Consider the following 57671-nt stretch of genomic DNA (forward strand, 5'->3'; position numbering starts at 1 on the left):
AGTCGGCCATCGCACCCCGCGGCCCCGCGCCACCCCACCCCGCACCTGCACCCGCACCCGCACCCGCACCACCGCATTACCGCACCCACCGCATTACCGCACCCACCGCATTACCTCACCCCCGCACCCCGCACACCGCACCCACCGCACCCCCGCACGGCCGCACAGCACCGCGGCGGTAACGTAGCCGGATGACCACGACGCCCAGCCGACGGCCCCTCGTGGCGTTCGCGGCAGCGGTGTTCTTCATCGGCCTCGCGCCAGACGCGGTGCGCAACTCCATCAGCTGGTACGGCTTCGGCGCCGTCGTGCTGGCGATGGTCGTGGCATCCATCGTGCTCATCGTTCGAGACCAGCGGCGCACCCGCGACCGCATCACGATGGGGGTGCTTCCGTGGCCGCTGCTCGGGTTCCTCGCCCTCGCCGCCGCGAGTACGGCGTGGTCGTTCTACCCGCGCGAGACCGCGATCGCCGTGGTGCTGCAGCTCGCGACGACCGCCGTCGTGCTGCCGGCGGCACTGCTCCTCACGCCGCGGGAACGCCTGCGCACGCTGGGGCTCGCGCTGCGCAGCATCCTCGCCCTCTCACTGCTCTTCGAGCTCGTCGTGGCGCTCATCGTGCGGGCACCGGTGCTTCCGGTCTGGGTCACCGGAGCCGACCGCGTCGACCCGCCGCTGCTGCTGTTCTGGTCACGCAACCTGCTGCTCGAGGGCGGCCCGGTGCAGGGCATCGTCGGCTCGTCCAGCCTGCTCGCCATGGCGGGGCTGCTCGGCCTCATCGTGTTCGGGGTGCAGCTCGCGGCCGGAACCGTGCGCAGGGCAGCCGGGGTGCTGTGGATGCTGCTCGCCATCGTCACCATCGCCCTCACCCGCTCCGCCACCATCACCCTCGGACTCGCGGCCGTCATCGCGGTCTGCGTGTTCCTGCTCGTGATGCGCCGCGCGTCGACCCGCCGCGCGCGGCTCGCGGTCTACGGCGTCGGCGCGGCCATCGCGGCAGCCGGCATCGGCGCGGCGCTCATCGCCCGCCCGCTCATCCTCGAGGCGCTCGGCAAGAGCGCCGACCTCACCGGACGCCTCGGCATCTGGGACGCCGTCATCGGTCTCGCCGAACAGCGCCCCGCTGCCGGCTGGGGCTGGATCAGCTTCTGGGCGCCGTGGGTGGCCCCGTTCGACGGCCTGGTGACCCGCAACGGGGTCGCCCAGCTGCATGCGCACAACGCGTGGCTCGACGTCTGGCTGCAGCTCGGCGTGATCGGACTCGTCGTGTTCGGCGTGCTCATCGTGAGCACCGGCATCCGCGCGTTCTTCCTCGCCACCGACCGCCTGCCGAGCAGCGCAACCGACGCCGGGGGCTTCTCGACGATCTCGCTGCTCGCCCCGCTGCTGCTCACCGCGCTGCTCGTGCAGTCGCTGGCCGAGAGCCGCATCCTCAGCGAGGGCGGGTGGATGCTTCTCGTCATGCTCGCCGTCACGACCAAGTCAGCAATGCTCGGCCGCCACGTGCCGCTCGGCACCGAGGTCGTCGTCGAGGACCGCCGCAAGTAGCGAACCGCGCGAGCCCCGCACTTCGCACCCCCGCAGCACCCCCGCAGCACCCACCCTCCCCGGCCGCCATCACCCGATGCCGTACCGTAAGTGAGCGATGAACCTGCCGTCCCGACCCCAGCTCGTGGTCTCCGCCGTCAGCGTGCTCCGGTCACCGGCGTTCGCGCAGGCGCTGACCCTCACGGCGATCGGCATGCTGTTCCTCTCGCACACCGTGCGCGGCGTCATGGGCTGGCCCGCGCTGATCGCGGGCCTGGTCGTGCTGGTGCTGCTGGCCGCGGCATCCATCACCCTCCGTCGCGGCGATACCGAGTGGCGGGGCCTACTGCCGATCTCGCTGCTGGTGTTCCTGGGCTGGAGCGGCGTCTCGATCCTGTTCACCGAGTACCAGTGGGCGGCGCTCGGGTCGGTGCTGTACCAGTTCTGCGTCGCGTTCCTCGCGGTGTACATCGCGCTGACCCGGGACCTGATCCAGATCGTGCGGGCGTTCGGCGACGTGCTGCGGGTGGTGCTCGCGGCGTCGCTTGTGATCGAGGTCATCGCGGGCATCCTGCTCGACACCCCGGTGCGGTTCCTCAACATCGCCGGCGCGCTCGACGTCGGCGGCCCCATCCAGGGGCTCCTCGGCACCCGCAACCAGCTCGGACTCGTCGCGGTGATGGCCCTCGTCACGTTCGTCGTCGAGCTGCTGAGCCGGTCGGTTCCGACGCCCGTCGCCGTCGGGTCGATCGCGCTGGCCAGCCTCGCGATCCTGTTCACGCAGTCGCCGGTGACCTATGGCGTGCTTCTGGTCACCTCGGTCGCCGCCGGCGCCCTCGTGCTGCTGCGGCGGGTGGATGCCACGGCTCGCCGCGCCGGACAGGTGGTGCTGCTCGTCGCCACGGTGATCGCGCTGCTGGGGCTGCTCGCCGGTCGCGGTCGCGTTGTCGCACTGCTCAACGCCGGAAGCGAGTTCGAGGTGCGGTACGGGCTCTGGCAGCGCATCCTGTCGCTGACCCCCCAGAACACGCTCGAGGGCTTCGGGTGGATCGGCTGGTGGCGACGGGAGCTTCCTCCATACATCGCGCTGGACTCGCCGTTCGTGCCGCGCGAGACCGCGCTCAATGCCTACATCGACGTGCTCCTGCAGCTCGGCCTCGTCGGGCTGTGCGCGTTCATCGCGCTGATGGGACTCGCATTCGTGCGCTCCTGGCTGCTCGCGGCGAACAAGCGCAGCATCGTCTACCTGTGGCTCGCGCTCATGCTCACGGTGCTCGTGAGCATCTCGTTCGCCGAAAGCTCGGTGCTGGTCGAGTTCGGCTGGCTGACCCTGGTGATCTGCGCCATCAAGGCCTCGCAGGACCTCAGCTGGCGCGCCCGGCTGCCCGAGACCACCGGCTGACGCCACACCGTCGCGGCGGCAGCACCAGGCCGTAGCGGCAGCGCGCGGTACTGGCAGGCCGTACCGCTAGCGCGAGCGGCGCCCCGGGCGCTGCAGCGCGTCGCGCACCATGTCGAGCCGGCCCTGGCTCGCGAACCGCGAGTACCCGCCGGTACGAGCGAGCCGCAGGATGCCGAGCGCGCGGGCGACGGGTGACGGGGGCAGCACGGCACGGCGTGACTCGAATTCCGCCTTCGCGCGGGCCGCGGCGCGCGGCCCAGGCCCGACGCCATCGAGCGACGCGAGGCGGTTCGCCAGCACCCTCGAACGCGCGGCCAGTATGGCGGTGCGGTCACTCGGCGTGGCCAGCATCCGTTCGATCCGATATCGCAGGGTCGGCGCGGCCACCCCGATGACGTTGGTGGAATGCTGCCGGTAGTCGACGTTGGTGGCGGTGGATGCTTCGACCGCGCTCACACCCGCAGTGCTCGCATCGGCGGCCGGGCGGTCCGCTCCCCCGGTCACCCCGACCGCCGCCGCCACGATCGCGAGCCACTCGTCGTGCACCCACTCCAGGGGCAGGGGCGCGGCGATGTCGTAGAGCGACCGGCGGAACGAGACGGTGGCCCCGGTCGCGAGGTTGCGCCGGAGGTACACGTCGAATGCCCCGCCCGCCGCGATGGCTCGCCGGTCGGCGTCGGTGATGCCGAGCGCCTCGTAGAGGGTGGTGCCGAGCGGCTGCCCGCTCTCGTCGACGAGGCGGGCGTTCTCGTGCCGGAACAGCAGCGCGGGGTCGCGATCGAATGCCGCGACCGCCTCCGCGACGCGGGTGGGGTGCCAGCGGTCGTCCTGGTCGCAGAGGATGACGATGTCGCCGCTGCACGCGGAGATGGCGCGGGCGAAATTGGCGGTGACGCCGCGCTCGTGAGGCTCGCCCACCGCAGAATCCCCTGCGGCGAGCACCCGCACGGTGATGCCCCGAGCTGCGGCGCCGGCCGTCGCCGCGCGCACCAGGGCGAGCGTGTTGTCGCTCGAGCCGTCGTCGGAGACCACCACCTCGTCGGGCAACCGGGTCTGCGCGAGGATGCTCTCGAGCTGCTCGGCGATGTGCCGCGCACCGTTATAGGTGCACAGCGCAACCGAGACGCGGGCCCCTGGTACACGCCCCGGTGCTGCGCCCCTCGAGCGCGCCGCGGCCATCAGCGCTTGCTGAGGCGCGAGCGCACCTTCTTGGCGACGAGCACCGGACCGCCGTTGCGCATGTAGAAGACCACGAGTCCCGCGTTGTGGCGCAGGCCCGACTTGCGCTGGCGCTGCCGCGGTCGCGCGCCGGCGCCGAGGGCGGGGGCACCGTTGGCGCGGTCGCGCGCGGGGTGCGGGTCGGCGACGAATGCCACCAGCGGCTCCATCACGACGTCCCAGTAGAACCGCTCGCGCACGCGCTGCACGTTCTCGAGGATGGCCGCGCGCCGGTCGGTGTCGAAGAGCACCGAGCGGATGGCGTCGGCCAGGGCCTCCGGATCGCTGTCGGGCACGACGTAGCCGAGGTTCTCCTTCTCGATGAGGTCGGCGAAGACGTCGCCCTCGGTGACCACCATCGGCAGGCCCGCCCACAGGTAGTCGAGGATGCGGGTGCGGAACGAGAACGTGGTCTCGATGTGCGAGTGGTGGGTGCTGACACCCGCGTCGGCTTCGGTGAGGAAGTTCTGGCGCTCGGAGTAGTCGACCCACGAGTCGTTGAAGAACACGTTGCTGTCGTAGACGCCGAGCCGGCGGGCGAGGGCGCGACTGTCGGCGACGACGCGCATCTCGGGAACGCCGGGGTGTGGATGCTTGGTGCCCTGGAAGTACAGCTTGACCTCGGGGTGCTCCACCGACACCAGCGCGACCGCTTCGATGAGGGTGGCGGGGTCGAACCAGTTGTACAGTCCGCCCGACCACAGCAGCACCTTGTCGTCGGCCCCGATGCCGGGGATGACGCCCTTCATCGCGGCGCGCTTGTGCACGGGCGGGATGCGGTCGAGCCCAAACGGCACGACGTTGACCAGTCCGGTGAGGTGCGGGTCGTCGGTGTAGGTGGCGGGCGAGATTCGACCGAGGGCGGCGAGCTGCCCCAGGTAGAAGTGCCGCTGGCGTTCGGATGCCGCGAGGAAGAAATCACCGCGGGCGAGCTGCTCGTTGAGCACTTCGGTCGCGTCGGAGACCTGGCGGGTCCACACGGCGGGCGCGAGTTCGCGTGCCTGCTCGAGCTGCTCGAGGTGCATGGGGTCGTAGATGTCGATCACGAGGATCTTGTCGGTCGTGCGCAGCACCTGGAACACCGCCATGGCGTGGCCCTGGAAGATGATGATGTCGGCGTCCTTCTCGAACTTCGAGAATGCCCGGTCGTCCCCGGCACGCACGTGGGCGAGCTCGAACGGCGCGGCGAGCGCCTCGACGCCGGCGAGGCTGACCAGCGTGACGTCGTTGTCGGCAGACAGCGCGACGGCCATGTTCCAGGCACGGATCGCGGGACCGGCGAGCTTCGCGCCGATCGGGTCACCGGTGATGATGAGCACATTGGTCGACGGCGGGCGCTCGGTCACGTCGAACGCGGTGACGATCTTCTCGTAGCCCTCGAGGAAGTACTCGTTCTGGATGACCGGGGCGTCGGCGTAGCCGAACAGCTTCCAGACCTGCGCGTCGCTGACCCGGCGGGTGGACTGCACGACCTGGCGGGACGCCGACAGGGTCGGCAGGTGCTCGACGAACTGGTCAAGCCCGAACACGCTGGAGAGCAGCACCTTGGGGGTGAGGAGCTCCTCTTCGGTGTCGCCGCCTGCCTTGCGGAGGTCGAGCGAGTCGGAGGTGAGGGTGGTCTTCGACATTCCGCGGCGCACCGACAGGGCCATCGCGGCGGGCAGCGCCTCGGCGAGGTTCTCGGCCGACAGGTTCTTGTACAGGGTGAACAGCGCGTTGCGCTCGAGGAGGTACTGCTCCTTGAACTGGCCGAACGTCTTCATCGACGCGTGGTGCTTGTGGTACGCCAGTGACGCCGGCTCGTACGCGAAGACGTAGCCGAGCAGGTTGAGCCGCCAGCCGAGGTCGACGTCCTCGAAGAACATGAAGTAGCTCTCGTCGAAGCCGCCCAGCTGATCGAACACCGACCGGCGCACGAACATCGCCGATCCGGTGCCGAACAGCACGCGGCCGGGCTCGGCGTAGTTCTTCGGCACGGGGTCCGCGGTAAACGGCTTGTAGCCCATGCCGTACCAGGTCATCGCGGAGCCGATGTAGTCGACCAGTTCGCCGTCCCAGTCGAGCACCCGGCTCGCGACGCCGCCCACCGACGGTGACTGCGAGAACCGGGCCATGGCGGCGCGCACCCACTGGGCGTCGGGCTTGGCGTCGTTATTGAGGAACGCCACGACCTCGCCAGAGCTGTGGCGCACGCCGAGGTTGCAGCCCCCGGCGAACCCGAGGTTGTCCGCAGACTCCACGAGCGTGACGTCGGGTCCGAGCACGCGCAGGCGTTCGGCGCTGTCGTCGCCAGACCCGTTCTCGACGATGACGATCTCGAGCCGGTCGGTCGGCCAGTCGAGGGCCCGCAGCGAGGAGACCGCCTCGATGGTGTCGTCGGTTCCGCGGAAGTTGACGAGGACGACGGAGACGACGCCCGTTCTCAGGTCTGCCATGGGTCAGCGACCCGCATTCGGCTCGGCGCGGCGCACCGGTACGCGGTCGTAGGCGCGGGGGTCTGACTCGTGCGCGTCGGCGACACGACCGTCTGTCGGGGCGGCCTGCCCCCGCGGAGCCTGGAACGGCGGCGCCTGCAGCGCGAGGTAGGTGAGGCGTGAGCTCTCGCGCCGGGACTTGGCGATGCCGTCGAGCATGAGGCCGAGCAGCCAGATGAGCACGGCGATGATGGCCAGCGACGATGCGAGCACGGCGGTCGGGAAGCGGGGAACCAGCCCGGTCTGCACGAATTCCGCGATGATCGGGATGCCGAGGATGAGCGAGACGAGAAAGACCACGCCGCCGGCCAGGCCGTGGAACATCCACGGACGTTCGTTGCGTACGAGGCTCGCGATCAGGCGCAGGATCTTGAACCCGTCGCGGTAGGTGTTGAGCTTGCTCTCGCTGCCCTCCGGGCGGTCCTTGAACCCGACCTCGACCTCGGACTGCGGTACCCGGAGGTTCATCGAGTGCACCGTCAGCTCGGTCTCGACCTCGAACTCGCGGGAGACTGCGGGAAATGACTTGACGAACCGGCGGGAGAAGACCCGGTAGCCGCTGAGCATGTCGTTGACGCGGTAGCCGAACACCCAGCTCACCAGGGCGTTGAACGCCTTGTTGCCCGACGAGTGCCCCGGGCGGTACGCCGTGGTGGTGACCTGCTTGCGCACGCCGACCACGTGGTCGAGCGGACCCTCTCGGAGTTCGCGGATCATGCCGGGCAGAGCGGTGGCGTCGTAGGTGTCGTCGCCGTCGATCATCACGTAGATGTCGGCGTCGATGTCGGCGAAGGCGCGGCGGATGACGTTGCCCTTGCCCTTGATGTTCTCGTAGCGCACCTCGGCGCCCGCGCGTCGGGCGACCTCATCGGTACCGTCGGTGCTGCGGTTGTCGTAGACGTAGATGACCATCTCGGGCACCGCGGCCTTGAGGTCGGCGATGACCTGGGCGATCGCGAGGGCTTCGTTGTGGCACGGCACGATCGCGACGATCGATGGCTGCTCAGAGTCGTGCACGTGTCTCCTCGACGGGTGGTTCGGTTGTGGCACATGGCCATGTATGGTCGGATGCGCCGCTGACGGCCACCACAGACTACTTGACGCCCACACTCTGGGCGCGGCGACGCACGAGAGACCGGAGCATCACATCAGTCGAGACGGCGGAAAGGCGCATGCGCGCCGGGCGACTCTCTTTCTCATCGTCGGTGGCCTCGGATTCGTGATCGACGCCGTCACGTTCAACGTGCTGGTGTACTGGAATGGCAGCGGTCCGCTCTTCGACCTGCCGCTCCTCGCGAAGATCATCGCGATCGGCCTCGCCACGGTCGGCACCTACGTCGGCAACCGGTTCCTCACCTATCGCGACCGCACGGGCGGGTCGAGCGTTCGGCAGTTCGCGATCTTCGCGGCGATCAACGTCATCGCGATTCTCCTGCAGCTGGGATGCCTCGGCTTCTCCCGCTACGTGCTCGGCCTCGCCGACCCCGTCTCCGACAACCTGTGGGGCACGTTCATCGGGCAGGGAGTCGCGACTGTATTCCGCTACGTGACGTACGGACGCTGGGTGTTCCGCGAGGCGTAGTCCGCAGGGTTCGATCGCCGCTCACTGAAACGCGAAGTACACCGTGCAGCCGTACACGGCAATGCCCGCCGCGAGTAGGAACCACGACGCCGCGCGCCCCCGGATACTCGCCACCACGGCGATGGCGAGCAGCATCAGGATCGGCAGGCCGTACCGCGACTGGGTGCCGATCGAGTGGTAGAGCACGTAGAAGGTGACCGGCAGGAACACGAACGACAGCGCGAGGCCCGCCGTGCCCGCGATGGCCACGGCCTTGATGCGTGACGTGGGTGCCGCCCCCGACATCAGCACGAGCGCGAATGCCCCACCGAAGATCAGGGCCTGGAGCAGCGCGCCCACTGCCCACAGCTCGGGCACCGCAGGAAAACCGCTGTCATGGATGGGCTGCATGAGCTGGATGGTGCCATCGGCGACCACCGAGAAGAGGGTCCTGTCGGTGTACAGGATGTCGTTCAGCCCGCCGTCGGCGGGGACCCCGTCCGGAAGGTAGGACACCCGCCAGGAGTTGTAGGCGTACTGCGCTACGAGCGGCAGCACCGATGCGGCGACTCCGATGACATAGCTCTTCCAGCGGTCGGCCCAGTCGAGACGCCAATCCCCGTCATCGGTGGGCGCGATCGTCGCCAGCCAGATTCCTGCGGTGGCCAATGGGATGAAGTTGGCCTTGTTCAGTGCTGCCAGGCAGCAGATCACCACGACGATGACCATCCGGCGGCGCCACGAGCCACGCGCGGTCGCGGCGAGGCAGATTGCTCCCGCGAACAGCAACCCCATGGAATCGGGCGAGATGGTGGCGCCCTGCAGGAGCGCGAGCGGCGCGGTGGCCGTGGCGAGGAGCAGCCCGACCGCCGCGCCCTTACGCGCCCCGAGTCGCAGGGCGGCGAGGAGGAACAGCACGCCGCCGATGGCGGTCAGTAGCGAGGTGGCCGTCCTTGCGCTGTCGAACAGGCTGACGCCGGTGAGGGCCGAGAACGGGGCGCTGAACAGTGCGACCAGCCCGTAATAGATGGGCCCGTACATCAGCACGTAGTTGACACCGGCCACCGGGATGTCGGAGTTCTGCAGCTGGGTGGCGCACGTCGTCTCGGTGCCGCGACACGCGATCTCCCGGAGGGTTTCCGGCGAGAGCGTGTCGGCGACCGTCGGGAGGGTGCGCTCGTCGACCAGTTTGACGATGTAGTCGAAGTGAACGGCCTCGTCGAAGATGGTGATCTGCGGGTAGCCGCGGCCCGCGACGACGCTGATCACGAGAAGGGCAATCGCTGCCGCGGCCACGACCACTGCCTGGGTGACACGAGCGCGCGTCATCTCCCGTGTTCCGTTGCCGGTCTGCTGCCGCTGTGTAATGGCCGCCGTCATCATGGTGTCCGTTCCGGGGTCGCGGTGGGTGCCTCGGTAGAGCGTGCGCCCTGGCGCCGGGATGCATGCCGCGGCACGGATTGCCCCTCGAAGAGCTGGGTCACTGTCGGGGCCATTACCGCCAGCGCAACTCCGAGGGCACCCAGGAGGCAGAGCACCACTGACGGGAGCCACCCGAGCGGCGGATACCACTCTGGCGTGACGAGCGCGTTCAGGAAGCTGCCGTCGACTCCCACCACGTAGCGTCGCAGAACGTAGAGGAATGCCGCGATGTGGGCGACAGTGAGGGCCACCGTCCCGGCGACCAGCGCCCACAGGCCTAGACGGTGTGGGGTTCGACGCACGGTGGTCGCCGTTGCCAGGGTCGCGACGATGATGAGGGTGGCGAACAGTGGCAGGGAGTACCTGCCCTGCCAGATGTAGCCGTAGTCCGCAGCGGTCGGGGCCTGGATGATCGCGGGCAGCAGAACCAGCGTTGCGAGGCTGATGAGAACCGCAGCCATGCGCCGACCGCGGACAACGAGAAGGGCGCCAGCGATGGTGACGCCGATGAGGAGGAGCCAGACGGCATGGATCCATCCCGGAACCTGGGTGTCGAGCCAGCCGAAGGTCGCGATGAACTGTCGGGCATAATCCAGCGAGTTGCCGAGTGTCGTGAGAAATGCCGTCGCCGGATCATCGCGTTCTGCACCGGACGATGGAATGAACCCGGCGTTTAGGCCGATGCCCAGAGTCCAGAATGCACCGAGACCAGCCACGGCGAGTGCGGGAACCGCCATGACGATGACAGCCCGACGACGGATGAAAGCGACGGCGTGGGGCCAGCCGACGGCGGTGATGACGGCGATGGCTGCGAGCGCCAGGTACAGCGGTGACGTGGCGCGGAGGTTGGCGACCAGCGCGGCCGACGCGGCGACCCCCGCTATCGCGGCGAGCGGCGCACGCCGCGAGGAGAGGGCCAGCCAGAGGCACGCGACGAATGCGGCTGTTCCTGCCGCCTCCACCCCATTCGGGTTGATCACCCCGCCGAGGAAGTAGACCATCGGGGTGAATGCGACGAGCAGCCCTCCCGCAGCGTATGGGGCGGCCGAAATCCGTCGAACGGCCCAGAGGGTACCGGTGAGGAACAGTGCCGTCAGGACCGAGCTGGCAATCCTCATGCCATAGACCGCGATCTCGCCGGAGAGGAAGAGTGATGGCCATCCCACGAGCACGTAGTACAGCGGGTTGTACGATCCGACGCCGGTTTCGACCACGACGTCAGCCGCCGGTGCGTCTGACAGGGACGGCGCACAGGCTGCGGATCGCTCGGCATTGAATGCAAAGCACGTGCGCTCTCCTCCGACGTCGGAGACATTCGCGGGGAGTACGAACTGCTCGATTCCCGGATTCACCGTCGCGGTTCCGGTCCACATGCCGCGGGCCGAGGCGGCGGCCTTCATGATGTGTCCTGATTCGTCTGGGCCGCCGGAGATCGGGGTGGCGAGTGACCAGGCGGAGCACGCGAGGAAGAATGCGATGAAGGCAATCGTGAGGGCCGCCCACGGCCGCGCCACCGTGCGACCTGCCGAGTGCCGGGCCGCCGAGAGCCCACCGTCGGTGCGCGGCACCTGACTGAGCTGGGCGGCCCTCATCGGCGCGGCCCAGATTCGTCGATGACCTCGTAGATGCGCATTGTCGACGGCCCCTCGGTGGCGACGGCGACCTCGCCGAGGCATTCCTGCGAACCGAGGTCGAGGTCGGACAACACGAACTCCACGTTCTCCCCGGCGAAGTCGCTGCACGAGTCGAACGTCACGACGATCTGGTCGCGCACCGGGTTGAGCACGGTGGGCTCACCGTCGGCTATCGCCCAGTTGACGTTGGCGAGCCGGTTCCACTGCTCCTCGTACTCACCGGTCGGGTCGATGGCGTCCCACATCTCCTCCGGCGGGTAGGTCTGTACGCCGTTATATGCCGGCACGCCGCTCTGCACGAGCACGGCCGTCGGCACGTATCCGCCGATGCCGACCCAGCGCCCGTCCGGGTCCGCCGCCGAGATGGCCGCGACGTCTTCACCGACGTCGGTCTCCCGCAGGTCGAAGACCCCGTCGTACAGCGGGTTGACGCCCCACGCCACGATCGCGGTGGCACCCAGCAGGCTCAGGCTCGCCAGCAGCGGGCGGGCCCGGCTCGCGGCCAGCACGGCGAGCGCGAGCAGCACGGTGCTGACCACCCAGGCGCGGCCGGCGGCGGGTATCTGCGATCCGTCGCCCGTGAGCGATGCCGACACGATCAGACTGGCGGCCACGGCGAGCAGCGCCGACAGCACGGCGATGACCCACGGCACCCGGCGGCGCTCCGCCTGCAGCCGGCGCAGCAGCAGCACGAGGCCGACGACGCCGGCGATGACGAAGAACATCCTGATGCGCGCGGGGCTCGTGCGGTCGATGAGCACCAGGTGGGCCACGGCATCCCAGGCGGGCAGCAGCAGGAATGCTCCGACGAAGAGAATGGATGCGACGACCGCGACGATGCGCAGGTCGCGGCTACGACGGTCTGCCGATGCGCGCCGCGACGCCGCCCAGAGCAACGCGGGAATGAGGAACACCGCGAGCATGAGCGGAGCGGCCGCCTCCGACTGGTTGGGGGCCAGTGGCGCCGACAGGTCGTAGAGCAGCACCCGCTGGAACGGCGCACTGAACAGCGCGACCGCCTCGTCGACGGTGTCGAGCTGCCCGGGAACCTCGAGCCGCTCCCCCGGGTACACGGTCGAGGTGACGGCGTCGACGGTGTCGAGCCGCGTGACGACCCAGAGAGCGAGCACTCCCGCCGCGGCCACGGCCGCGATGGCCAGCGGCACAAGCGGGCGCAGCACCCGCCACAGGCTGCCGCGGCCTCCTGGCCACTGCTGCGCCATCGCACCGACCGCGAAGAACAGCACGGCGATCACCGCGGGCACCATGAACGGCACGTAGATGCTCATCGCCATGGCTACCGCCACGTATCCGCTTGCCGCGGCCAGCGTCCAGTTCACCCAGCGTCGCCGCGTTCGGTACGCGCACACGATGGTGGTCATGGTGAGGAACGCGAAGGCGAGCGGCCACAGCGTGGTGGGCAGCAGCCACCACTGCACGATCGGCGACAGCAGCATGCCAACGGCGATGGCGAGCGCCGAGAATGGATGCCGCGGCAGCAGGCTCACCACGAACAGGTAGCCCGCCACCACGACCGCCAGCACGGGCAACCACCAGCGCACGGCCATTCCGCTGTCGAGGGAGAGGAACAGGAACCCGATGACGTGCGGCCGGAATGCCGTCGACCAGTCGGAGGTGGGGAGGTCGTTCTGGATGGTCGCGTCCATCCCCCCGGGGAGGGTCTGGTTCACGACCGGGAAGCCCTGCTGCACCTGCGACACGATCCAGCTGGACTGCACGAGCCATTCGTCGCTGCGGATGCCGCGCGCCTCCCCCGCGATGAGCGCGGGGTCGACGCCGAGGCCGAAGGTCTCCCAGTAGACCCCGCCGGAGGTTCCCGAGATACCGAGGGCGATGAGCACTACGGCCGCGACGATCAGAAGCGACGGGATCACCGTGACGACGGCGAGGTTCGGCAGCCCGGACGCCCTCGGCTCGACCCACCGGTTAACCGCGTCGCGGAGGCGAGCGTGCCGTGGCACGCTGCCTCCGCGGGCGGTTATGGGTGGTGTTGCTATGGCACGGTCACTGTCTGGCACCCGAGAAGGCTATTCGTTCCCTGGGCGACATTGATGCCATACGCGCACACGTTCTGCGATCCCCGCGTGCCGGCGAACCTGGTGTCGATTCCGTGCTGGTTGCCGAACTTCGGGTAGACCCCGCCGACGTCGGGACGGAACGTGTTCGCGGTGGTGACCGCGACCGGGCGCCCGTTCGAGTACACGTGCACGTCGATGGCGCCCGTGGTGTCGGGGTCGATGGTCCAGCCACGTACCCGGATGTCGTTGCCCTCGACCGCGGCATCCATTCCGCCGAACGGCGACAGGTCGACGACGGTCACCGTCTGGCAGCCGAGCAGCGTGTTCTCGCCGCGGCTGATGTTGATGCCGTAGGCGCAGACGTTCTGCACGCCGGGCGCCAGCGCGAACGTGGCGTTGATGCCGTGCGCCGCCCCGAACTTGGGGTGCGCGCGGCCGACGTCCGGCCGGTTGGCCGAGGCGGTGGTCACGCCGACGGCCTTGCCGTTGGCGTAGACGTGCACGGCGATGGGTGCGGTGGTTTCGGGGTCGATGGTCCACCCGTTGACCGTGATCGAGCGGTGCGCGGTGGTGACGTCCATGCCACCGAACGGGGCGAGGTTGTCGACGTTCACCGTCTGGCAGCCGAGGTTCACGTTGAAGCCCTTGCCGGTGTTGAGCGCCGTCGCGCAGACGCGCCGTGCCCCGGGGTTCGCCTGCACCGTGTAGTTGATGCCGTGCAGCGGCCCGGCTTGCGGGTGAGCCCGGCCGACGTCTGGCCGGTTGGCGTTGGCCTTGGTGCGCCCGACGGCGACGCCGTCGACCGTGACGTCGACGTCGATCGCCGCGTTGGTCTCCGGGTCGATGGTCCAGCCGTTCACGGTGATGGCGCCGGAATACTGGGTGGAGAACGCGTTCATCCCCCCGTACGGCGACTTGCTCACGACCGAGATGACCTGGCACCCGAGCAGGGTGTTGTCCTCGCCGGTGGCGTCGATTCCATAGGCGCAGACGTTGTAGCGCCCGGTGGCGACGGTGATGGCGGTGTTGATGCCGTGGTTGTTGCCGTAGCGCGGGTAGGCGGCGCCGACGTCGGGACGGCTGGCGTTCGCCGTGGTCACCGCCGCGGCCTTGCCGTCGACGTAGACGTGCACGCCGATCGGGGTGGTGACGTCGGGGTCGATCGCCCAGCCGTTGACCTGGATCTGTCCGTTGTCATTCTGCGTGGCATCCATGCCCCCGATGGGCTTGACGCCGTCGGTGGACGACCCGAACCAGTCGGTGAACAGGCGCCAGAAGTTGCGGTTTCCGTAGCTCGAGCACCCGTCGCCGGAGCCGTACAGGTTGCCGAGCGATGCGCCGTTGGGCACGTACGGGGTGTAGATGTACAGCCCGGCGGTGGCCTGGTTGCGGATGGTCACGTTGGTTGAGCCGCACGAGGCGCTCGGGTGGTAGCCGACGGCGACCGTGGTTCCCGCGCGGTATCGCCAGCTGGACGGCGTCGCCGCATAGGTCTTGAATTGCGCGGCGGCAGAGTAGACCTGGTTGAAGAAGCCGTAGAAGTTGGTGTCGCAGGCGGCCGTGTCCGGGCAGCCGAAGCCGGTCGCGATGCGGTACTTGCTCTCGGTCGGCGCCGTGGCGGTGACGAGCCCCTGCTCCTTCTCGAGCAGCACGAGCAGCACCTTCTGGCTGATGCCGCAGGCCCGGCCGACGGTGTAGACGACCTGCGCCGCGGTCTGGTTCTTCGAGGCCGGGATGGCCTGGCAGCGGTCGGCGCGTGCCGCGCGCTCCGGGATGTCGGTGCGGTACGACTTCATGCAGGTCGGGCCTGTGGTCGCCCGGCAGGTCGCAACCCGGTTGTTGAGGAACGACTGCACCTCGTTGACGCCCATGGCCGTTCCGTCGTAGAACTTGGCGTCGCTGATGATCATGCCGGCGTCGAAGTCGCTCGCGTCCGCCGCTTCAGCGCGGTCCGTTCCCCCCGCCACGGTGAGCATCGACACGGCGACGACGAGCGCGGCGGCGAATGCCACCCAGCGCCTCGCCGAACGCATGACGGTATGTCTCGTGACCATCCCCCCGGATGCCCACGCCGAATTGTCCCCCGAATTACCCATATTTTTAAACTCCCCCGAGTGTTATCCCTAGAAGCATACGGGGCGTGTCAAGGGCGGCCCAGGTTGCGGCCGCCCTCGGGGGCGAAATGCGCCGAGCCCGCGCATACCCCTGACCACCCCCGCGGGGTCGGATACGCTGAACCGACCGATCAGCCCCCCGCCTTCGGCGAGACGGGTTCGACCCTTCCTGGAGTACATCTGGTGCAGCGCACAACTTCCGACCGTGTTTCGGTCGTCATCGTCAATTTCCGGGGCGTCGACGACACCCTCGAATGCCTCGACCACCTCAGCCGCGTCGACTGGCCGCGCGAGCAGCTCGAGGTCATCGTGGTCGAAAACGGCTCAGGGGGGGACAACCTGGCCCGCCTCCAGGCCGCGACAGCGGGCGACGACACCGTGCGCGTCGTCGAATCGACGGAGAACCTGGGCTTCACCGGGGGCAGCAACCTGGGTGCACGCGAGGCCACCGGATCGATCGTTGCCTTTCTCAACAGCGACGCGAAGCCTGACGTCAACTGGATTCGCGCCGCCATCGGACAGTTCGCGGTCAGCCCCACCGTCGCCGCGGTCGGCAGCAAGGTGCTCGACTGGGACGGCACGTCGATCGACTTCGTCACCGGCAGCCTCACCTGGTTCGGAATGGGGTACAAGGAGCACGTGACCGAGAAGGACGACGGCCGCTTCGACGAGCCGAAGGACCTGCTCTTCGGCACTGGATCCGCGCTGTTCGTCCGTGCCGACGTCTTCGCGCAGGTGGGCGGCTTCGACGAGAAGCTATTCATGTTCTACGACGATGTCGACCTCGGCTGGCGACTCAACCTGCTCGGCTACCGCGTGCGGTTCGCACCGGAATCCGTCGTGCAGCACAAGCATCACGGATCGATGCGCAGCTTCGGCCAGTACCGCGAGATGTACCTGCTCGAGCGCAACGCGCTGTACCTCATGTACAAGAACCTGTCGGAGGAGAACCTCGGATCGTTCCTCCCCGCGGCCATGTCGATGCTCGCGCGCCGCGCCGTCGCCAAGAGCGGGCTCGACTCCGAGATGTTCGACATCCGCCGCTTCACTGGCGCCGATGACGAGTTCGACCCCGACATCCCGGTCGCCAAGGAAACCGTCGCCGGCCTGTTCGCGCTCGACCGCTTCGTCTCCGACGTCGCCGAACTCGCTCCGGTGCGCGCCGACCTGCAGGCCCGCCGCACCAAGACCGACCGTGAGCTGTTCCGCCTGTTCGGCGACATGTTCCGGCCGCTGTTCGACCACCCGTCGTTCCTCGGTGGGCTCAGCGACGTCACCGGCGCCTTCGATATCGGCGGGGCGACCGAGCGCCGCAACGTGCTGGTTATCACCGGCGATGCGATCGGGCACAAGATGGCCGGGCCCGCGCTTCGGGCCTGGAAGGTCAGCGAGGCCCTCGCGGCACACAACAACGTGCGCCTGGTCTCGTGGAACCGCGCCAACCGGGCATCCACCACCTTCGAGGTCGACCGGGTGCCGCTCGGCAACGAGCGCGCGATGGGCGTGCACGAGGAGTGGGCCGACGTCATCATCTTCCAGGGCCACGCAATGCACCACTTCGCCGTGATCCGCGAGACGAAGAAGATCATGGTCGTCGACCTGTACGACCCGATGCACCTCGAGCAGCTCGAGCAGGGCCGCGAATGGGGAACCGACCAGTGGCGTGCGCAGGTGTCGTCGGCCACCGACGTGCTCAACCAGCAGCTGCTGCGCGGAGACTTCTTCCTCTGCGCATCCGAGCGCCAGCGCCTGTTCTGGCTCGGGCAGCTCGCCGGCCTCGGCCGCATCAACCCCGACACCTACTCGTCGGACGAGAACCTGCGCGAGCTGATCGCGATCGCCCCGTTCGGCATGGACTCCAAGGACCCGGAGCACACCCGTGATGCCATTCGCGGCGTCGTGCCCGGCATCGGCCATGACGACAAGGTCGTGATCTGGGGCGGGGGCATGTACAACTGGTTCGACACCCTCACCCTGGTGCGGGCGATCGCCAAGCTCGCCGAGACCCGGCCGGACGTTCGCCTGTTCTTCCTCGGCGTCGCGCACCCCAACCCCGACGTGCCAGAGATGGCCATCGTGTCGAAGACCCGCGAACTCGCCGACCGCCTCGGCGTCGCCGGCAAGAACGTGTTCTTCAACGAGCAGTGGGTGCAGCTCGACGACCGGCAGAACTACCTGCTCGAAGCCGACCTCGGCGTGAGCACGCACTTCGACCACATCGAGACGACGCTGTCGTTCCGCACCCGCATCCTCGACTACATGTGGGCCAAGCTGCCGATCGTCACCACGCGTGGCGACAGCTTCGGTGACCTCGTCGCCTCGGACGGCCTCGGCGTGGCCGTGGTGGAGCGCGACGTCGACGGCCTCGCCGCGGCGATTGAGAGCATGCTCTACGACGAGGAGGCCATCGCCGCCGCGCGCGAGGCGGTCGGCGTCGTGCGCCAGGAGTTCACCTGGGAGAAGGCGCTCGCCCCGCTGGTCGCGTTCTGCCACGACCCCCAGCCCGCCCCTGACCGAGTCATCACCAACACCACCAGCACCGCCAAGCGCGGCCGGGGTCGCGCGTCGACCGATCAGGATGCCGCCGCGCTCTACCACGAGATCGGCACCATGCCGAAGGGCATTGCGCGCGACATCGCCCTGGCGCGGCACTACGTGCAGCAGGGCGGCGTGGTGTCGCTCGGCTCAAAGGCGCTCAGCCGCCTCGGCATCCGCCGCACCCCGAGCTAGCCTGGGTCGGCTCCGGCCGGGAATGACGAAAGGCTGGGCGCATCTCTCGCGCCCAGCCTTTTCGCGTACCCGGTAGCCCGGTCCTGCGGTGCCTACGTGGTGGCGCCCAGATCCTGGAACTCGGGCACCGCGTGCACGGTGCCGACCGCGAGCTGGTAGTAGGGAACGTTGAACGAGCAGGCCTGCGGTGCGTCGTGCAGGTGGCGCCCGGCGAAGTCCATCAGCGAGACGTTGACGAAGTACTTGCCCGCTCCGAACATCGCTTCGCGGAGGGTGAACTCCACCGTGCGCGAGCCGTGCAGCGGCGGCATCGAGACGCCGAGTCGCTTGGTGGTGGTGCCGTAGACGGCCTGCCCGGTGGGGGTGTCGATCTGGATCGCGCAGATCCACTCGGCGAGGCCGGTGTCATGGCTGACCGTGACCGAGATCGTCACGTCGTCACCCGGGTTGACCGGGTCGCCGTCGACTCCCCCGGTGGGGTATGCGGATGCCGCGAGCACGTGCCCCGCGAGGGCGGCGTCGTCATGGGTGCGCTCGGCGTCATCGACCCGGCGATCCTCGAGGATGTCGCGGAATGCCGCGACGGCGTCGGGTGCATTGCCATCGAAGACGACCTCGCCCCGGTTGAGCAGCACGGCGCGGTCGCAGAGCTCGGCGACCGACCCGAGCGAGTGCGACACGAGCACGATGGTGCGCCCCTCGCTCTGGAACTCCTTGATCTTGTCCATGCACTTGCGCTGGAACGCCTCGTCGCCGACCGCGAGCACCTCGTCGACCAGCAACAGGTCGGGGTCGGTGTGCACGGCGACCGCGAACGCGAGTCGCACGTACATGCCGGAGGAGTAGAACTTCACCTGCGTGTCGATGAAGTCGCCGATGCCGGAGAAGTCGACGATGTCGTCGAAGCGGTCCTCGGTCTCGGTCCTGCTGAGCCCGAGCACCGAGGCGTTGAGGAACACGTTCTCACGACCGGTGAGGTCGGGGTGGAAGCCGGCGCCGAGCTCGAGCAGCGCGGCGATGCGGCCGCGGCGTGCCACGGTGCCGCTGGTGGGATCGAGGATGCCGCCGATGACCTTAAGCAGGGTGCTCTTGCCCGAGCCGTTGTGCCCGATCAGTCCAATGGTCTTGCCCGCTTCGATCTCGATGCTCACGTCGCGCAGCGCCCAGAACTCTTCGCGGTGCTTCTTGCCGACGCGGCCGAGCGTGACGATGCGTTCCTTGAGCGAATTGTCCTTGCGGATGACGAAGCGCTTCGACACGCCGTCCACCGACACGATCACGGGGGCGGGGACTCTCGCTGGGGCCATATTCGTCGACACGGTACTCACCTTGCTGTTATTCGGTCGTGGGGCGCGTGTCCCCGGGGAGTGCGGGTGCTCAGCGGCATCCGTCTACAGCTCCTGGGCGAAGTTGCCCTGCAGGCGCGCGAAGACACGCTGGAATGCGACCAGGAGGATGAGTCCGACGAAGATCGCGACACCCTGGCGCAGCAGCAATTCGGACGGGTACTCGACGATGTCGTGCCCGCTGGTCCAGAACGCGCGCTGGAATCCGAGCACCGCGAGGGTGACCGGGTTGTTGGTGTAGACCTCGAGCATCCACGCGGTCGGTATCTGGTCGCGCACGATCTGCCACGAGTACACGACGGGCGAAGCCCAGAACATGATGAGGATGATGACCTCGACGAGGTAGCCGATGTCGCGCAGGTACACGTTCGCGGCCGAGAGCAGGAAGCCGAACGCGGTGCCGTACAGCACGAGGATCAACAGCGAGGGGATCGCGAACAGCAGCTCGATGGTCCACGGGAAGTGGCCGACGGCGATGGTCGCGGCGATGAGGATCACCAGCTGGATCATGAAGTTGAACAGCGACGACCCGACGCTCGCGAGGGGGAAGATCTCCCTCGGCAGGTAGATCTTCTTGATCAGGCCGCCGTTGCCGACGATCGACGCGGTCGCCCCCACCACGATCTCGCTGAACAGCCCGTAGGCGACGAGGCCGGTGAAGATGTAGACCGCGAAGTCGGGGATGCCACGGGCGGCGCCGAGGAAGTTGCCGAGCACCACGTAGTAGATGACCAGCTGCGTGATGGGGCGAACCAGGGTCCAGACGAAGCCGAGCGCGCTGTCCTTATACCGGGCCTTGAGGTCGCGCCTGACGAGCAGGCCGAGCATCTCGCGCTGCCGGAAGATCTCGACGAACGATGAGATGGTGCCGCTGAAGCCGGGGGCGGGTCCGCCCACCCTGACCATGGGCTGCTCTGACAGTCTGGTCAGGCGATCTTGGGCAGTCGACACGAATCACATCATTTCCGTTGGAGCCGGATCGGCAGGACCACAAGTGGTCACGCAACGATCGCGCCGGGGATGGTACCCCCGCGGCGCGTCGTCCATACTACGACCCCGCGGTTATACGCCCGACCGGCCGCGCTGGCGCAGCGCCGACCTGGCACGGATGGCCCGGCCGCGCATGACGCGGAGGGCGCGGTCGGTGAACCTCTCGCGCAGCAGCCGTTCCGCCTCGGAGAGCCGGCTGGCTACGGCGTCGCGGTCGGCACGCAGCGCATCGCGTTCCGCGACCAGGTTGTCGCGCTCGATGGCGAGCTCGAGGATGGTGGCGCTCTGGCCCCGCCTTGCCTCCTCGTCGGCAGCCGCCCTCGCGGTCGCGGCGGCGAGTTCCGGCTCCAGCCGGTCGACCTTCGCCGCGACGGAATGGAGTTCACGACCCAGTGCGCGCGCGACCTTCTCCAGCGCCGGGTCGATCGCGACGTCGGCCACCGGGGATGGCCGACTGTCGGCAATGCGGGAATCGGGCACGAAATACCCGTCGAGGATGCCCTGGGCGAGCTCGTCGCCGGCCGGGTGGCGCATCACGTAGTAGGGAAGCAGCGTTCCGCGCTTGAGCCGGCCGTAGTCGCGCATGCCGTGGTGGTTGGCGCTCGGCGTGAGGTGCGGGTTGCTCTCGTAGGCGCGCCCCGAGACCTCGACCTTGCGGCTGAATTGCGACCAGGAGCGCCACGGAAAGTGCAGCACGTCGATCGCGAGGTCGTCGCCCGGCTCCCCTTTGCTTTCGATGCTCACCAGGTGGTTGCCCTGAGAGACGATGACGTCGGGGTCTCCGACGTGCACGGCCACGGGGGTGGCATGGTCGAGCAGGCCCAGTTTCTTCATGGCATTCGCCGGGCGTAGGTCACGGTAGGTGAGGCGCTGCAGGCCGGAGCCCTCGAGAGCGGGGGCCCCGATCATGTCGGTGACCGCGACGGTGAAGCTGCGGTACGCGGTCGGCATCTCGGCGAACACGTCACTGAGGGTGCGGCCGGCGGCACGCGGCATCCAGAATTCATCTGCATCGGCGTTGATTACCCAGTCGGCACCGTGCATGGTGTGCGCATCACGGGCCATCCGGGTGACGACGGTGCCCTGCTGCTTGCGGTGTTCCGGGTCGTGACGCAGGTCGATGCGGCCGCGCGAGGCGTATTCTTCGAGGATCTCGGTGGTGCCGTCGACCGACGCGTTGTCGGTGATCACGAACATATCGACGCCCTGGGCGAGGTGATGATCGAGCCAGGCCGAGATGACGTCCGCTTCGTCGCGGACCATCATGGTCATCACAAGAGTCATGGGGATATCGGCTTTCTGGATTCGCGGCGAACCTGGTTCGCCTCCCGCCCTATTGTGGCAGAGCCCCGGGCAGGGCGCCCTACGCCCCCGTTCGGGGGCACCTCATGGAGCGGCCCTCACGGAACAGCGGAGCCCCGGTCAGATCGTGCCGGGGTTGAGGTAGCGGTAGAACTCCTCCTTGACCGCGACCATGGAGTGGTACTGGTTCGTCTCCTCGAGCACCATGGTGATCTCGACGGGGAGCTTGGCCAGGGTGAGCCCGCGGGTCTTGGCGTAGTGGCTCAGCCATATGTCGTCCATCAGCCAGAACCGGTCGGGAAGCTGGGTGAAGAACTCGTCGTCGAGGAAGATTGAGGCGGCGCAGACCATTCCGCCCGGGCCGATGTGGTCGACCTGGCCGCCGACGACGGAATAGCCGCGCTCCCAGTAGCTCACGCCGATGAAAAAAGCCCACCAGGCGGTGACGGCCTCCGGCCGGTAGTGCGCGATGGCGGTGGAGACGAAGGTCTCGTCGAAGTTCTCGTCGTCGTCGATGACGATGACGGGGCCGGTATATCCAGCGAGTGCGAGCTTGCGTGCCCAGTAGAATCGGGCGATCGACCCGAGGTTGAACGGCGACTTGACCAGCTCGACCCTGGTGGTGCCGCCGTCGGCCACGTACTCCCGGAGTGCGCGCAGGTAGAGGGGGTGGTCGCGGCGCTTGTTGTTCCACAGGTAGAGCCGCACGCCGCCCGCGTAGTCCTGGGCGTCGAGCAGTGCGAGCGTCTCCCGCAATCGCGCCGGACGGTTCCACAGGCACATGAGCACCACTGCCTCGCCGGCGAGGGGGGTATCGCGGCCGAAGACGCGGGACGCGAACCGCCCGGCCAGCAGTCGGTCCTTGATGGTCTTCTTGACGAACCGCTTGGGACCGCGGATGAGCTTGGTGACCAGTCTCCTGGGGCCGCTGATGATTCGCACGCGACGAGCCTACGGTGTCACGGAGCGCGGGTCGGGTCGAAGCCGATGAGGGCACGGGCGCGGCCGATGTCGGCGACGCTGTAGCTCGGACTGCCGTCGGTGACCGTGTACGGAACGCCGACGAGCTCCGCGCGGGCGATGAGCGCCTCGTTCGAGGTCGCTATCCCACTGCCGATATTCACGGTGGTGACGGCGTCGACGAGCGGCGCGAGAACGCTGGCGGCGAGGGCGCGGACGACGTCGTCGACGTGCACGTAGTCGCGCACGAAGGTCGATCGCCCCCGGAAACGCAGCTCCTCCCCCGGCGCACCGCCGGTGGAGCGTGTCGCGAGGGAGTCGGGGAACCCCGCACCCCACACGTTGAAGATGCGGAGGATGACCGCCTGGGGTCCACCGGCGCGCGCAGCATCGCCGAGGATGACTTCTGCCTGCTCCTTGGTGCGCCCGTACAGCGACGACGGGGCGAGGGGCGCTGATTCGCTGAGGGGCACGAGAGCCCGGTCGCCGTAGACGGCAGCGGTCGACGCCAGGACGATCCTCCGCACTCCGGCCGTGGCGGCCGCAGCGGCGAGTGCGCGCACGGCGTCGACGTTGACGGCGACCGCCCGCGCCTCGTCGCGGTCGCACTCACCGGCCAGCACCGCGGCCAGGTGCACGATGGCGTCGGGGCGCACCTCGGCAACGACGCGCTGCACGTCTGCATGGTCGGCGATGTCGAGCCGGACGCCGGTGGTCGCGGTGCGGCTGGACTGCACGATCTCGATACCGGGGTCGTGCTCCAGCGCGGCCACCAGCTCCCGCCCGATCCTCCCGGTGGCACCAGTGACGAGGACCCTCACCTAGGCCAGGACCTCACTCGACCACGCCTGCACCGCGAAGCCCATCTGCTGCAGCCGCCGGATCGCGTCGTCCGAGCCGATGCGGTACGCGAGGGTATCGGCGAGGAGGGCGTCGACCGCACCCATCAGCGCGACGGTGTCGAACCCGGTGGAGTCCCTGGTGACGAAGATCTTGGGGTTGGCGGTGCGACCCACCCTGTCGGGCTCGTAGCTCAGCTCTTCGTACATCTTCTCTCCGGGCCGGAGGCCGACGATGCGGATCTCGAGGGTCGGGTCCACCGCGCTCACCAGGCTGCGCGCGAGGTCGAGGATCTTCACCGGCTCGCCCATGTCGAGCACGAAGATGTCGCTCGGCTCCCCGGCGAATGCGGACTGGATGATGAGCTGGCTCGCCTCATCGATGGTCATGAAGTAGCGGGTGATGTCTTCGTGGGTCACGGTGAGCGGCTGGCGCGCGGCGATCTGGGCACGGAAGGTCTGCATGACGCTGCCGTTGCTCTGGATGACGTTGCCGAACCGCACCGCGTTGAATGCCGTCGTCGGCGACTCTGCGGCGAGGGACGCCATCATCATCTCGCCGATGCGCTTGGTCGCGCCCATCACGTTGACGGGGTTGACCGCCTTGTCGGTGGACACCATCACGAAGTGCGCGGTGCGGTGCCGGATCGCGAGGCGCATCAGGTTGAGCGAGCCCCAGACGTTGTTGTTGACGGCCTCGAGCGGATTGGCCTGCATGAGCGGAACGTGCTTGTAGGCCGCGGCGTGGAAGACCACGTCGGGGGTGTGCTCGGAAAACAGCCTGTCGAGCAGCGGCTCGTTCTTGATGTCGGCGATGTGGAAGCTCATCCGCGGATCCGAGCCGAGCTCCTCCGACAGGGCGAACATGCCGTTCTCCCACCAGTCGACGCAGGCGACCGACTCCGGGTTCATCGTGGCGATCTGGTGCACGAGCCGCGAGCCGATGGAACCCGCCGCCCCGGTGACGAGGATCCGCTTGCCCTCGATGAATTCGCGCGACGACAGCAGGTCGTGCTTGACCGGTTCCCGCCCGACGAGGTCGAGCACGTCGACATCCGTCAGGTCGTCGATATCGACGGTGTCCTTGGTGAGGATCTCGTACGTGCGGGGGATGACGGCGATCTCGACGTCGCCGAGCACGATGGTGCCCAGGAAGTCGCGGATGGTGCGGGCGTCGATGGAGGGGATCGCGAAGTACACGAGGTCGATCGCGTGAGTCGCGACCACCTCGTTGACGTCGTCGAGGCCGCCGAGAACGTCGGGACCGACCGCGCGGTCGTCGAGGAATCCGGCCACGATCGAGTCGCTGCGTCGTTCGATGTCACGGGCGAGCGCGGTTCCGGCGGTTCCGCGACCGACGATCAGGATTCTCTTCTTCACTGTCAGCACCATAGCCGCAGCCGCAACGGGCGGTCCTCCGCCACCCCCGTCAGGAGCAGCCGGGCGTCGTCAATTGCACGCTCGACCGCCCCTAGCCTGCGCGGCGTCGGTCAGAAGCCGCACGGGGTGAGGTTCATCACCGCCGAGGTGAGCGTGTTCGGCCCGCCCAGCAGCACGACCTTCGTCGCGTCGAGCGCGTCGATGTCGGCGAGCACGCCCTTCGGCACGCAGTTGGATGGCACCACGTAGAGGGGCGCGTCGACCTTGCCGGCCAGGGCGGAGCCCGCGAGGGCGTCTGGGTAGTTGTAGCCGGTGGCGAGGTAGACGGTGTCGCTCGTCGTGAACACGTCGTTGTTGATGTTCCTCGATGCGGCGAACCGGTCGGAGCCCGCGAATCGCTCCACGGTGGTGCCGGAGGTGCGCAGGGACTGCTCGACCCCGGTCGAGACCGAGTTCACCCCGCCGCCGATCTTGACGGTGGTCACGCCGAGCGCTCTCATGAGGCTGGTGGTCTCGCTTCCGGCGCTGGAGGCGACGCCGTTGACCAGGACGATCGGGGCGCCGATCGATCCGCCGGCAGCACCCGCGGAGAGCGCGTCGGGGAAGTTCCAGCCGGTGACCGCGTAGGCGGTGTCGGCGTCGACGGTGTACGGGTTCTGGTCGCCGAACGCGTACTCGACGACCGCGCGGGAGGCCTCGAACCTGTCCTTGCCGGTGAGCCGAAGCACCTCAGGGGAGAACACGGCTCCTGATTGCGGTCTGAACTCCATCGCCTTGAGCTGGTTCAGCACCACGTCGGAGACGGAATTCGGCCCACCGACGATGACGATCTTCTTGGGCTTGAGACTCCCCTGCAGTTCGGTGACCACGGACTTGGGAAGCTCACCCGGGTAGGTCAGGAGGAGGGGTCCGCCGTCTTCCACTGCTGCCGGCCCCGCACTGAGGGCATCGGGGTAGTTGGTGCCGGTCGCGATGTACACCACGGGCACCTCGCCGTCGGGGTACGCCTTCTTCGCGACGTTGACGGCGACCTCGAACCGGTCGGCGCCGCTGATGCGCGTGACCGTGGGCGCGGTCGGCGTCGGGGTAGGCGTGGGGGTAGGCGTCGGCGTGGGGGTCGGCGTCGGCGTCGGCGTCGGAGTGGGCGTCGGCGTGGGGGTCGGCGTCGGCGTCGGAGTGGGAGTGGGAGTGGGCGTCGGCGTGGGGGTCGGCGTCGGCGGGTTGCCGATCGTGAGGGTGCCATCCACCGGGGTCGACACGTTCGCGGTGCCCCAGGTCGACGAGATCGTGTAGGGGTGGCGGCCCTCCGGCAGGCCGACGAGGCTCACCGACCAGGTTCCGTTCGTCTGCACCTTTGCGGTGCGGGGCGTGTATTCCGACGCAAACTTGATCGCCACCGAGTGCCCGGCGTTGAAGTTGAGCAGCTGTCCGCTCATCGCCGACCCCACGGCCGCCGACGCGCCGACGGCGGGCACGACGATGGACGGCGCTTCGGAGAAGACACCCAGTTCCCACTTGCCGGCCAGCTGCTTGGTGACGCTGGGCTTGCCCGCCAACGAGATCATGGGGAAGAAGGCCGAGACGGCGTTGGGCTGGTTCGTGCGGTCGCAGGAGCCGCTGAATCCACCCGCCGAGTTAATGCCGATCGCCGCGGAGCCCACCAGCGCGCTGCCGCCGCTGTCGCCCTGCAGCATGCAGGCGTCGGAGACGACGAGGTTGACCTTCTTGCCGTCGACGTCGACATCCTGGTCGACGGCCAGGATCGTGCCGCAGGTCCAGCCGGTGGTACTACCTGACTTGCAGACTTTTGCATTGACGACTGCAGCGATCTGGTCGCGGACGATGACGGGCGCGGAACTCATCGGGGCCCCGGTGCCGCCGCCCCAGGTCGCGACCTGCGGCACCGACGTGAACGACGTGGCGTTTGCGGTGACGACCCCGACGTCGTAACCGAGGCCGAACGCGAAGGTATTCGCTACCGGGCCGCCCAGCACGGGGCCGGTTGCGCCAATCGACCCAGGAGCGGTCTGGCGGAATGCCTTGAAGCTGTTTGCATCTCCCTCGCAGTGCCCGGCGGTGGCGAACTGGGAGGCGCCGGTGGTCACGCTGCGGCCGGTGAAGCCAACGGAGCATCGAAAACCGTAGCCGCCGTTGAGGTACGTGTACGCGGTGCCGCCGACCAGGTCTTCGGCGAGCGCCTCGAGCTCCAGCGCACTGAAGTCGCGCTCGGCGACGGGGGCGCCGATCTCGGCGACGGCTCCGGTGGCCTCGACGAGCGTCGCCTCCTCCTCGTCTGCGACGTTCACGACGAGGGTGGTGCCGTCGAGCCGCGAACCGAGCACGTCGATGCCCTCATCGGTGAGGTAGTCGGCGATGGTGGATGCGTCGGCCGCGGCATCCGCCTGGGCGAGGTATTCCGCGCTCGAGATCCCGAGGTCGCGCTCCAGTGCGGCAGCCAGCTCGGTCGGCAGCTCGGCGGCCTCGGCGACGTAGGACTCCACGGCATACGACTCCAGCTGCGGAACCTCGGCGGGGGTCAGGTCGACCCGCACGGGCGATTCCGGCGCCGATGCCGGATTGAGGGCGGGGCGCTCCGTTGCCGACGCGGCGACGGGAACGAGCCCGCCGACCGCGCACAGCGCGATCACGGTCAGGGTGGCGAGGGAACGACTGCGCATGGTGGGCCTTGCATTCATTTGTGGTTCACGGGTGTGAAGAAGAGAAGTTGTAGGAAGAGGGAGAGCGGGCAGCGCGGTGTACGCGGGCTATGGCCCGCACGGCACCATCGCGGCGACCTGTTCACTGAGCGACACCGGCCCGCCGAGGAGTACGACATTGGTCGACCCGAGTGCGGCGATCTCGGCGAGCACCCCGCGCGGCACGCACGACGGCGGGATCACGAAGAGCGGTGCGGAGTTGCGACCGGCGAGCGCCGATCCGGCGAGCGCGTCGGGAAAGTTCATGCCGGTGGCGAGGTACACCGTCGAGCCCCGCGGGTAGGTGCCGGTCGCCCTGGCGTCGGCATTGATGGCGATGGATGCCGCGAACCGGTCGGCGCCCTGCAGGCGCGTGACCGTGCGCCCCGAGGCCTGGAGGCTGCGTTCGATGCCCGATGACACCGACGCGGGGCCGCCCGCGATGCGGACCGACGAGACGCCGAGCTCGTCGAGCGCGCCGCGGGTGTCGCCGTCGGCCGAGCCGGCTCCCCCATTGACCAGGATCACCGGGGAGTTCGTGGCGCCCGCGGGAGATCCGGCGGAGAGCGCGTCGGGAAAGTTGGTGCCGGTGGAGACATAGGCGGATGCCGCGCCGTCGCCGAACGCGTAGTCGGCGATGGCCCGCGACGCCGAGAACCGGTCGGGGCCGTCGATGCGTCGCACCGTCGGGGCTATCTCGCGCAGCGATGCCATCACGGCGTCCGATACCGACGCCGGCCCGCCGACCACCACGACGGTGTCGGGTCCGAGCCTGCGGATCTCGTCGCGCACCGAGGGAACGAGTTCGCCCGGCGCGGTGAGCAGCAGCGGCGCATCCTGGCTGATGGCGGCGGGTGCGGCACTCAGCGCGTCGGGGTACTTGGCGCCGGTGACGAGGTAGACGGTGTCGGCGCCGCCGGGGAACGCGCGCTGCGAGATGGCGTTGGCGACGGCATATCGGTCGCTGCCCGAGATGCGCGAGACAGAGAGCCTGGTCTTCACAGCCGCGGTGGCAGCGCTCGTGCGCACGGCGGAGTTGTAACCGCTGCGCGATCCGGTCACGGTCACGGTGATCGCCGCGCCGACGTCGAGGGCGGTGAGCGTGTAACTGCCGCCGGTGGCGCCCGAGATCGGTACGCCGTTGGCCCTCCACTGGTAAGCGAGTGTCACCGGTGACGGTGCCCAACTTCCCGCGTTCACCGTGAGGCGCTGCCCCTCCGTGGCGGTGCCCGCGACAGAGGGCGTCGGCGCCGCCGTGAGCTGCGGCTTGCGATCGTTCGGGTACCCGGCGAAGATCTGCACCCAGTAGTTGCCCGATGCGACGTACCCGACGCCGATGCGGGTGTAGCGGGACTGCAGGATGTTGTCCTTGTGGCCCTGCGAGTTCATCCAGCCGTTCATCACGCCCGACGCGCTGGAGAAGCCGTAGGCGACGTTCTCCCCGTGGGTGTCCCATCCGGCGGGGATGCGGTCCTGCCGCCACTGGTTCGTGCTGTGGAACATCCGCTGCTGCGAAGACATCACGTTGGCCCATTCCTGAGCCGCGGCATCCATCGTGACATCGCGTTGCAGCGGGGCGAGCCCGACCGCCGCCCGCTCGGCGTTGGTGCTGGCGGCGACCTCGTCGTGCTGCGAGGCGGCGTTCGCCCCAGTGGCGCCGAGGGAGGTGAACGCCATGGCGAGTGCCGCGACGATCGCGACCCGCGCGCTCCATCCGCGACGACGACGGCCGACACCGACCGCGGCGACGGGCTCAACCCCACTGCCGCCCCCGGCGCCTGCCGCGCCCGTCGTCACGGCCGCCATGTCGCTCATCCCCGGCGCACCGACGCGACCGCGCCGGTGGTGAAGACGTTGTTCGAGACCTGAATGACGGTGGTGACGGGCGAGATGATCGGGCAGTTCGGGTTGCGGGTGTTCGTGCCGAACACGTTGTCACGCATGACCGTTCCCCTGATCGCCCCCTTGCCCTTCTCCGAGATGTTGACCGTGCACGCTCCCCCGTCGGCGAAGTTGCGCGAGAACTCGAGGTTCGAGACGGTGCCGCGATCCTGGGTGACCATCAGCGCCGCGTTCTTCGCGCTCGAGAGGTGGTTGCCGACGATGCGGATGCGGTCGCCGACCTGCACCTGGATGGCGTCGTCGTGGCTCGGCGTTCCACCCTGGTTGGGGTCCCTGTCGTAGTGCAGCAGGTCGTGGATCCAGGATGCCTCGACCGTCGTGTTCGAGCCGGTGATGTGAACGCCATCGATGACGTGGTGGATGTTGAGCCTCGTCGCGGTGAAGTTATGGCCGATGATGCCGTTCGCGTAGCCGTTCTGCACGGTCGGCGCGAGCTCGACGTCGGTGATGACGAGTCCCGGCTGGCCGGAGGTCGCGGTGATCAGTCCGGATGAGCCGGTGAAGCCGCCGGCGGGCCCGCGGACGATGGAGTTCTTGATCGTCACGTTGGGGGCGTCGACCGAGACCTTGCCGCGGATGTCCATGCCGTCGATGACGGTTCCGGGGGTGGTGATCTTGAGGTTGCCGTTGTGCACGGTGAGCTTCGTGCCGGGGAGCAGCCCGGTGTTCGACGCGGATGGCGTGCCGGTGCGGGGCGGGGTCGAGACGGGCGGGGTCGAGACGGGCGGCGTGACGACAGGCGGCGTGACCACCGGCGGGGTGACGACGGGCTGCGTCACCACGGGCGGAGTGACCACCGGCGGGGCGGTGACCGGCGGCGTCACCACGGGCTGCGTCACCACGGGCGGGGTCACCACGGGCTGCGTCACCACCGGCGCCGCCGGCTGCGGGGCTGCGGGCGGTGCCGCGGCCACGTTGTCGCAGGAGACCAGCTGCGCGACCGAGGTGGCGAGGGATGCCTCGCCGCCGAACAGCACGACCCGGGTGGTCTTCATCGCGGCGAACTCCTCGAGCACCTGCTCGGGGATGCACCGCGACTGTACGAGGTAGAGGGCGGCCTTGTTCTTGCTGGCGAGCACCGAGCCGACGAGGGCGTCGGGGTAGTTGTGTCCGGTGGCGATGTAGGCGGTCGAGCTGGCGCGGTAGCCGTCGGCGTTGATGGCGACGGAGGCCGAGAACCGGTCGTCGCCCGACAGGCGAACGACCCGGTCGACCGACCTGTCGACCGAGGAGACGAGCGCGGCGGACACCGAGGCTGGACCGCCGGCGACCTTGACCGTGGTGACGCCGAGCTGGTCGATGAGGGCGGTGGTCTCGGCGCCGGGCGTCGCTGCGGCCCCGTCGACGAGGATGACGGGACCTGGGGTGGAGCCGGCGGCGGAGCCCGCGGAGAGGGCGTCCGGGTAGTTGCGCCCGGTGGCGAGGTAGGCGACGGGCGAGCCGGAGCCGAACGCGTAGGAGGCGACGTTGCGTGAGACGGCGTAGCGGTCGGCGCCGCCGATGCGGGTGACGGTGCGGGTGAGGGTGCGCAGGGTGCCCTCGACGGCGGAGGAGACGGAGGCAGGGCCGCCGACGATCACGATGGTCGACGGTGCCAGGCGCTCGATCTCGTCGCGCACCGATGCGGGCAGCGACCCGGTCGTGGTGAGCAGCAGGGGTGCGCCGCGGTGGGCGGCGGCCGGCCCCGCACTGAGGGCGTCGGGAAAGTTGCTGCCGCTCGCGATGAAGACGGTGCCGGCACCCTGCGGGTGCGCCTGGCGAGAGACGGCGTTCGCGACGGCGAAGCGGTCGGTGCCGGCCATGCGGCTGACCTGGATGTCACCGCCTGCAGTGGATGCCGAAGCCGCCGTGACCGTGGACGACGCCACCGATTCCGGGCTGCCGGTCGACTGCGCGCTGGCCGAAACGGCCCCGACCGAGACGAGCGCTACGGCCCCGACGAACGCTACGGATGCACGCCAAAAACGCGATGAAGCAGCCACAGAATCTCCCCCAAGACCTGATACGCATTCCCCCGAATGCGGTTAGCGCGACCATAGCACAGCGGTATGTCACGGCTCAGGTCTGGGGTTGTTCTGCTACTCCCCCCGTCAGGGGAACGTGGGTCGAGCGGACGCCGACGTCCGGCTCAGCCGGCCCCGGTTCGATTGCGCCCGGCTCAGCTGCTTCCGGGGCCGATCAGCCCCGTGAGGTACTCGCCGTAGCCGCTCTTGAGCAGCGGCTGGGCGATCTCGCGCAGCTGGGCGTCGTCGATCCACTTCGCGCGCCAGGCGATCTCCTCGATGCAACCGATCTTGTAGCCCTGGCGGGCCTCGATCACGCGCACGAACTCGGTGGCCTGCAGCATCGACTCGAACGTTCCGGTGTCGAGCCACGCGGTTCCGCGATCGAGCACCTGCACCTTGAGGGTGCCGGCGTCGAGGTAGCGCTCGTTGATGGTCGAGATCTCGAGCTCGCCGCGGGCGCTCGGCTCGATCGTCTTCGCGATCTCGATGACCGAGTTGTCGTAGAAGTAGAGCCCGGGAACGGCGTAGTTGCTCTTCGGCTCGGTCGGCTTCTCCTCGATCGACACGGCGGTGAAATCGTCGTCGAACTCGACCACTCCATAGGAGCGCGGGTTGGAGACGTGGTACGCGAAGATCAGCGCACCCTCGATCTCGCCGTGCTCGCGCAGCGACGATCCGAGGCCGGCCCCGTGGAAGATGTTGTCGCCGAGCACCAGCGCGACGCTGTCGTCGCCGATGAACTCCTCACCGATGATGAACGCCTGCGCGAGGCCGTCTGGCGACGGCTGCACCGCGTACTCGAGGCGGATGCCGAGCGCTGACCCGTCGCCGAGCAGCGCCTGGAACTGGTCGCTGTACTCGGGGGTGGTGATGATGAGGATCTCGTTGATGCCGGCCATCATCAGCGTCGACAGGGGGTAGTAGATCATCGGCTTGTCGTAGATGGGCATGAGCTGCTTCGAGATGCCCTTGGTGATGGGCCACAGCCGGGTGCCGGAACCGCCGGCGAGGATGATGCCGCGCATGCTCAGTTGCCCTTTCCGTCGAGGGACGCGTAGAACTTCTGGATGTCGTCCCACTGCGGGAGGAGCCCGCTCGCCGCGGCCTCTGCGAGCGACGGCGCATCCGTGTCCTTGGGAGACAGCAGCAGTTCGCCCGCCTCGGGCGGGAACACCAGGGCGACGTCGGCGTCGAGCGGGTTGATGCCGTGCTCGGCCGGCGCGTTGTAGGTGTCGGAGACGAGGTAGCTCACGGTGGCGTCGTCGGTCAGGGCGACGAATGCGTGGCCGAGGCCCTCGGCGAGGTAGATGGCGCGACGGTCGACGTCGTCGAGCAGTACCGAATCCCACTGGCCGAACGTGGGCGAGCCGACCCTGATGTCGATCACGTAGTCGAGCACCGCACCGTGCGTCGCCGTGACGTACTTGGCCTGCCCGCGCGGAACATCGGCGAAGTGGATGCCGCGAACGACGCCCTTCTTCGACACCGACGTGTTCGCCTGCCTGAGGTCGAGGGAGTGGCCGAGGGCCTGTTCGAGGAGGTCGAACCGGTACCACTCGAGGAAGACACCACGGTCGTCCGCGCGCTGGATCGGGGTGATCTCGAAAGAGCCGGGGATGGAGAGTTCGCGAATCTGCACGCATGAAGCTTACGGGGGACACCGTTCCCGGGCCGGTCGCGGGGGGCCGACGGCGCGCCTCCCGATAGTATTGCGGCTCCATGACCTCTTCGACGCCCGACGCTGCCCACGCCCGCGTGGCCGTGGTGACCGTCAGTTTCGGGTCGTCGGCCGTGCTCGGCGGATTCCTCGAATCGGTCGCCGCGGCATCCATCGCCCCACCCCTCGTCGTGGTCGCCGACAACAAGCCGACGCCGCCGAACGACGTGGCCGAGCTGACCGCGCTGGCCGGCGCCACCTACCTTCCGCAGGAGTCAAATCGTGGATACGGCGGCGGTATCAATGCGGCGGTGGCCGGGCTCGCACCGTCCATCGACTGGGTACTCATCAGCAACCCCGACGTGGTGCTGCACGACGGCATGATCGACGCGCTGCTCGCCCGCGGTGACAGCGACCCGCGCATCGGAGCGGTGGGACCGGCGATCTACACCCCGACCGGCGAGCTGTACCCGTCGGCGCGCACCGTGCCGTCGCTGCGCACCGGAGTTGGGCACGCCCTGTTCGCGAACATCTGGCTCGACAATCCGTGGACCCGCGCCTACCGCAACGACAACGCGGGCTCGGCGAACGGTCGCGACGCCGGCTGGCTGTCTGGCGCGTGCCTGTTGGTTAGGCGGTCGGCGTTCGATGAGATCGGCGGCTTCGACCCCGGCTTCTTCATGTACTTCGAAGACGTCGACCTGGGCTACCGGCTCGGCAAGGCCGGGTACCGCAGCGTGTACGAGCCGCTGTCGGGCGCGACCCACAGCGGGGCGCACTCGACCACCGAGGATTCCGCGGCCATGGTGCGGGCACACCACGACAGCGCCCGCCGTTTTCTCGGCAAGAAGTACGCCGGCCCGCTGCTCTGGCCGGTGCGCGTCGCGCTCGGTATCAGCCTCAGCATCCGCTCGGCCATCGTGCGCCGCACCGTCAAGCAGTCGCACCACCACTGACCTGCACCACCACTGAGCCCCACCACCATTCGCGCCACCACGAACTCCACGCCCTGCACCACCACGAACCCATCCGCCCATCCACCGAACAGTCGTCGGCCCCGGCCGACCAGGCAAAGGATCTGACCATGAAACTCCTCGTCACCGGCGGAGCCGGCTTCATCGGCTCCAACTTCGTCAGGCGCGTCATCGAAGACGCCTATGAAGGGCTCGAGGGCGCAGACGTCGTCGTGCTCGACGCGCTCACCTATTCGGGAAACCTCGAGAACCTCGCATCCGTCGCCGACTCCCCCCGCTACACCTTCGTGCGGGGCGACATCCGCGACGCGACGCTGCTCGACGAACTGCTGCCCACCGTCGACGCCGTGGTGCACTTCGCGGCCGAATCGCACGTCGACCGCTCGGTGCGCGACGCGTCGATCTTCGTCGAGACCAACGTGCTCGGCACGCAGCAGCTGCTGGATGCCGCGTTGCGATCCGACCTCAAGCGATTCGTGCACGTCTCCACCGACGAGGTCTACGGCTCGATCGCCGAGGGCTCGTGGGACGAGCAGCGCCCACTCGAGCCGAACTCCCCCTATTCGGCGTCGAAGGCCGGCAGCGACCTGCTCGCCCGCAGCTACTTCCGCACCCACGGCCTCAACATCTCGATCACGCGCTGCTCGAACAACTACGGGCCGTTCCACTTTCCCGAGAAGGTCATCCCGCTGTTCGTCACGAACCTCATCGACGACAAGCACGTACCCCTCTACGGCGAGGGCAACAACATCCGCGACTGGCTGCATGTCGACGACCACTGCCGCGGAATCGCCATGGTGCTCACCGGCGGCCGCGCCGGCGAGATCTACAACATCGGCGGCGGCACCGAGCTGACCAACAAGGAGCTCACCCAGCTGCTGCTCGACGCGACCGGCAAGGACTGGTCGTACGTCGACCGGGTGCAGGACCGCCTCGGGCACGACCTGCGCTACTCCGTCGACATCTCGAAGATCCGCTCCGAGCTGGGATACGAGCCGCGCGTCCCGTTCGAGCAGGGCCTCGCCGACGTCGTGCAGTGGTACCGCGACAACCGCCAGTGGTGGGAGCCCCTCAAGGAGCGCGCCGCGCTGTAGCATCCACGGTCCACCCGGGGGCACCGCGCCTGGCCGCGCATTCGCGGCCGCACGGCGGTGCCCTCCGGGGTGGCCACACGAGTGCGGGTATGGTCGAGGGCGTGCGATACCTGATCACCGGAGCCGGCGGAATGCTCGGCCACGACCTCATTTCCGCCCTCGATGCACGGGACGTCACCGCCCTCACGCGCGCTGACCTCGACATCACCGATGCCGACGCGGTCGCCGCCGCGGTCGCGGGCCACGACGTGGTGATCAACGCCGCCGCCTACACGAATGTCGACGCCGCGGAATACGACGAGGCAACCGCCGAGTCCATCAACGGCACCGGCGCCGGCAACCTCGCGCGTGCCGCCGCCGCCGCGGGCGCGATCATGGTGCAGGTCTCCACCGACTACGTCTTCGACGGCACGGCGACGACGCCGTACCCCGAATCCACCCCGCTCGACCCGGTGTCGGCATACGGCCGCACCAAGGCCTCCGGGGAGCGCCTCGTCGCCGAGGGCAACCCCGGCCGCAGCTACATCGTGCGCACCGCCTGGCTCTACGGCCAGCACGGCGGCAACTTCGCGGCGACCATGCTGCGGGTCGCGGCCCAGCGCGACGAAGTGTCGGTCGTCACCGACCAGGTCGGCCAGCCCACCTGGACCCTCGACCTCGCCAGGCAGATCGTGGCGATGCTCGACGCGAACGCCCCTTTCGGCGTCTACCACGGCACCAACTCGGGCCAGGGCAGCTGGTTCGACTTCGCCCGCGCGGTGTTCAGCGAGGCCGGCCTCGACCCGGAGCGGGTCACTCCGACCGACAGCGCGGCATTCGTGCGCCCCGCTCCCCGCCCCGCATACTCCGTGCTCGGCCACGACGCGTGGCTGGCCGCGGGCATCGCGCCACTGCGCGACTGGCGCGAGGCACTGGCCGAGGCCGTGCGCGTCGGCGCAGTGGGTGATGGTGCCGTGCGCGATGGCGCTACCCGCACCGAGAGCGCGCCGACCGCGTGACGACCACGCTGCGCGTCATCGTCGACGAGGTCATCGCTCCGTCATCCACAGGTGTCGGCAGGTATGCCGAAGAGCTGGCCCGGGAACTGATCGCCACCGCACCGTTCGACTGCGAGGTGAGCGGGGTCGTCTCCGCGTCACCCGAGGCCGACTACGACCGGCTGCGGGAACTGCTCCCCGGCATGTCGCACCTGTTCAAGAGCGCGCTTGCCCGCCGGGAGCTGTACCTCGCCTGGCAGCGCGGCTTCACCCGGCTGCCCGGCAGCGGCATGGTGCACGCGCCGAGCCTGCTCGCCCCGCTCGCCCGGCACGACAGCGTCAATTCGATCGGCGACCAGACCGCGGTCACCGTGCACGACGTCGTCGCCTGGACGCACCCGGACAGCATGACTCCACGCCAGGTCGCCTGGCACAAGTCGACCGTCAAGCGCGCGGCCCGCTACGCCGACGCGGTCGTCGTTCCCACCTACACGGTCGCCGCACAGCTCGGCGAGCTCGTCGACTTCGGTGACCGCATCCGCGTCATCGGCGGGGCGGCGAGCGAGCGCCTCACCGTGGGCGACGATGTGGATGCCAGAGCCGACGCGCTCGGACTCCCCGAGCGCTACGTGCTCACGACCGCGACCCTCGAACCCCGCAAGCAGCTGCGCGCGCTCCTGCAGTCCCTCGCGACCGAGCAGGACGCGGGACTCCCGCTGGTCATCATCGGGGCGGGCGACTGGCGCGACCAGACGGTCAGCGCGGTGGCTGCGGAGGCCGGGGTGGCGCCGGAACGCGTCATCCACCTCGGCACGGTCAGCGACGACGACCTCTCGGTCGCACTCGACCGCGCGGCCGTGTTCGCGTTCCCGAGCCTCGGCGAGGGATTCGGGCTGCCCGTACTCGAGGCATTCCGCTTCGGCACGCCCGTCGTGCACTCGCAGGACCCCGCGGTGGTCGAGGTCGCGGCGGGCGCCGGCATCACGGTGCCGTCCGACGACGCGGCGGAATACCCCGACCGGCTCGCGGCGGCCATCTCATCGGTCGTCGGCGACGCGGCGTGGGCCGCGCGGCTCGGCGTCGCCGGTCGCGACCGTTCCCGCGCGTTCAGCTGGCGCGACTCCGCCCAGCGCGTCTGGCAGCTGCACGCCGACCTGTAGCGGCTGGGCCCGCCCGGCTGTAGCGTCCAGTCCCGACCCCGCGCGGGTCGGCCCGCCCCCGCCCCTACCCCGCGGCGACGGCGGCGGCGAGCGTCTGCTGCACGAGCGCATGGATGTACTCGTAGTCGGGTTCGTTGGTATTCACGAGGTCGGGCACCAGCTCGAGCGTCGTGATCGGCTGCGTCCTGGCCTTCGTTCCCATGTCGACGAAGCGGGGCAGGATGCCCGATGGCACGTCGGTGCTCACCACCTGCGATCCCGCGGCGGCGATGCCCTGGAACTTGCTCAGCACGTTGCGGGGTTCGAACTGCGCGAGCATCGCCTCCTGCACCTGCCGCTGGCGTTCCATGCGGTCGTAGTCGGATGCCTCGAAACGCGACCTCGCGTACCAGAGGGCGGCGGCGCCATCCATTCGCTGCACCCCGGCCTCGAAGTAGCCGTATGGCTCGGTCGAGGTGATGGGGCCGTAGGGAAAGCGCTCTGCCACGTCGATGTCGATGCCGCCGAGCGAGTCGATGAGGTCGGCGAAGCCCTGCATGTCGACGAGCACGTAGTACTGCAGGGTGAGCCCGGTGATGCCGGAGACGGCGTCGCGCGTCGCCTCGATGCCGGGGTTGCTGCCGTTCGCCTCTGCCTCTGGGTACAGCTCCGGGTGCTCGATGCCGTAGGTATAGAGGTAGCTCACGAGGCACAGGTCGCCGCAGTCGTACCCGTCGGGGAACTCGCCCCACAGGGGAGATCCCTCGGAGAACTGGGCGCGCTCGAAGTTGCGGGGAACGCCGATCATCGTGGTCGCCCCGGTGTCGGCGTCGATGCTCACGACCGAGAGGCTGTCCGGTCGCATGCCGGTGCGGTCGGGCCCGGCGTCACCGCCCAGCAGCAGGATGTTGTAGCGCCCGTCGACCGGGTCCTGGTAGTTGCCGTCGGCGAACATCGACGACACGGTGTCGCGGGTGACCCCGGCCACCATCGAGCCGTAGCCCACCACCCCCGCACTCAGCACGAGCAGCCCGACCGACAGCGCGGCGATCGCCGGCCGCGCCTTCGGCCAGGCGCGGACGATGCGCACCAGCCGCAGCGTGTCGATGGTCAGCACCACCCACAGCACGGCATACGCGGCGAGCACGACCTGCAGCAGGGTGAGCGCGATCACGTTGGTCGCGACCCAGTAGATCGGGGTCGGCCAGAGCAAGAACACGACGACGCCTACGGCGACCGCGGTCCACAGCGAGAACGTCGCGCGCACGCCGAAGCGACCGAGCGTGCGGCTGCCGGCGAGCAGCTGCGCGGAGCCGGGAATGAGAAAATTGAGGCCGACCAGCCACCACGCACGCTTCGTCATCGTGCCAGGTGACCGGAGGTCGGGGTGCCTCACGGGGCTGGGGGTTGTCACAGGGAGGATTTGAGCGTCGCATTCTTCGTATCGACGAGCTCCCCCAGCTGCGCCTGGTGTTCAGAGAGTCTGGCAGTAAGGGCCTGGTTGGATGCCGCGAGCATGCGGATCGCGAGCAGACCCGCGTTCTGCGCGCCGCCGATCGACACCGTCGCCACCGGAACGCCCGCGGGCATCTGCACGATCGACAGCAGCGAGTCGAGGCCGTCGAGGCGGGACAGCGGAACAGGCACGCCAATCACCGGCAGCGTCGTCACCGAGGCCAGCATGCCTGGCAGGTGTGCGGCTCCCCCGGCTCCGGCGATGATCGAGTGGATGCCGCGTGCCGCCGCGTCCTTGCCGAACGCGATCATGCGCTCGGGGGTGCGGTGCGCCGAGAGCACCTCGACCTCGACCTCGATGCCGAACTCGCGCAGCACCTCGTAGGCCGCCTTCATGACCGGCCAGTCGGAGTCCGATCCCATGACGACGGCGACGATCGGCTCAGGCATGGTTGCCACTGTAGTTGTCACGTCGTGGCTCCGATCACGCCGTGCCGTCCGTCCCGCCATCCGCCGGGAATTCGACGGCAGACTCGAGCGGCGTGTCGGTTCCGAGCAGCACGGCGGCCGAGCGGGCCTGCCACACGACGTCGTCGAGGTCGTCGCCGCCCACCGTGACGTGGCCGACCTTGCGGCCGGGGCGCGGCTCCTTTCCGTACAGGGTGACCTTCGCCATGGGCTGGTCGGCGAGCGCGGCGGGGAGTGCGTCGGCGAGGGATCCGGCCTGCGGCCCCCCGAGGACGTTGATCATCACCGACCACGTGTCGCGGCATCCCGTCGCTCCCAGCGGCAGGTCGAGCACCGCGCGCAGGTGCTGCTCGAACTGGCTGGTGGTCGAGCCGTCGATGGTCCAGTGCCCGGTGTTGTGCGGGCGCATCGCGAGTTCGTTGACGAGCACCCGGTCGTCGGTGGTCTCGAACAGCTCGACCGCGAACACGCCGGTGACGTCGAGGTTCTCGGCGATGCTCCTGGCGATGTCGGATGCCACGTCGGCGACCCTGCCGGCAGAGCGGGGGGCGGGCGCGATGACCTCGGCGCACACGCCATTCCGCTGCACGCTCTCGACCACCGGCCACTCCATCATGTCGCCGGAGGGGCGCCGCGCGACCATCTTGGCGAGCTCACGACGAAACTCGACGAGTTCCTCGACGAGCAGGTCGTCGCCGCTGTCGAGCCAGTCGCGGGCGTCGTCGGCCGACGACACGACGCGCACGCCCTTGCCGTCGTAGCCGCCGGTCGCGGTCTTGAGCACGGCGCGGCCGCCGTGGTCGGCCAGGAACGCGGTGAGGTCGGCCGCCGTCTGCACGCGGGCCCAGTCCGGCATCGGGATGCCGAGCTCGCCGAGCCGCTCGCGCATGCTCAGCTTGTTCTGGGCGAACTGCAGCGCGTGTGGCCCTGGACGCACCGCGATGCCGCGCTCCACGAGTTCGCGCAGCACGGCCTGCGGAACGTGCTCGTGGTCGAACGTGATGACGTCGACGGTGTCGGCGAAACGAAGGACGTCGTCGGCGTCGCGGTAGTCACCGACCGCCGTCGCGGCGATCCCGGCAGGAGTTCCGTCGTTTTCGGCGAGCACGCGCAGCTCGATGCCGAGGCTGAGGGCGGCGGGGATCATCATGCGGGCGAGCTGGCCCCCGCCGATGACCCCGACGATCGGCGCGTCGGTCATGGCCGTCCGAGCGCCCGGTAGGTCCACCCGGCGCCGCGCCAGGCGGCGGGGTCGAGGCAGTTGCGCCCGTCGACGATCGCGCGGCGTTCGACGAGGGCGCCGACCGCCTCGGGGTCGAGTTCGCGGTACTGCTTCCACTCGGTGAGCAGCAGCACGGCGTCTGCGCCCTTCACCGCTTCTTCTGCGGTGGTGACGTAGTCGGCGTCCGGGTAGCGGCGGCGCGAGGTCTCGACGGCCTCCGGGTCGGTGGCGATCACGTGCGCGCCGAGTTCGGCCAGCCGGATGGCCACGTCGAGTGCCGGCGAGTCGCGCACGTCGTCGGAGTCGGGCTTGAACGCGAGGCCGAGCACGGCGATGTTCTTGCCGCGCAGGTCGCCGCCCACCACCTCGGTGGCGAGGTCGACCATGCGCTCGCGGCGGCGGAGGTTGATACTGTCGACCTCGCGCAGGAAGCTGAGCGCCTGGTCGACGCCGAGTTCCTCGGCCCTGGCCATGAACGCGCGGATGTCCTTCGGCAGGCAGCCGCCGCCGAAGCCGAGGCCGGCGTTGAGGAACCGGCGGCCGATGCGGGCGTCGTAGCCGATGGCGTCGGCGAGCTGGGTGACGTCGGCCCCGGTGGCCTCGGCGACTTCGGCCATCGCGTTGATGAACGAGATCTTGGTGGCGAGGAAGGCGTTGGCGGCGACCTTGACGAGCTCGGCGGTCGCGTAGTCGGTGACGACCTTGGGCGTTCCGCCGGCGAGGGCGGAAGCGTAGACGCCGTCAAGGGCGGCTTCGGCGGATGCATCGTCCTGGCCGATCCCGTAGACGAGGCGATCGGGCGTCAGGGTGTCCTTCACCGCGAATCCCTCGCGCAGGAACTCCGGATTCCAGGCGAGCGTCGCCCCGGAGCCGGACGCCGCGACGACGTCGGCCAGGCGGGCCGCGGTGCCGACCGGCACGGTCGACTTGCCGACTACGAGGTCGCCCGCGGCGAGGTGCGGGAGCAGCGCGTCGACCGCGGCATCCACGTAGCGCAGGTCGGCTGCGTTACTGTCGCCGAGCTGCGGGGTGCCGACGGCGACGAAGTGCACGGTCGCGCCGGCGGCCTCCGAGATGTCGGTGGTGAAGGTGAGGCGGCCGGATGCCATGGCCGAGGTGAGCAGTTCGGGGAGGCCGGGTTCGAAGAACGGGGGCTTGCCAGAGGCGAGCATCTCGATCTTCGCGGCGTCGACGTCGATGCCGACCACCTCGTGCCCGAGCTCGGCCATACAGGCGGCGTGCACGGCCCCGAGGTAACCGCACCCCACAACGGAAACTCTCATCCCATTCTCCAATCGCACCGGCCTTCAATCGGCCCAGCGACAGCACACTATCCGAGAACGGAGAACGCTCAGCGCAGGCCCCACGGCCCGGTGTCGAAGGTGCCGCCGGTCTCTTCGGCCTGCCGGCGGGCGGCGATCGGGTTGGCGCTTTTCTCCATCAGGTCGGTCAGCGCGGCCTGCACGAGGTCGGCAGACGGCACGTCGCGCAGCCGAACCGGGCGGCCCGATCCGGTGCTGATCAGCACGTCGCCGCTGCCCGCGAGGCTCTGGAATGCGTTCTTGCGCACGGTGATGTCGTACCCGCGGCTGTGCAGCAGTTCCTGGCGGGTGCGCACGAACAGCCCGTGGCGCAGCACGACCCGGCGGGTGGTGATCGTATAGCGCTTTCCCAGCCAGAACAGCGTCGGCAGCAGGCAGAGAAGAGTGAACAGGATCGCCCCGCCGACGAGTACCGCGAGGTTCTGCCACTCCTCGGCGAACTGCCCGTACCCGTAGCCGGTGGCCCCGGCGAGGGCGATGAGCAGAACGGCCGGCCAGAACAGCTTGCGGCCGTGGGGGCGCAGGCGGGCGACGATGCGCTCCCCCTCCGGCGCGGGCTGCTCGCCCTCAGATGACATGGATCATTCATACCTCAGATGGGTCACGTCGCCCGCGGCGACGGCCTGCCGCGCGCCGTCGCGACCAGTGACGACGAGGCGACCGGAGTCGTCGATGTCGACGGCGTCGCCGAGCAGGGTGCTGCCGTCTGGCAGCTCGACCCTCACGGTCTGGCCGGGGGTGCTGCAGGTGGCGACCACGCTGTCGCGCGCGTCGCTGTCCCCGGTGATGAACCCGGCATAGAGCGGCCGCAGCTCGGCGAGCCACGCGTCGAGCACCGTGCGCGCGAGGTCGCCGGGCAGCGGGTCGCCGGTCGCCGCGGCCTCGATGAGCAGCGACGTCGCGGTGGGCACCGGCAGCGCGTCGTCGGGAATGGTCAGGTTCACGCCGGCACCGACGATGACGCCGTCGCCGCCCGGCAGCAGCTCGGCGAGGATGCCGCACACCTTTCGCCCGCGCACGAGCACGTCGTTCGGCCACTTGAGGCTCGGCGCACTGCCGGGCACGACGGACTGCACGGCCCGCGTCATGGCGACGCCGGCGAGCAGCGGCATCCACCCCCACCTCTCGATGTCGACCGGCGTACCGTTCGCCGATGCGGGGCGCAGCAGCACCGAGGCCGCGAGGCACTGCCCCGGCGGGGCGATCCAGGTGCGGCCCAGCCGACCGCGCCCTCCGGTCTGGTTCGTGGTCGCGACGACGGTGAACTCTGCGGCGCCGGGCACCCGCGCCCGCAGTTCGTCATTGGTGGATGCCGCGGCGTCGAGCACCACGACGGTCGGGGCAGCGGATTCTCGGGGCAGCGGCATGCCCTCAGGCTATCGACGCGGGTACCACCGGGGTGACCGCCGCTATCGTCGCGACATCGACGGCGCGGTCGCCGGCCGGTGCACCCGCTCCGCCCGCCGACGGTTCGCGAGGCGCCGCGGGTACCGCAGCGCGAGCACCACCCAGCGTGCGGGCGTGCCGACCGCGATGGCGAGGTGCCCCGACAGTGACGTGTCGTAGGAGCCGAGGGCCCGCTTGCGGTCCCAGATGCGGCGCAGGTTGCCGCCGAGCGACCCGCGGTGCTGCGCCCGGAGCGGGATGGGGCTCGCGGCGTGCGCCGTGACCAGCGCGTCGATGCGCTCGACCCAGTCGTCGGTGCACTCGTCGTGCAGGTAGTTGTCGGCCAGCCACGATTCGCGCACGCGGGCGAAGTCGCCCGTGATGAGGGCGCGGGAGCTGCCGAACAGGCCGCTGCCCTCGAAGACCGGGTTGATCAGGTCGTCGCTCACGCCGAAGTCGTCGAGAACGAGCACCGGCAGGCCCATTGCCGCCGCCTCGATGGCGGCGGTCGAGCTGACCGTCACCAGCGCGGCAGCCTGGTCGAGGTGCCGCAGCATGGGTCCGCTGGCCACCACCAGGTTGGGCGGCACGTTCGGCATCTCGGCGAGCAGGTCGGTGTACGGGTACTTCTCCGCGTGGGTCTGCTGTTCGCCGACCACCGCTCGGATCTTGATCACCACGCGGCGGCGCGGGTGGCCGCGGGCGGCCTGTGCGAGCCACGACAGCACGAGCTGCCGGTCCTCCTTCGAGCGGGGAACCTTGGCCTGCGCCGCGAACACGATGTCGCGGCCGGGTGCAGTCACCGTGCGTTCCCGCGGCAGGAAGGGCAGCGTACCGAGTGCGAACTGCTGCTCCATTCCCATCTGCGCGGCGAGCCAGGTGAACTCGCGAATCTCCCGCACGCTGTGCAGCAGCATCAGGTCGACCTGCGCACGGTAGTAGAGGGCCTTGCGGGTGGCCGGGATCGAGATTCCGGGCAGCCCGCCGACGAGCACCGGTCGTCGACGGCCCGCCAGCGTCGCGGCCTCGACGATGGAGCGCACCAGCACGCGCACGACGGGTCCGCGCACCGACAGCAGTACGACGTCGAACGGGGTGTCACCATCCGCGATCAGGTCGGCGACCCCGGCGAGGTCGACGACGGGAGGCAGCGCTGCCGCGAACCGGGTTCCGGCGAGCGCGGTCGCGGTCTGTGCCGCGCTCGGCGCGGCCGGGTTGGCGAGCACGACGAGCTGCGCGTTCCAGCTCTCCGGCGCGCGCTCGAGCACCGCCGCACCCCACTTGAGGTACGAATCGGAGTCGGTGAGCGCCAGCACCCTCACGCGGTGCCCGCCCTCACGCCGTGCCAGCCAGCGCCGGGCCAGCCCACGCCGGGCCAGCCCACGCCGAACCTTCCAGCGCCGGGCTCGCCCACGCCGGACCCGCCGTCACGCATCGACACGGCGCAGCTTCGCCATCGGGGCATGCTCGCCGGGGAAGACCCGCTTGACGCCGTCACCCATGGCCTCGCCGACGATGCGGATGTCGCGTACGAGGTGTTCGAATCCGGCGGGCTCGAGGGATGCCGCGTGGTCGGAGCCCCACATCGTGCGATCCATCGTGATGTGCCGCTCGACGGCGACGGCCCCGAGTGCGACGGCGGCGATCGAGACCTGCAACCCTCGCTCGTGGCCGGAGTACCCGATCGGCACGCCGGCGTAGCGGCGGCGCAGGGTCTCGATGGTGCGCAGGTTCACCTCGTCGTGCGGTAGCGGGTAGGTCGAGGTCGCGTGCATCATGACCAGGCGGTCGGTGCCGAGCACCGCGACAGCGGCGTCGATCTGCTCGATGGTCGACATTCCGGTCGAGAGGATCACCGGCTTGCCTGTCGCGGCGAGCGCGTGCAGCAGGCCGATGTCGGTGACCGACGCCGATGCGACCTTGTGCGCGACGACGTTGAGGTCTTCGAGGAACTCGACGGATGGTTCGTCCCACGGCGATGCGAACCAGGCGAGACCGCGCAGCGTCGCGTGGTCGCCGATCTCGATGTACTGCTCACGGTCGAATTCGACGCGGTACCGGTAGTCGAGGTAGGTCATGGTGCCCCACGGCGTCTCGCGCAGGGTCGACTTCATGTGCTCCGGCGTGGCGATGGCCGGGGTGCGCTTCTGGAACTTGACAGCCTGGGCGCCCGCGCCGGCCGCGACGTCGATGAGCTGCTTGGCGAGCTCGACCGAGCCGTTGTGGTTGAGTCCGATCTCCGCGATCACGTAGACCGAGAGGTCGGTTCCGATGGCGGTACCGCCGATGTCGATGGGCATGGTGGCCTACTCCTTCTCGTTCGCCGGGGGTGGTGGTGCGTCTGCGGAGGGTTGGGTGGGCGTGGTCGCCACCGGGTGCGCCGCTGCCACCGCTGGTGCCGTCGCCACCGGGTGCGCCGCTGCCACCGGTCCGGCAGCGAGGCGCCGCTCGGCGAATTCGCGGACCGCTCCGTGCCCGCCGCGGGCGTCGAGCACCACCCTGGCGGCGTGGATCACGGCGGGGTGGGCATCGCGCACGGCCATCGGCCAGCCCACGATGGCGAGGCATCCGAGGTCGTTCACGTCGTTGCCGAGGTAGGCGACCCGGTCGAGGTCGATCCCCCGGCCGGCCGCCCAGTCGCGCAGTTCCGGCGCCTTGTCGTCGATGCCCTGCACCACCTCGACGCCGAGCTTGCGGCCGCGCGCGGTGACCACGGCATTGCGCTCCCGCGACAGGATCAGCATCGGCAGGCCGGCGGTGCGCAGCTGCTCCACGCCCAGCCCGTCGGCCCGGCTGACCGTGACCGACTCCTGGCCGTCGGTCGACACGGCGACCAGGTCGTCGGTGTGCACGCCGTCGAAGTCGGTGACCAGCGCATCGATGCACGCGAACCCTGTGCCGCCAGGAGGCACGGCGCCGCGGGCCGCCCCCGCACCGTCGATGCGGTCCAGCAGCGGAGCGAGGGCCCGGGCTGCCTCGAGGTCATCCGGGGTGTCGATCTCGATCGCGCGCATCGGGTCGACGACGGCGATGCCCAGCCGCCCGAAGAACCGGTGGCCGCCAGTGCGGAACCCCTCGGTGCGCATGACGTAGAAGGCACCGGTCTCGCGGTAGTGCGGCGCCCTGTCCTGGCGGCGCGGGCGATGGGCGGCGTCGTGCCCGACCGCCGAGACGGCCCCGTCGACCAGCGTCCAGACGAAATCGTGGGTCTCGATGGCCGCGAAGACGCTGTCGGTCTCGTCGTCGAGCACACGTCGGATCGCGGCATCCATATCGCTCGCGTCGATGAATGGCGACGTCGCCTGCACCATCACGACGACCTCCGGGTCTTCGGTCGCGCGACCGCCGCGCAGCGCGTCGAGCGCGTGCAGAACTGCGGCCTCCGACCCCGCTTCGTCTCCCGAGAGTTCGGCGGGGCGCGCCACGACTACGGCACCCGCGGCTTCGGCAGCCTGCGCGATGCGGTCATCGTCGGTGCTCACCACGACCAGGTCGACCAGGGTGGATGCCACAGCCGCCGTCACCGCCCGCACCACGAGCGGCACGCCGCCCACCCTCGTCAGGTTCTTGCCCGGAATGCCCTTCGACCCGCCGCGCGCCGGAACCACCACGACGACCCGGCCCCGCGCCGTGCCGGACGAACCGATCGTCGCGCCATTCGTCACACGGCTCGTCGCACCATCCGACGCATCGTCGCCGCCGGGGTTCGCGGGCACTCCGATGTCGCTCATCCCCGAACGATAGGAACCGAGCCCATCTCGCACACCACGCGGCGGTGAACGGCCGGTGACCACTCATCGACGATTCGGCACCCGGGCTACAGTGTTGGAGTGACTGACGACACCGGCGAGCCAGACCTCTACACCACCGCGGGCAAGCTCGCCGATCTCAAGAACCGCTACCACGAGGCGGTCACGGCGAGCGGCGAAGCGGCCATCAGCAAGCAGCACGCCCGCGGCAAGATGACCGCGCGCGAACGCATCACCGGGTTGCTCGACCACGGCTCGTTCGTCGAGCTCGACGAATTCGTGCGCCACCGCACCCACGCCTTCGGCATGGAGAAGAAGCGTCCGTACGGCGATGCGGTCGTCACCGGAACCGGCACCATCCACGGGCGCCAGGTCGCCGTCTACGCACAGGACTTCACGATCTTCGGCGGCTCGCTCGGCGAGGTCGCCGGCGAGAAGATCCTCAAGGTGATGGACCTCGCGATGAAGACCGGGGTGCCCATCATCGGGATGCTGGATTCCGGCGGAGCCCGCATCCAGGAGGGTGTCGTCGCGCTCGGCAAGTACGGCGAGATCTTTCGCCGCAACACCCAGGCTTCGGGCGTCATCCCGCAGATCTCGATCATCATGGGGCCGGCCGCAGGCGGTGCCGTGTACTCCCCCGCGCTGACCGACTTCGTGATCATGGTCGACAAGACGAGCCAGATGTTCGTCACCGGCCCCGACGTGATCAAGACCGTCACGGGCGAAGACGTCGGCATGGAGGAACTCGGCGGGGCGCTCACCCACAACACGGTGTCAGGCGTCGCGCACTATCTCGCGAGCGACGAAGACGACGCGCTCGACTACGCGAGAACGCTGATCAGCTTCCTTCCCGACAACAACCTCACCGACGCCCCGGTCTACGCGAGCGACGTCGAGCTCGAGATCACCGACGCCGACCGGCAGCTGAACGGCATCATCCCCGACAGCCCGAACCAGCCATACGACGTCAAGACGGTCATCGAGCACATCGTCGACGACGGCGACTTCCTCGAGACCCAGCCCCTGTTCGCCCCGAACATCGTGGTCGGATTCGGTCGCGTCGAGGGCCGCAGCGTCGGCATCGTCGCGAACCAGCCGAACTCGATGGCCGGAACACTCAACATCGAGGCCGGCGAGAAGGCAGCGCGGTTCGTGCGCTTCTGCGATGCGTTCTCCATTCCGATCCTCACCCTCGTCGACGTGCCCGGGTACCTCCCCGGCACCGACCAGGAGTGGACGGGCGTGATCCGCCGCGGCGCCAAGCTGCTGTACGCGTACGCCGAGGCCACCGTGCCGCTGGTTACCGTCATCACCCGCAAGGCCTACGGCGGCGCCTACATCGTGATGGGCTCCAAGCAGCTCGGCGCCGACATCAACTACGCCTGGCCCACCGCCGAGATCGCCGTCATGGGCGGCCAGGGCGCGGTCAACATCCTGTATCGCGGAGAGATCCGCAAGGCAGAGGAGGCAGGGGAGGATGTCGCGGCCGTGCGCACCCGCCTGGCCAACGAATACACCTACAACGTCGCGTCGCCGTTCCTCGCGGCGGAGCGCGGCGAACTCGACGGTGTCATCGAACCGGCCGCCACACGTGTCGCCGTCGTCAAGGCCATGCGCGCGCTGCGCACCAAGAGGGCCACCCTGCCCCCGAAGAAGCACGGGAACATCCCACTGTGACCGAACCTGCAGCCGCGAGCGCGGCGGCGGCCGATGACATCCGCATCGTGGGCGGTTCACCCAGCGACGACGAGATCGCGGCCATCACGGCGGTACTGCACGACCTGGCCAGTAGTGTCGACGATCACCCGGTGGTCGAGACCGCGCCGGAGAGCGCCTGGCAGCGCGACCGGCGGCCGATCCGCGGCGCAGTCAGCCGAGGCCCCGGGGCGTGGCGCGGTTTCCACTGATCCCGGTCTATGCGTTCGCATGCACAACGGGATCCGTTGTCGGGTAGCCGCAAGACAAAGCGATCCGCACTCAACACGCGTTGATGTGGTGCGGATTCGGTCGACAATGCGTGAAGTCCCGACGGATTTCGTGTCGTTTCGCGCTTCCGTACCCCGCGTTTAGTTGCTAGTGTCACCGGTAAGTGCACAAGACGTGCACATTCTGCCGCCGGGCATCTCCGACATTTATCCGAAATGTACCCCGAAAGTCCCCCGAAGTGCCGACTGGCATCGGAGTGTGACACGCGTCATTATTGTCATTGCTAGGTGTACCTCTTTGGGTTACACGACCAATCGCTGGTCGACTAGGGTAAGCGGGCCAGCGAATTGGGGGCGAGTCAGGGCGACATTCGGGTTGCCGCCCTGACTCGGGGATTGGAATGGGATCGGCCTGGGGGCCGGTCCCATTTCCATGTCCGGGGCAGGCTGCAGATCCGCTGCAGGCTCAGACAGGGCTGTCGGCCCGTGCCCTGCGCGGGATCTCGAGCCACAGGTCGATCTCATCGCCGTTGTCGTCATCGTCGTGGTCTGGCCCGAGCTGTGCATCGACGTCGCCGCGCGCGGAGTTGAGCCCGACGACCGTGACCGCGGTCTCGGAGTCGTGCGGAACGGTGCGCACGACGAGCTTCTGCGCACCCGAAGACGAAATCGCCGATGCGAGCAGGTTCAGCACCCGCTCGACGTCGACCTCCGACATGTCGTCGATCCCGCCCTCGTCGAGGAGCGTCACCGTGGTGCCCCTCCGGCGAGCAGCCATCACCTCGTCGCGCACCCGGTTGTTGAGCAGGCCCCTGCCGCGGATCTCGTCGCGGATGGCGCCTTCCAGGTAGAGGCATTCCTGGCGCTCGGCCTCGGTGAGGCGGCCGCCGGTGGCGACGATGCGGCTGAGGATCGGCAACGCGATGCGGCTGGTCTGGCCGAGGCGGAACTGACGCTCGAAGATATGCGCCTCCTGCGCGGCGCGCCACGCTGCCGCCTCCCGTTCGGCGAGGGCGTACTGGCGGGCATCCCGGCTGGCCGACGCGAGCGAATAGGCCAACGCGTGCGAGATCGCGACCCAACCGATGCTGCCGATCACCCCGTAGACGATGAGGCCATCCAGGCCCTCCCACGCCACGGTCTGCACGGCGAGCGCAGCGACTCCGATCCAGGCGAAGGTCTGCCGACGCCTCGTGGACGTGATCACCATGAGGGTTCCGATGGCGGCGGTGTGCCACCCCGCATACGTTCCCGCCGCTCCGCCAGGCAACTGGCTGTTGACGAGCAGCGACATGGCGACGGATGCCGCGACATTGAACGAGGCGAGCCAGACGGGCATGCGGGGCTCGCGCGTACCGACCAGGCTGGCGACGGTAGCGACGGCGTAGATGACCATGGCGGCGATGTACGGCCCGCGCGACACCGGTACCGATATCGACACCAGGGCGAGCACGAGGTGGTACGCCGAGAAGATGGAGACCAGCGAGATGACCAGCGACCGGGGTACCGAGATCATCAGAGGGCCGATCCGACCACGGGATCGGCAGCGCCGTCGACGATCGCCGCGCGGCGACGGCGGTGGTCGGCGCCCGACGGCGTGACGTCGGCTGGCTCCTCCGTAACGGTGACCGTGACGGGCCACGCGATCCTGATGACGGTGCCCTCCCCCGGGTGGGAGTCGATCTCGACCCGTCCACCGGCATTGGCCACCCGCTCGATGATCGAGACGCGCAGTCCGATCCGCCCGACAGGCACCGCGCCGACGTCGAAGCCGATGCCGGTGTCGCCGATCTCGACGACGATGCCTCCGGCGGGCGCCGGGCCCACCGAGACCCACCGGGCGATGTGCGCGCCCGTGCCCGCGTGCTGGGCGCTGTTCACCATGGACTGCGTGACGGCTGCGGCGATCGCCTCCGCGCTCTGCGCGGGAATCTGCCCGTCGCCGACACTCGCGGCGGTCACGTCGAACTGTGCCGCGACGCCGCGCGACTCGCGGCGGATCCGTGCGACGAGCTCGGTGAGGGGGGTCATCACCGCGCCGTCGGGCGACGACGTCGCCGCATCGCGCAGGTGGCCCATGGCGTTCTCCGCCATACGCGCGGCCATCCGTTCGGCGTCCGGCGTGGGCGAGCGCGCGGCCGACAGCAAGGTGGTGAGCACGCTGTCGTGCACGATCGAGTCGACCTGCACCCGCTCCACCTCGGTGGCGTGCTGCCCCACCGCGGTGGAATAGCGCTCCAGTGCCATCGACTGGGCGAGGTCGACGGCGGCCGCGGCCTGCCGCAGCATGGTGATGATCACCAGCACTGCGCCGCCGAGGATCACCGCGTACAGCACGTCGAGAGATACCTGCTGCACGCTCCCGCTTCCCCCGGCGGGCATCAGCCGCACCACGCCGAACGTGATCGGCGCGGCGAACAGCACGAGCGTGGACGCCCAGACCGGGAAGGCGACGGCGGCCGCCGTGGTGGCGACGGTGCACAGCATCCATGGCCACGGCCGGTCCGCAAGGGGCGCGAACGGTTCGACCGCGCCGATGGGCCAGGTGCCCATGGCCGCGAACCAGCTGACGACGACATAGCTGCTCGCCGTGCGAACCCATCGCTTCGAGATCGATGACACCGCGGCGAAGATGAGGCCACCGAAGACGGCGATGTTGACGGCGATCGTCCACGGCGGGGTGAGGACGCCGTTCTGCTCGAGCATGATCGGGAACGCCTGCGCCCCGAACAGCAGGCCGAAGGCGGCCGATGCGCGAAAGACCACGGTCTCGATCTGGCGGCGACTGATCGGGTTGCGCGGCAGCCTGCTCGTGACGGGGCTCGCGAGGTCTGCCTGTGCGCGCTGCATCGGTCTCAGCGACCGTCGATGCCGTCGGGGTCGAGCCCGGGGAGGATGCCGTCTTCTACCGCGCGGCGCAGCAGGTCGACCTTGGTCGGCGCCGGCCTGCCCACCTCGACGTACTTGGTGCGGATGCGGTCGAGGTATTCCCGCGCGGTCGAGTAGCCGATGCCGAGCTGCTGGGCGGCGAGCTTCAGCGGAAAGCCGGAGGCGTAGAGGTGCAGGATCTCGCGCTCGCGGCGCCCGAGCTGCGCCTTGGCGAAGTCGCTGTCGGCGTCGATCGCGGTAGCCCACTCCAGGTTGTTGAGCACTTCGCCGTGCGCAACGGTCTCGACGGCGGCCATCACGGTCTTCGTCGACGACGACTTGGGGATGACGCCGGCAGCGCCCGCGGCGAGGGCCTCGCGCACCAGGGCGACACGGTCGGCAATGCTGTGGATGAGTACGGCGGCGCCGATGGCCTGCACGCCCTTGACGTTCTCGGTGACCGATTCGCCGTCTCCCAGCGACAGGTCGAGCACGACGACGTCGCATTCCTTGCCTGCCATCTCGGCGACGAGCGCGGGAACGGATGCCGCGGTGGCGATGACCGCGAAGCCGGCCTCGATGCAGGCGGCCTTGAGCCCCAATCGCACGGACTCGTGGTCGTCGACGATCGACACGCGCACGGCAGAGGCGGGACGCTCCGTCTCTTCACTGCTCTTGGTCACCGTGACCATACGTGTACCGCCCCCATCCCGCTGTGTAGCCCGGGTCACCTCTCGGGCCAGGCGCTGGCTCCCATGCTAGCGGGCACCGGGCGATCCGTCGCCGGAAGCGTCAGGCTCGCCGGAAGGTCGCGACCGCTTCGACGTGGTGGGTATTGGGGAACAGGTCGAATCCGCGCATGCCGGTGAGTTCGTACCCCTTCTCGGCGAAGATCGCGGTGTCCCGCGCGAGCGCGACCGGGTCGCACGCGACGTAGACCACCTGGGCGACCTTCACCGCGGCCAGGCCATCCACGACGACCTTGCCTGCGCCGGACCGCGGGGGGTCGAGGATGACGGTGGCGCGCGTCATCCGTTCCCTCTCGGCGGAGCCGGCCGTCTTCGTCACACCCCGCAGGTACGCGTCGACGCGGGCGGTTACCGCACTCGCCCCCACCCAGTCGGAGAGGTTGTACCCGGCGTGCCCGGTCGCCACGTGGTCGCTCTCGACCGTGGTGATTCGTACCCCGGGGCCGAAGCGGTCGCCGACGGCCGCAGCGAGCAGCCCGACCCCGCCGTACAGGTCGAGGTTGGCCGCGGACGGGTCGAACGCGTCGGGGTCGATGGCCTGTTGCACGGCCGCGGTGAGGGTGGCTGCGGCGTGCCGGTGCACCTGCCAGAAACCGCGGGTGTCGAGCCTGAAGTCGCGCTCGCCGACCCGTTCGACGATCGAACCGGTGCGGGGGGCGCGTTCGCGGGTACGGCCGCCCACGACGACGTAGGGGTTGCCGGTCGACGGAACGATCACGTCGACGTATTCCGCGCCGGCGAAGGTCTCGCCGAGTGGGGCGATGGCCCTGGCCTCGGGAACGGCGAGCGGCAGGTCGTCGACCGGGATCACCCGGTGCGACCGCGCAGCGTACTGGCCGGGGGTGCCGTTCTCGTCGACGTGGAGGCGCAGCCGGGTGCGCCAGCCCATTCCGGTGACCTCGGCGGCGTCATCCTGGGTCTCCCCCGACGGCAGTGCCTCGACGGTCGTCTCCCGGTCGATGCGTGCCATGCGACTGAACGAATCGGCGAGCACCCGCTCCTTGAGCTCGCGCTGGTGGGCCACCTCGATGTGGCCGAACTCCGCGCCGCCGGCACGGTCGGCGGTGGAGCGGTCGAGGGATGCCGCGGCCCACGGGTGCGGCCGGCGGTGCTCCGACGGCGTGATGACCTCGATGGTCTCGGCCCGCCAGAACGACTTCTTGGCGTCGTCGGTGATCTCTGCCACCACGGTCTCGCCGGGAATGGCGTCACTGACGAACACCACGCGCCCCTCGTGCCTGGCTACGAAGACCCCGCCGTGCGCGACCCCGGTAATCTCGAGCTCGACGTGCCGTCCCTGCATGTCACCCATGTCCCAAGCTTAGGAGCACCGTGCGCCTCCACCTGGCCTCGACCTCGCCCGCCCGCCTAGCCACCCTGCGCGCCGCGGGGATCGAACCGGTCGTCGTGCCGTCGTTGGTCGACGAGGATGCCGCGGTCGCGGCGTGGCAGGCCGAGAACGGGCCGATCGACGCGGTGACCATGGTCGAGCTGCTCGCGCGCGCCAAGGCCGAGGCCGTGGTGTCGCCCTCCATCGACGGCTTCGTGCTGGGCGGCGACTCGGCGTTCGAGCTCGACGGAGTCATCTACGGCAAGCCCCACACCCCGGAGGTCGCCAGGGAACGGTGGATGCTGCAGCGCGGGCGCACGGGGCACCTGCACTCGGGGCACTGGCTGATCGACCACCGGGGTGGAAGAGCGGCGGCATCCACCGGGATCGTCACCACCACGAGCGTGACCTTCGCCTCCGACATCACCGACGAGGAGATCGACGCCTACATCGCGACCGGCGAACCGCTGCACGTCGCGGGCGCATTCACCATAGACAGCCTCGGTGCGCCGTTCATCACCGGGGTCGACGGCGACCCGCACGCGGTCGTCGGCCTGTCGCTGGCGGCGCTCCGGCAGCTGCTGCTCGAGTTCGGGGTGCACTGGCCCGCACTGTGGAACCGCCCCCGCTTGTAGACATCATTTCGGCTCTATGCCGGTTTTTTGTGGGTGGTGTCCAATTCGAGGGGCATCAGCGGCAATAGGCTGAGTCACTATGCCCCGGATAACCAAGGTCCTCATCGCCAATCGCGGAGAGATCGCCGTACGAGTGATCCGGGCCGCGAAAGACAGCGGCATCCTCTCCGTCGCCGTCTACGCCGACCAGGATCGCGATGCCCGCCACGCCAAGCTGGCCGACGAGGCTTACGCGCTCGACGGCGCGACATCGGCCGAGACCTACCTGCGCATCGACAAGATCCTCTCGGTCGCCCGCCGCAGCGGCGCAGACGCAGTGCACCCCGGCTACGGGTTCCTCGCCGAGAACGCAGAGTTCGCCAGGGCCGTCATCGACGCCGGGCTGGTGTGGATCGGTCCGAGCGCCGAAGCGATCGAGCAGCTCGGGGACAAGGTCTCCGCGCGGCACATCGCCGAGCGCGTCGGGGCACCGCTGGCCCCCGGCACCCTGAACCCCGTCGCCGACGCATCCGAGGTCCTCGACTTCGTCGACCTGCACGGCCTGCCGGTCGCCATCAAGGCGGCGTTCGGGGGCGGCGGGCGCGGGCTCAAGGTCGCCCGCACCCGCGAAGAGGTGCCCGAGCTGTTCGACTCGGCGACCCGCGAGGCCGTGGCCGCCTTCGGCCGGGGCGAGTGCTTCGTCGAGAAGTATCTCGACAAGCCGCGCCACGTCGAGACCCAGTGCCTCGCCGACGCGTTCGGTACCGTCGTCGTCATCTCCACCCGGGACTGCTCGCTGCAGCGCCGCCACCAGAAGCTCGTGGAGGAGGCGCCCGCGCCGTTCCTCACCGACGAGCAGAACGCGATGCTGTACTCGGCGTCGAAGGCCATCCTCGCCGAGGTCGGCTACGTCGGCGCTGGAACCTGCGAGTTCCTCGTCGCCCGTGACGGCACCATCTCGTTCCTCGAGGTCAACACGCGGCTGCAGGTCGAGCACCCGGTCTCGGAGGAGGTCACCGGCATCGACCTGGTGCGCGAGCAGTTCCGCATCGCCGAGGGCGAGGCGATCGGCTACGGCGACCCCGTCGCGCGCGGGCACTCCATCGAGTTCCGCATCAACGGCGAGGACCCGGGGATCGGGTTCATGCCGTCGCCCGGCCCCGTCTCCGTGCTGCGCTTTCCCGGTGGTCCCGGCGTGCGCGTCGACAGCGGTGTGACCACCGGCGACGTGATCAGCGGCGCGTTCGACTCGCTGCTGGCGAAGCTCATCGTGACCGGATCATCGCGCGCCGACGCACTCGAGCGCGCCCGCCGCGCCCTCGACGAGTTCGAGATCGCCGGTCTCCCCACCGTGCTGCCGTTCCACCGCGCCGTCGTGCGCGAGCCCGCGTTCACGTCCGAGCCGTTCGGGGTCTTCACCCGCTGGATCGAGACCGAGTTCGACAACACCATCGAGCCGTGGAGCGGATCGCTCGCCGGATCGCCGGCCGGGGTGCAGCCGGCAGCGGCGCGCACCACGATGGTGATCGAGGTCGGCGGCAAGCGCGTCGAGGTCAGCCTGCCCGAGCGCATCGCGTCGGCCGGTGCCGCGCCCGCAGCGCCTCCCGCCCCGCGCCGTCACGCCGCCTCTCGGGCGGTGCCGACGGCGACGGGCGCCTCGGTGAAGGCACCCATGCAGGCCACCGTCGTGACCCTGTCGGTCGCCAACGGCGCGGTCGTCGTGAAGGGCGACCTGATCCTGGTGCTCGAGGCGATGAAGATGGAGCAGCCCATCACCGCCCACAAGGACGGCACGGTCGCGAACCTCGATGCCGTCGTCGGCGCGACGGTGCCGTCCGGGCACCTACTGCTCGACATCGTCGGGTAGGTCGGGGGCGCGGGCTGGTAGCCCAGGGCTCGGGCTGCCGACTGCCGACACTCGTCTCTTTCATCATTCAGGAACTCGCCGGCGGAATGCCTCATCATTCAGGAACCCGCGCGCGAAGTTCCTCCGTATTCAGGAACCCGCCGACACCTCTGCGCAGTATTCAGGAGTTCGGGCTCAGATCAGCCCTTTAGGGGAACTGGATGCCGCGGCATCCGTCCCACTTGGCCTTTTCCGTCGCCACAATTCCTGAATTCTGAAAATGAGCCGCGGCACTGCAAAGTGGCTGACGGGCGGCGCGGCGGCACCGCAATGTGACGGCCTGCTCCGCAGCTGACGCGCTACTCGCCGACACCGCAACGCGGCAGTTCAGTCCTTGGACTGCTCGATCGCGGCCCGCACCATGCGATCGCACCACGACCAGTCGGTGACGATGCGGCGAAAGCTCAGCCGCACGACGATGAATCCGCGCGCGGTGAGTTCTGCGGAACGCCAGCGGTCGAGTTCGAACGACTCGGGATCGACATGGTACTGGCGGCCGTCGACCTCGATGACGACTCTCGTGCCGTCAACGATGGCGTCGACCCGTCCGACATCGGCGACGTGCACCTGCTGGATGAGATCGATACCCACCGCCCCGAGTCGCTGGCGCACCAATGACTCCGGTCCAGATTCGCTCCCCTCCCGACACAGGTGCGCAACCTTTCGGTCCTCGTCGGACGCGTTCTCGAAATACGTCAACAGCGTGGGACGGTCAACGAACGCGAGCGCCGTGTCGAGGCACGCGATAGCCGTCTCCCGGTCAGACCAGGCGACCATCTGTCGGAGGCAGACCGGGAGCGGCACTCGCCATGACTCCGGCCCGAGTTCTGGGACGGCTCCGCCCGCGAGCCAGTGCAGCACCGTCGGCCGGGGCGCAGTGTCCGGACACAGCGGCGACCCGTCGACAAAGCTCGGGGGCCGGTTGGTACGGAGCCGGGACGACGTCCGGCCGACCGAAACATGCAGGCGAGGGTCGAAACCCGACCACAGTCCATAGGATGCTGCCGCTGACGGCCCCGCGAGCAGGCCACCGATCCGAGCCGCCGCGATGGCGTCGTCACCAGCCGCCGCGGTCACGTACCTCGCCTGCCGAACGCGGCGGATATCCCCGAGCTTCACCGCCGCCGTCAGGTCGTAGCCGCTGAGCCCGGCGCCGATGAGTTGCTGTCGCGTCGCGATCCCGCCGAACGAGTCGACGATTACCGCCGCGGAACTTGCCCGGCGTGACGTCCGCCGCTGAGGACGGCGCGCGCCCGCTCGGTCCCTGGCATTATCGGGCACGCTCACGGAGG

44 protein-coding genes (1 of these 44 running past the window's edge) are annotated in these 57671 nt (G+C 69.3%); 12 read left to right on the plus strand and 32 right to left on the minus strand.

The window, feature by feature from the left end; all coding sequences use genetic code 11:
• Window positions 1-191: 191 nt before the first annotated feature.
• Complete coding sequence (locus tag G5S38_RS06190; protein WP_165065943.1) at window positions 192-1547, plus strand: O-antigen ligase family protein; 1356 nt, start codon at window positions 192-194, stop codon at window positions 1545-1547.
• A gap of 97 nt (window positions 1548-1644) precedes the next feature.
• Entirely contained in the window at window positions 1645-2928 is a 1284-nt protein-coding gene (locus G5S38_RS06195; protein ID WP_165065946.1) for an O-antigen ligase family protein, read from the plus strand.
• A gap of 66 nt (window positions 2929-2994) precedes the next feature.
• Here G5S38_RS06195 and G5S38_RS06200 read toward each other — a convergent pair whose 3' ends face one another.
• The 3 genes from G5S38_RS06200 to G5S38_RS06210 are packed head-to-tail and all read right to left on the minus strand — an operon-like array spanning window position 2995 to window position 7637.
• Window positions 2995-4107 carry a glycosyltransferase family 2 protein gene (locus G5S38_RS06200; RefSeq protein WP_165065949.1) on the minus strand — a complete coding sequence of 371 codons (1113 nt, stop codon included), beginning with the start codon at window positions 4105-4107 and terminating at the stop codon, window positions 2995-2997.
• Entirely contained in the window at window positions 4107-6581 is a 2475-nt protein-coding gene (locus tag G5S38_RS06205; RefSeq protein ID WP_165065952.1) for a glycosyltransferase, read from the minus strand. Before G5S38_RS06205 ends, G5S38_RS06200 begins: the two co-directional genes overlap by 1 nt.
• A 3-nt stretch (window positions 6582-6584) precedes the next feature.
• A complete protein-coding gene (locus tag G5S38_RS06210) occupies window positions 6585-7637 on the minus strand; it encodes a glycosyltransferase (RefSeq protein ID WP_165065955.1) in 1053 nt (350 codons plus the stop codon).
• Between the two features lie 130 nt (window positions 7638-7767).
• Between G5S38_RS06210 and G5S38_RS06215 the strand changes: the two genes are divergently transcribed.
• Window positions 7768-8202, plus strand: a complete 435-nt coding sequence (locus tag G5S38_RS06215; RefSeq protein WP_268921047.1) for a GtrA family protein — start codon at window positions 7768-7770, stop codon at window positions 8200-8202.
• A gap of 21 nt (window positions 8203-8223) precedes the next feature.
• Here the strand turns inward: G5S38_RS06215 and G5S38_RS06220 are convergent, their stop codons facing one another.
• From G5S38_RS06220 to G5S38_RS06235, 4 genes are read right to left on the minus strand one after another with little or no spacing between them, the layout of a single operon-like run.
• Entirely contained in the window at window positions 8224-9510 is a 1287-nt protein-coding gene (locus G5S38_RS06220; protein ID WP_165065961.1) for a glycosyltransferase family protein, read from the minus strand.
• Between the two features lie 50 nt (window positions 9511-9560).
• Window positions 9561-11195 carry a DUF2142 domain-containing protein gene (locus G5S38_RS06225; protein WP_165065964.1) on the minus strand — a complete coding sequence of 545 codons (1635 nt, stop codon included), beginning with the start codon at window positions 11193-11195 and terminating at the stop codon, window positions 9561-9563.
• Complete coding sequence (locus tag G5S38_RS06230) at window positions 11192-13219, minus strand: DUF7657 domain-containing protein (protein WP_165065967.1); 2028 nt, start codon at window positions 13217-13219, stop codon at window positions 11192-11194. The genes G5S38_RS06225 and G5S38_RS06230 overlap by 4 nt, the downstream gene beginning before the upstream one ends.
• Window positions 13220-13251: 32 nt before the next feature.
• The gene (locus tag G5S38_RS06235; protein WP_165065970.1) at window positions 13252-15309 is read right to left on the minus strand and encodes a hypothetical protein; all 2058 of its coding nucleotides are present in this window, start codon (window positions 15307-15309) and stop codon (window positions 13252-13254) included.
• Between the two features lie 264 nt (window positions 15310-15573).
• Here G5S38_RS06235 and G5S38_RS06240 point away from each other — a divergent pair, with 264 nt between their 5' ends.
• On the plus strand, window positions 15574-18120 hold the full coding sequence (locus tag G5S38_RS06240) for a glycosyltransferase (RefSeq protein WP_235928935.1): 2547 nt from the start codon (window positions 15574-15576) through the stop codon (window positions 18118-18120).
• A 92-nt stretch (window positions 18121-18212) separates the two neighbouring features.
• Here G5S38_RS06240 and G5S38_RS06245 read toward each other — a convergent pair whose 3' ends face one another.
• The 11 genes from G5S38_RS06245 to G5S38_RS06295 all read right to left on the minus strand — a co-directional run bounded on the left by G5S38_RS06245 (window position 18213) and on the right by G5S38_RS06295 (window position 33180).
• Window positions 18213-19427 carry an ABC transporter ATP-binding protein gene (locus tag G5S38_RS06245; protein WP_165065976.1) on the minus strand — a complete coding sequence of 405 codons (1215 nt, stop codon included), beginning with the start codon at window positions 19425-19427 and terminating at the stop codon, window positions 18213-18215.
• Window positions 19428-19511: 84 nt separating this feature from the next.
• Window positions 19512-20372: an ABC transporter permease gene (locus tag G5S38_RS06250; RefSeq protein ID WP_165066066.1), complete on the minus strand. Its 861-nt coding sequence runs from the start codon at window positions 20370-20372 to the stop codon at window positions 19512-19514.
• A 156-nt stretch (window positions 20373-20528) separates the two neighbouring features.
• On the minus strand, window positions 20529-21740 hold the full coding sequence (locus tag G5S38_RS06255) for a glycosyltransferase family 2 protein (RefSeq protein ID WP_235928936.1): 1212 nt from the start codon (window positions 21738-21740) through the stop codon (window positions 20529-20531).
• Between the two features lie 138 nt (window positions 21741-21878).
• Entirely contained in the window at window positions 21879-22700 is an 822-nt protein-coding gene (locus G5S38_RS06260) for a glycosyltransferase family 2 protein (protein ID WP_165065979.1), read from the minus strand.
• 17 nt (window positions 22701-22717) lie between these two features.
• Complete coding sequence (locus G5S38_RS06265) at window positions 22718-23539, minus strand: NAD-dependent epimerase/dehydratase family protein (protein ID WP_165065982.1); 822 nt, start codon at window positions 23537-23539, stop codon at window positions 22718-22720.
• On the minus strand, window positions 23540-24937 hold the full coding sequence (locus tag G5S38_RS06270) for a polysaccharide biosynthesis protein (protein ID WP_165065985.1): 1398 nt from the start codon (window positions 24935-24937) through the stop codon (window positions 23540-23542).
• Window positions 24938-25047: 110 nt separating this feature from the next.
• Window positions 25048-27615 (minus strand): cell wall-binding repeat-containing protein, encoded by a 2568-nt coding sequence (locus G5S38_RS06275; protein ID WP_165065988.1) that lies wholly within the window; start codon window positions 27613-27615, stop codon window positions 25048-25050.
• A gap of 87 nt (window positions 27616-27702) precedes the next feature.
• The gene (locus G5S38_RS06280; RefSeq protein ID WP_165065991.1) at window positions 27703-29439 is read right to left on the minus strand and encodes a cell wall-binding repeat-containing protein; all 1737 of its coding nucleotides are present in this window, start codon (window positions 29437-29439) and stop codon (window positions 27703-27705) included.
• Window positions 29440-29444: 5 nt separating this feature from the next.
• Window positions 29445-31517: a cell wall-binding repeat-containing protein gene (locus G5S38_RS06285; RefSeq protein ID WP_165065994.1), complete on the minus strand. Its 2073-nt coding sequence runs from the start codon at window positions 31515-31517 to the stop codon at window positions 29445-29447.
• 176 nt (window positions 31518-31693) lie between these two features.
• On the minus strand, window positions 31694-32566 hold the full coding sequence (gene rfbA, locus G5S38_RS06290; RefSeq protein WP_165065997.1) for a glucose-1-phosphate thymidylyltransferase RfbA: 873 nt from the start codon (window positions 32564-32566) through the stop codon (window positions 31694-31696).
• 2 nt (window positions 32567-32568) lie between these two features.
• Window positions 32569-33180 (minus strand): dTDP-4-dehydrorhamnose 3,5-epimerase family protein, encoded by a 612-nt coding sequence (locus G5S38_RS06295; protein ID WP_165066000.1) that lies wholly within the window; start codon window positions 33178-33180, stop codon window positions 32569-32571.
• An 80-nt stretch (window positions 33181-33260) separates the two neighbouring features.
• Between G5S38_RS06295 and G5S38_RS06300 the strand changes: the two genes are divergently transcribed.
• The 4 genes from G5S38_RS06300 to G5S38_RS06315 all read left to right on the plus strand — a co-directional run bounded on the left by G5S38_RS06300 (window position 33261) and on the right by G5S38_RS06315 (window position 37403).
• Window positions 33261-34154: a glycosyltransferase family 2 protein gene (locus G5S38_RS06300; RefSeq protein WP_165066003.1), complete on the plus strand. Its 894-nt coding sequence runs from the start codon at window positions 33261-33263 to the stop codon at window positions 34152-34154.
• Between the two features lie 128 nt (window positions 34155-34282).
• Window positions 34283-35266 (plus strand): dTDP-glucose 4,6-dehydratase, encoded by a 984-nt coding sequence (gene rfbB / locus G5S38_RS06305; RefSeq protein ID WP_165066006.1) that lies wholly within the window; start codon window positions 34283-34285, stop codon window positions 35264-35266.
• Between the two features lie 101 nt (window positions 35267-35367).
• The gene (rfbD, locus tag G5S38_RS06310) at window positions 35368-36264 is read left to right on the plus strand and encodes a dTDP-4-dehydrorhamnose reductase (protein WP_268921046.1); all 897 of its coding nucleotides are present in this window, start codon (window positions 35368-35370) and stop codon (window positions 36262-36264) included.
• The gene (locus G5S38_RS06315; RefSeq protein ID WP_165066012.1) at window positions 36261-37403 is read left to right on the plus strand and encodes a glycosyltransferase family 4 protein; all 1143 of its coding nucleotides are present in this window, start codon (window positions 36261-36263) and stop codon (window positions 37401-37403) included. The genes rfbD and G5S38_RS06315 overlap by 4 nt, the downstream gene beginning before the upstream one ends.
• A 64-nt stretch (window positions 37404-37467) precedes the next feature.
• Here G5S38_RS06315 and G5S38_RS06320 read toward each other — a convergent pair whose 3' ends face one another.
• From G5S38_RS06320 to G5S38_RS15520, 9 genes are all read right to left on the minus strand, one after another.
• Window positions 37468-38745, minus strand: a complete 1278-nt coding sequence (locus G5S38_RS06320) for an LCP family protein (protein ID WP_235928937.1) — start codon at window positions 38743-38745, stop codon at window positions 37468-37470.
• A 47-nt stretch (window positions 38746-38792) separates the two neighbouring features.
• Window positions 38793-39287: a 5-(carboxyamino)imidazole ribonucleotide mutase gene (purE, locus tag G5S38_RS06325; RefSeq protein WP_201276606.1), complete on the minus strand. Its 495-nt coding sequence runs from the start codon at window positions 39285-39287 to the stop codon at window positions 38793-38795.
• Between the two features lie 34 nt (window positions 39288-39321).
• Window positions 39322-40506, minus strand: coding sequence for a 5-(carboxyamino)imidazole ribonucleotide synthase (locus tag G5S38_RS06330; protein ID WP_165066018.1), 1185 nt, complete (start codon window positions 40504-40506; stop codon window positions 39322-39324).
• A complete protein-coding gene (locus G5S38_RS06335) occupies window positions 40503-41810 on the minus strand; it encodes a UDP-glucose dehydrogenase family protein (protein WP_165066021.1) in 1308 nt (435 codons plus the stop codon). Before G5S38_RS06335 ends, G5S38_RS06330 begins: the two co-directional genes overlap by 4 nt.
• A 68-nt stretch (window positions 41811-41878) precedes the next feature.
• Entirely contained in the window at window positions 41879-42427 is a 549-nt protein-coding gene (locus G5S38_RS06340) for a PH domain-containing protein (RefSeq protein WP_165066024.1), read from the minus strand.
• 3 nt (window positions 42428-42430) lie between these two features.
• A complete protein-coding gene (locus tag G5S38_RS06345; RefSeq protein WP_165066027.1) occupies window positions 42431-43216 on the minus strand; it encodes a biotin--[acetyl-CoA-carboxylase] ligase in 786 nt (261 codons plus the stop codon).
• 42 nt (window positions 43217-43258) lie between these two features.
• Window positions 43259-44557: a DUF6716 putative glycosyltransferase gene (locus G5S38_RS06350; RefSeq protein WP_165066030.1), complete on the minus strand. Its 1299-nt coding sequence runs from the start codon at window positions 44555-44557 to the stop codon at window positions 43259-43261.
• 105 nt (window positions 44558-44662) lie between these two features.
• Entirely contained in the window at window positions 44663-45535 is an 873-nt protein-coding gene (locus G5S38_RS15515) for an N-acetylneuraminate synthase family protein (protein ID WP_201276607.1), read from the minus strand.
• Window positions 45536-45541: 6 nt separating this feature from the next.
• Window positions 45542-46966, minus strand: a complete 1425-nt coding sequence (locus G5S38_RS15520) for an acylneuraminate cytidylyltransferase (protein WP_201276608.1) — start codon at window positions 46964-46966, stop codon at window positions 45542-45544.
• A 99-nt stretch (window positions 46967-47065) separates the two neighbouring features.
• Here G5S38_RS15520 and G5S38_RS06360 point away from each other — a divergent pair, with 99 nt between their 5' ends.
• Together G5S38_RS06360 and G5S38_RS06365 are read left to right on the plus strand one after the other, a co-directional pair.
• The gene (locus tag G5S38_RS06360) at window positions 47066-48664 is read left to right on the plus strand and encodes an acyl-CoA carboxylase subunit beta (RefSeq protein WP_165066033.1); all 1599 of its coding nucleotides are present in this window, start codon (window positions 47066-47068) and stop codon (window positions 48662-48664) included.
• The gene (locus tag G5S38_RS06365; RefSeq protein ID WP_165066036.1) at window positions 48661-48894 is read left to right on the plus strand and encodes an acyl-CoA carboxylase subunit epsilon; all 234 of its coding nucleotides are present in this window, start codon (window positions 48661-48663) and stop codon (window positions 48892-48894) included. The genes G5S38_RS06360 and G5S38_RS06365 overlap by 4 nt, the downstream gene beginning before the upstream one ends.
• A gap of 484 nt (window positions 48895-49378) precedes the next feature.
• Here G5S38_RS06365 and G5S38_RS06370 read toward each other — a convergent pair whose 3' ends face one another.
• The 4 genes from G5S38_RS06370 to G5S38_RS06385 form a co-directional block, all read right to left on the minus strand.
• Window positions 49379-50428, minus strand: a complete 1050-nt coding sequence (locus G5S38_RS06370; protein WP_165066039.1) for a hypothetical protein — start codon at window positions 50426-50428, stop codon at window positions 49379-49381.
• Window positions 50428-51762 (minus strand): sensor histidine kinase, encoded by a 1335-nt coding sequence (locus tag G5S38_RS06375; protein WP_165066041.1) that lies wholly within the window; start codon window positions 51760-51762, stop codon window positions 50428-50430. The genes G5S38_RS06370 and G5S38_RS06375 overlap by 1 nt, the downstream gene beginning before the upstream one ends.
• A 5-nt stretch (window positions 51763-51767) precedes the next feature.
• The gene (locus G5S38_RS06380; protein WP_165066044.1) at window positions 51768-52472 is read right to left on the minus strand and encodes a response regulator transcription factor; all 705 of its coding nucleotides are present in this window, start codon (window positions 52470-52472) and stop codon (window positions 51768-51770) included.
• A 100-nt stretch (window positions 52473-52572) separates the two neighbouring features.
• A complete protein-coding gene (locus tag G5S38_RS06385; protein ID WP_165066047.1) occupies window positions 52573-53841 on the minus strand; it encodes a class I SAM-dependent RNA methyltransferase in 1269 nt (422 codons plus the stop codon).
• Window positions 53842-53861: 20 nt separating this feature from the next.
• Between G5S38_RS06385 and G5S38_RS06390 the strand changes: the two genes are divergently transcribed.
• Together G5S38_RS06390 and G5S38_RS06395 are read left to right on the plus strand one after the other, a co-directional pair.
• Window positions 53862-54494: a Maf family protein gene (locus tag G5S38_RS06390; RefSeq protein WP_165066050.1), complete on the plus strand. Its 633-nt coding sequence runs from the start codon at window positions 53862-53864 to the stop codon at window positions 54492-54494.
• Between the two features lie 79 nt (window positions 54495-54573).
• Window positions 54574-56340, plus strand: a complete 1767-nt coding sequence (locus G5S38_RS06395) for an acetyl/propionyl/methylcrotonyl-CoA carboxylase subunit alpha (protein WP_165066053.1) — start codon at window positions 54574-54576, stop codon at window positions 56338-56340.
• A gap of 366 nt (window positions 56341-56706) precedes the next feature.
• Here the strand turns inward: G5S38_RS06395 and G5S38_RS06400 are convergent, their stop codons facing one another.
• Window positions 56707-57671: the 3' portion of an endonuclease domain-containing protein gene (locus tag G5S38_RS06400; protein ID WP_165066057.1), read on the minus strand. Its footprint extends 4 nt past the window's final position; only the last 965 of its 969 coding nucleotides appear in the window; its start codon lies beyond the right edge, outside the window — the gene reads right to left on this strand; its stop codon occupies window positions 56707-56709.

Origin of the sequence: Marisediminicola senii, from assembly GCF_011057645.1 — a bacterium.
GTDB classification, from domain to species: domain Bacteria; phylum Actinomycetota; class Actinomycetes; order Actinomycetales; family Microbacteriaceae; genus Marisediminicola; species Marisediminicola senii.

Coding starts and splice junctions, on each gene's coding strand:
- G5S38_RS06205 (WP_165065952.1), bottom strand. CDS start 6,581: ATGGCAGACCTGAGAACGGGCGTCGTCTCCGTCGTCCTCGTCAACTTC.
- G5S38_RS06300 (WP_165066003.1), top strand. CDS start 33,261: ATGACCTCTTCGACGCCCGACGCTGCCCACGCCCGCGTGGCCGTGGTG.
- G5S38_RS06340 (WP_165066024.1), bottom strand. CDS start 42,427: ATGTCATCTGAGGGCGAGCAGCCCGCGCCGGAGGGGGAGCGCATCGTC.
- rfbB (WP_165066006.1), top strand. CDS start 34,283: ATGAAACTCCTCGTCACCGGCGGAGCCGGCTTCATCGGCTCCAACTTC.
- G5S38_RS06330 (WP_165066018.1), bottom strand. CDS start 40,506: ATGACCGACGCGCCGATCGTCGGGGTCATCGGCGGGGGCCAGCTCGCC.
- rfbA (WP_165065997.1), bottom strand. CDS start 32,566: ATGCGCGGCATCATCCTCGCCGGCGGTTCCGGCACCCGGCTGTGGCCC.
- G5S38_RS06280 (WP_165065991.1), bottom strand. CDS start 29,439: ATGGCGGCCGTGACGACGGGCGCGGCAGGCGCCGGGGGCGGCAGTGGG.
- G5S38_RS15515 (WP_201276607.1), bottom strand. CDS start 45,535: ATGCCCATCGACATCGGCGGTACCGCCATCGGAACCGACCTCTCGGTC.
- G5S38_RS06245 (WP_165065976.1), bottom strand. CDS start 19,427: ATGGCCCCAGCGAGAGTCCCCGCCCCCGTGATCGTGTCGGTGGACGGC.
- G5S38_RS06385 (WP_165066047.1), bottom strand. CDS start 53,841: ATGGGTGACATGCAGGGACGGCACGTCGAGCTCGAGATTACCGGGGTC.
- G5S38_RS06320 (WP_235928937.1), bottom strand. CDS start 38,745: ATGACGAAGCGTGCGTGGTGGCTGGTCGGCCTCAATTTTCTCATTCCC.
- G5S38_RS06195 (WP_165065946.1), top strand. CDS start 1,645: ATGAACCTGCCGTCCCGACCCCAGCTCGTGGTCTCCGCCGTCAGCGTG.
- G5S38_RS06250 (WP_165066066.1), bottom strand. CDS start 20,372: ATGGTCAGGGTGGGCGGACCCGCCCCCGGCTTCAGCGGCACCATCTCA.
- G5S38_RS06255 (WP_235928936.1), bottom strand. CDS start 21,740: ATGACTCTTGTGATGACCATGATGGTCCGCGACGAAGCGGACGTCATC.
- purE (WP_201276606.1), bottom strand. CDS start 39,287: ATGCCTGAGCCGATCGTCGCCGTCGTCATGGGATCGGACTCCGACTGG.
- G5S38_RS06225 (WP_165065964.1), bottom strand. CDS start 11,195: ATGAGGGCCGCCCAGCTCAGTCAGGTGCCGCGCACCGACGGTGGGCTC.
- G5S38_RS06235 (WP_165065970.1), bottom strand. CDS start 15,309: ATGCGTTCGGCGAGGCGCTGGGTGGCATTCGCCGCCGCGCTCGTCGTC.
- G5S38_RS06335 (WP_165066021.1), bottom strand. CDS start 41,810: ATGAGAGTTTCCGTTGTGGGGTGCGGTTACCTCGGGGCCGTGCACGCC.
- G5S38_RS06220 (WP_165065961.1), bottom strand. CDS start 9,510: ATGACGCGCGCTCGTGTCACCCAGGCAGTGGTCGTGGCCGCGGCAGCG.
- G5S38_RS06395 (WP_165066053.1), top strand. CDS start 54,574: ATGCCCCGGATAACCAAGGTCCTCATCGCCAATCGCGGAGAGATCGCC.
- G5S38_RS15520 (WP_201276608.1), bottom strand. CDS start 46,966: ATGAGCGACATCGGAGTGCCCGCGAACCCCGGCGGCGACGATGCGTCG.
- G5S38_RS06370 (WP_165066039.1), bottom strand. CDS start 50,428: ATGATCTCGGTACCCCGGTCGCTGGTCATCTCGCTGGTCTCCATCTTC.
- G5S38_RS06190 (WP_165065943.1), top strand. CDS start 192: ATGACCACGACGCCCAGCCGACGGCCCCTCGTGGCGTTCGCGGCAGCG.
- G5S38_RS06200 (WP_165065949.1), bottom strand. CDS start 4,107: ATGGCCGCGGCGCGCTCGAGGGGCGCAGCACCGGGGCGTGTACCAGGG.
- G5S38_RS06275 (WP_165065988.1), bottom strand. CDS start 27,615: ATGCGCAGTCGTTCCCTCGCCACCCTGACCGTGATCGCGCTGTGCGCG.
- G5S38_RS06380 (WP_165066044.1), bottom strand. CDS start 52,472: ATGGTCACGGTGACCAAGAGCAGTGAAGAGACGGAGCGTCCCGCCTCT.
- G5S38_RS06345 (WP_165066027.1), bottom strand. CDS start 43,216: ATGCCGCTGCCCCGAGAATCCGCTGCCCCGACCGTCGTGGTGCTCGAC.
- G5S38_RS06375 (WP_165066041.1), bottom strand. CDS start 51,762: ATGCAGCGCGCACAGGCAGACCTCGCGAGCCCCGTCACGAGCAGGCTG.